Source organism: Dickeya chrysanthemi NCPPB 402, from assembly GCF_000406105.1.
Classification (GTDB): Bacteria; Pseudomonadota; Gammaproteobacteria; order Enterobacterales; family Enterobacteriaceae; genus Dickeya; species Dickeya chrysanthemi.
The window spans coordinates 833,532-891,202 of sequence record NZ_CM001974.1 but is presented as its reverse complement, the minus strand read 5'-3'; the positions used below and the strand labels follow the sequence as shown (position 1 = coordinate 891,202).

Sequence of the window (57,671 nt, the reverse complement as noted above, 5' to 3'; positions counted from 1 at the left end):
GACGCTCCTTACGCAGAACGTCAGAATAAATGCGTCCGGTGGTGAAGTTATTGCGGCGCGTCATCTTTGTGCGAATAAAACGCTCATAGTGACCCAAGTCGAGATCGGTTTCGGCGCCATCTTCGGTAACGAACACTTCGCCGTGCTGCGTCGGGCTCATCGTGCCCGGATCCACATTGATATACGGGTCCAGTTTCATGATGGTCACGTTGAGGCCACGGGCTTCAAGAATAGCCGCGAGGGAGGCTGCGGCAATGCCTTTACCCAGAGAGGATACGACCCCGCCGGTCACAAAAATATAATTAGTTGTCATGCTGAACCTGAAAGTTTAGGTTTAAGGACGATGGAAAGACCAGGACGGGAAAGTAGTATACCTGAACCTGGGAAGCGCCACAAATGATCGTTTTACCCTTTGTGACGTTGACAGGCTCCGGCTGATGCGGTATTTCCCGCCCGTGCGGGAGACGATGACCGGTTTTAAAATCAGCCGGATAGCACAAAAAACCGTATAAAATTCGGTTTTCATTCAGAAAATGAATTCAGTTCTTTTTTTCTGATGCTTTTACCTGTTGCCAGGCGGTTTCCATCTCTTCAAGCGTCGCCTCGGCGAGGGTTTTCCCTTGCCCGGTGATCCGTTGTTCCACCTGCTGGAAACGCCGCGTGAATTTGCGATTGGCCTGTTGCAGCGCGATTTCCGCTTTATGCCCAAGATGACGAGATAAATTGACGGCGGCAAACAGCATGTCGCCGATCTCCTCGCCCAGCTTTTCCGGGTCAATCACCGCCTGCTGCGCTTCGACCATCACCTCGTCGATCTCTTCGTACAGTTTGTCTACCACCGGCCCAAGCGTGGTCCAGTCGAAACCGACGGCGGCGCAACGCTGCTGAATTTTGTGCGCCTGCATCAGCGCAGGCAGCGACTGCGGGATATCGTCCAGTTGTGAATGACGATCTTTTTCCGCCCGTTCCTGCGCCTTGGTCTGTTCCCAGTTCGCCAACACCGCCTCGCTGCTCGACAGGGTCGCGTCACCAAAAATATGTGGATGGCGGCGCTCCAGCTTGTCGCTGATGGCGTCGCACACATCCGAGAAATCAAACAGCCCTTGCTCTTGCGCCATGCGTGCGTAAAACACCACCTGAAACAGCAGGTCGCCCAGTTCACTGCGCAGGTCGTCAAAATCCTTACGGCTGATGGCATCAAGCACTTCGTAGGTTTCTTCCAGCGTATACGGGACGATGGTGTCAAAGGTTTGTTCGCGATCCCAGGGGCAGCCGTTTTCCGGGTCGCGCAGTTGCTGCATGATGCGCAGTAAGCGTTCGATGGCAGATGAATTCATGATAATCCTGATAATAAAATGGCAAAGGCGGGACCGGCCCGCCTTACGGTAGTAAAAACAGTATCAATTAATTGCCCTGCAACCGCCGGGCGTCAATCACATCCGGCAGTTGATTCAGCTTGGCCAACACCCGGCCCAGCACCTGCAGGTTGTAGATCTCGATGTCCATGTCGATGGTGGCGAGCTGCTGTTTTACGTCGCTGCGGCTTGAAACCCCCAACACATTGACCTTTTCGTTAGCCAGAATGGTGGTGATATCACGCAGCAGGCCGCTGCGATCGTTGGCGGTCACCCTGACTACCAGCGAATAGCCGCTGGAGTAGCTTTCGCCCCATACCGCTTCGACAATGCGCTCCGGCGCGTGACTGCGCAGGTCGTCGAGCTGTTCGCAGTCGGCACGGTGGATGGAAATACCGCGTCCGCGGGTGATGAAGCCGATAATATCGTCACCCGGAATCGGCTGGCAGCAGCGCGCGATGTGATGCATCAGGTTGCCGACCCCTTCCACCACTACCCGGCCGTTGTCTTTAGCGCTGACGCGCTGAGCCGGCTGCTGAGATTTCTGCGTCAGCTGGCGCAGTGCTTCGCGATCCTGCTCTTCCGCACTCGGCTGATTCACCTTCGATTGCAGGAAGTTCACCAACTGATTGAGGCGGATATCACCACCGCCGATGCCTGCCAGCAATTCATCCATCGAATTGATGTTGTAACGCGGCAACAGCAGTTTTTCCGCCATCTTCAGGCTCACGCCGAGATGCGCCAGCTCATCATCCAGAATCTGTTTACCCGCCAGAATATTCTTGTCCCTGTCCTGCTTGCGGAACCAGTTATGGATTTTGGAGCGCCCACGGCTGGTGGTGATATACCCCAGATTAGGATTCAACCAGTCGCGGCTTGGGTTCGGCTGCTTCTGGGTGATGACTTCAATCTGGTCGCCCATTTGCAACTGATAAGTGAAGGGCACGATACGCCCGCCCACTTTGGCGCCGATGCAACGGTGACCGATGTCGCTGTGAATATGGTAGGCAAAATCCAGCGGTGTGGAACCGGCCGGCAAATCCACCACATCGCCTTTGGGGGTAAACACGTAAACGCGGTCGTCGAATACCTGGCTGCGTACCTCGTCGAGCATTTCGTCCGAGTCGGCCATTTCTTCCTGCCAGGCCAGCAACTTACGCAGCCAGGCAATACGCCCTTCATAACCGGAACGCCCGCTGGTGGCGGCGCCTTCCTTGTATTTCCAGTGCGCGGCGACGCCCAACTCGGCATCTTCATGCATCTGCCGGGTACGAATCTGAATTTCCAGCGTCTTGCCGCCCGGCCCCAGTACCACGGTGTGGATCGACTGATAGCCGTTGGGTTTGGGGTTGGCGACATAGTCGTCGAATTCATCCGGCAGGTGGCGATAATGGGTATGCACAATACCAAGCGCGGCATAACAATCCTGCAAACGCTCTACCACGATGCGCACCGCCCGCACGTCGAACAACTCATCGAACGACAGCGATTTTTTCTGCATCTTGCGCCAGATGCTGTAGATATGTTTGGGGCGGCCGTAGATCTCGGCCTTAAGCCCTTCCGTTTGCATCGAGGCACGCAGGTTTTTGACAAAGTCGTCGATGTACTGCTCACGGTCGATACGCCGCTCGTGCAGCAGTTTGGCAATGCGTTTGTACTCATCCGGATGCAGATAGCGGAAGCAGAAATCCTCCAGCTCCCACTTGAGCTGGCCGATGCCCAGCCGGTTCGCCAGCGGCGCATAGATATTGGTACACTCTTTGGCCGCCAGTACACGTTCTTCTTCCGGCGCATCCTTCACTTCACGCAGGTGGGCGATACGCTCCGCGAGCTTGATCACCACGCAGCGAAAGTCTTCCACCATCGCCAGCAGCATACGGCGGATATTGTCCACCTGCTCGGAAGCCATCGAATCGTGCTGGGTGGCTTTAAGCTGGCGAATCGCATCCATATCGCGCACGCCATGCACCAGATTGACGATATTCTTGCCGAAGGTTTCCCCCAGCGTATCCTCTTCCACCACATTGGCGTCGGCCAGCGGGAACAGCATCGCCGCGCGCATGCTGTCGTTATCCATACTCAGGGTGGAGAGAATTTCCACCATCTCGATGCCGCGCCACAACAGCAGCATCGCATCCGGGTGGCCTTCTGTTTTTTCTTCGCAGTAGCGCCAGGTCTCGGCGAGGCGCTCGCACGATGTTTTACTGGCGATACCCAGGGAGGCAATCCACGCGTCCGGCACGAACTTGCCTTCGGTATTCAAATGCGCACTTCTTACCGCAACCATAATTTCTCCCTACTTTACCGAGCCATCGCAACCAAGCAAAAACAGTGCCATTGACTCAAGATGTCCGGTATGTGGAAACATATCCAACATGGTCAGCCGGGCCAGACGATAACCGGCAGCCATCAATAGCTTGCTGTCCCGCGCCAGCGTGGTGGGATTACAGGATATATACACCACCCGCCGGGGAGCCAGTTTCACAATCTGCGGCATCACGCCCGGCGCGCCGGCACGGGCCGGGTCCAGCAATACTTTATCAAATCCCATCGACGCCCATGGTTGCCGGGTGACGTCCTCTTCCAGATTATGATGATAAAATGTGACCTGCGTCAGCCCGTTACGCGTTGCGTTTTCCCGCCCTTTGTCCACCAGCGCCGCCACACCCTCAACCCCGACCACGCAGCCGGCACGCTCCGCCAGCGGCAGCGTGAAATTCCCCATCCCACAAAACAGATCAAGCACCCGGTCCTGCGGCTGCGGGTCCAGCCAGGCCAACGCCTGCTCCACCATCCGCTGATTGATCTCATCATTGACCTGAATGAAATCCCGCGGGCTGAACGCCAGCGACAACCCGGCGATACGATAAGACGGCGCATCGCCGTACAGACAGGACAGCGCGTCCGCTTCCGGCGCAGCAAACAACGCCACCCCCTGTGTCGCCGCAAACGTCGTCAGCGCTTGCCGATCCGCCTCACACAACGGATCCAGATGACGCAAAATGACCAGTGGCCCCCGCTCAGCCAGTACCAGTTCTACATGCCCCAGCCGTCGTACCGCCTGCAACTGCCGAAGACAATCGCGCAACGGCGCCAGCAGCGCCTCCAACTCCGGTCGCAGAATCGGGCAGGCGCTGATATCCACCAAATCGTGCGATCCCGCCTGCCGGTAGCCCATCTGCAACCGACGCGTTTTCGCCTGATAGTATAATGCAAGCCGTGCGCGACGGCGGTAGCCATAGGCGGCCCCGGCGATCACTTCCGGCTCCGGCACGTTTTCGCCGGTTTCGCGTTTCATCAGGTGTTTTAACGCGGCGGCTTTGCTGCGATGCTGTAATGACTGGTCGGCATGCTGCTGCTGGCAACCGCCGCACACGGAAAAATGCGGGCAACGCGGCGTCACGCGCTCGTCGCTTGTGGTCAACAAGCGTCGTAGTACGGCGTGAGCAAACTGGCGTTTATCTTGCGTCAACTGCACTTCGGCCTGCTCTCCCGGTAATACGCCGGGAATGAACACCGTTTTTCCCTGATGGCGGGCGACTCCCTGTCCGAATGGATCGAGATCATTCACCGTCACGGTAAGGGTTTGCCGGGTCGTCACGCGCCGGTTTGGAGAGTAGAATTGCGCCATAAGTGTGCTGTCATTGATTTAATGGAATAGTCGGCCTTAATTGTCACACATTGGAACCCCATGACCAAATACAGTCTGCGCGCACGGATGATGATCCTGATTCTGGCTCCAACCATGCTGATCGGGTTGTTGCTCAGTAGCTTTTTCGTCATCCACCGTTACAACCAGTTGCAGGAACAGTTGGCCGATGCCGGCGCCAGCATCATCAAACCGCTGGCGGCCAACAGCGCCTATGCCTTGACCCAGCGCCAGCCGGAGTCGTTGCGGCAACTGGTCAATATGCTGCATCGTCATCATTCCGGTATTGTACGTGCCATCAGCGTATTTGATGCCCGCAACCAGTTGATTGTCACCAGCAACACCAACAGCCCTCACGGCCAGTTGTTGCTGCAAGTGCCGCCGGGCACCCCTATACCGACCATGCTACAGCTTCGAAACGAAGGGGAGTGCCTGGTGTTGCAGATGCCTATCGAAAACGAGGGCGCTCTCTCCGCCAGTACCTTGATCAGCCGGCAGGCGCCGATGGGGTATGTCGCGGTCGAACTGGATTTGAACAGCATCCGATTGCAGCAATACCGGGAGATGTTCATGGCCGCGATGCTGCTGCTGTTTTGTATGGGAGTGGCGATGTTGCTGGCTTACCGCCTGATGCGCGACGTCACCACGCCCATTCGCAACATGGTGGAAACGGTGGATCGTATCCGACGAGGTCAGTTGGACAGCCGGGTGGAAGGCTATATGCTGGGCGAATTGGACATGCTGAAAAACGGCATCAACTCGATGGCGATGTCGCTCACCGCATATCACGAGGAGATGCAGCAAAATATCGATCAAGCCACCTATGATCTGCGCGAAACGCTCGAGCAAATGGAGATCCAGAACGTCGAGCTGGATCTGGCTAAAAAACGGGCGCAGGAAGCGGCACGCATCAAATCCGAATTTCTGGCCAACATGTCCCACGAACTGCGCACGCCGCTTAACGGCGTCATCGGTTTCACCCGCCAGACGTTGAAAACCCAACTGACGACGACCCAGAAGGATTATCTGCAAACCATTGAGCGTTCTGCCAATAATCTGCTTAACATCATCAATGACGTGCTGGATTTCTCCAAGCTGGAAGCCGGGAAATTGGTGCTGGAGAATATTCCGTTCTCGCTGCATAACACGCTGGATGAAGTGATTATGCTGCTGGCGCATACCGCCCATGAAAAAGGGCTGGAGCTCACGCTGAACATTCAACACGACGTGCCGGAGCAGTTTGTCGGCGATCCGCTGCGTTTACAGCAAATCGTCACCAACCTGTTGGGCAACGCCATCAAATTTACCGAGCAAGGCAACATTGATATTCGCATCGAAAAGCGCAAACAGGAAAATCTGCAGGTGCTGCTGGAAATCCAGATTAAGGATACCGGCATCGGTATCGCCGAAGCGCAGCAAACCCAGCTGTTTCAGGCGTTCCGCCAGGCGGATACCAGTATTTCGCGCCAGCACGGCGGCACCGGTCTGGGGCTGGTGATCACCCAGCGGCTGGTGCGGGAAATGGGCGGTGATATCAGTTTCCACAGCAAGCTGAATCAGGGCACCACCTTCTGGTGTACCGTCAACCTGCAGTTAAACCCGCACATGCTGGAACCCGATTATCACTTTGATCGTTTGCAGGGCAAACATCTGGCCTACGTGGAAATCAACCCGGCGGCGGCCCAGGCGACGCTGGACATTCTGGTGCATACGCCGCTCACCGTCAGCTACAGCCCGACGCTGGAACAGTTGCCGGAACGGACTTTCGATATCCTGTTAATCGGCGTGCCAATCCACTTCCGCAATACGCTGCTGGATTTTACGCCGCAAATCCGCGACTTCTGCCGTCTGGCATCCTGCGTGATTCTGGCACTGCCCAGCATGGCGGAGATGGAAGCGGAGCAACTGATGTCGTTCGGTATTCATGCCAGCCTGAGCAAACCCATCACAGCGCCCCGGTTGCTGTCGCTGTTGCAGGATAACAGCCTGTTTAGTCAGGACAATGAGGTACATGCGCTACCGCCTCCCACGGCATCGTTCAATCGTTTGCCGCTCAATGTGATGGCGGTGGACGACAATCCGGCCAATCTGAAGCTGATTGGCGCCTTGCTGGAAGAACAGGTGGAAAACATTATTTTGTGTGAGAACGGCGCCGACGCCATCGCCCGTGCACAGGAAACGCGTTTGGATATCATCCTGATGGATATTCAGATGCCTGGCATGGACGGGTTGCAAGCCAGCGAGCATATTCGCCGCTTACCCCAACATACGCATACGCCCATCGTCGCGGTCACCGCGCATACCATGAGCGGCGAGCGTGAAGAGCTGTTGCAATCCGGTATGGATGATTATTTGTCCAAACCGATTGACGAACAGATGCTGCGCCAGACGTTGCTAAAACACGCCTTCAAACCGCAACATCAACAACCGGAGCCGGCTTCGCCGACCATCAGTGCGCCGTCACCGTTGTCGCTGGACTGGGATTTGGCGTTACGGCAAGCCGCCAGCAAACCGGATCTGGCACGCGACCTGCTGGCGATGTTGCTGGAGTTTCTGCCCGACGTGCGTCGTCAGGTCAATGCGGTACTGGATGGCAATCCACCGGACCATCTGGTCGACATCATTCACAAGTTGCATGGCAGTTGCAGCTATAGCGGCGTGCCGCGACTCAAACAGATTTGCCATTACCTTGAACAGTCGCTGCGTAAAGGCATGTCCGTGAACGAGCTCGAGCCGGAATGGCTGGAATTGATGGATGAAATGGCAAACGTTGAAAAGGCCGCGCGCAAACGGCTGGCAATATCAACCTGAGCCTCACGCCGCCGGATTCGGAAAACGCGAGTGCCATCAGGCAGGCGGATGCATACAACGGCAACGCCTGCCGGTTTGATCAGCCGTCGCGGCGACGGCCGGTGATTGACTCAGGCGATCGCCTGCGCCAGTTTGATGGTGGCGGCGATATTACGCGCCGTCATCCGCACGTTGTCGGCGGCGTTATCCAACGCTTCTTCCAGCGAACAGATGGTGTAGAGCACGCTGAACACCGCATCAAGCCCATGGTCATGGACCACGCCCACATCCGCCGTCAGGCTGCCGGCAATGCCGATCACCGGTTTATGATAGCGTTTGGCGACCGACGCCACGCCAATCGGCACTTTGCCGTGAATAGTCTGGCTATCGATACGGCCTTCGCCGGTGATCACCAGCGAAGCATCTTTGACCAGCTCATCCAGCCCCAGCGCTTCAGTGACAATCTCGATGCCTCGCCGTAATTCTGCGCCGCAGAATGCCAGCAACGCCGCACCCATACCGCCGGCGGCGCCGGCACCCGGCACCTGCTCCACGTCGATATCCAAATCATGGCGGATCACACCGGCATAGTGCTGCAATGCCTGATCCAACTGTTCCACCATCGCTTCGCTGGCGCCTTTCTGCGGTCCGAACACCGCCGATGCACCTTGTTTGCCGGTGAGCGGATTGGTGACATCGCACGCCACCTCAAACCGACACTGCTGAATACGTGGGTCCAGCGAGCGGGCATCAATGTACGCCAGCCGCGCCAGTTCCGCGCCGCCGAAGCCGATCGGCTGCTTCGCCTCATCCAGCAGTTGTGCACCCAACGCCTGCACCATGCCCGCGCCGCCATCATTGGTGGCGCTGCCGCCGATGCCGATAATGCAGTGGCGAACGCCATGGTCCAGCGCGCAACGAATCAATTCGCCGGTGCCATAGCTGGTGGTCAACAGCGGATTGCGCAGGTGCGGCGGCACCCGTTCCAGCCCGCTGGCGGCCGCCATCTCGATAAACGCCGTTTTCTCATCACCTGACAGTCCGAAAAAGGCTTCGATATCATCGCCCAGCGGACCGGTGACGTTCACTTTGACGATTTTACCGCGGGTTGCCGCCACCATGGCCTCCACGGTTCCCTCTCCCCCGTCGGCGACCGGCAGTTTTACGTAGCTCGCCTCAGGGAACACTTCCCGAAAACCAGCTTCAATCTGCGTCGCCACTTCCTGGGCAGATAAGCTCTCTTTGTAAGAATCCGGTGCGATAACTATTTTCATAAACGACTCGCGTCATCAACTACCCGCGCTGCAGAACCGGCGCTAGTCAAAAATGTTCCGTCAACCGGGCGGCGGCGAATCTGTTACCGACGCCGCCCCGTTAACTACCGAGTGACTTCCACTTTCGCCAACTTCTCGTAATAGCGAGCCAGCGCGCTGTGGTCGGCGCTGCCTAAATCATCGGCTTTCAGCGCCTGCATCATTTCCATCACCGCCGCCGTCAACGGCAGCTGTGCGCCGACGCCGTGCGACGTATCCAACGCGTTAGCCAAATCTTTAATGTGGAGATCGATGCGGAAACCGGGTTTGAAGTTGCGGTCCATCACCATTGGCGCTTTCGCATCCAGCACGGTGCTGCCTGCCAGACCGCCGCGAATCGCCTGATACACCAGATCCGGGTTCACACCGGCCTTGGTTGCCAGTACCAGCGCTTCCGACATCGCTGCGATATTCAGCGCCACGATGACCTGGTTCGCCAGTTTGGTGACGTTGCCCGCGCCGATATCACCGGTGTGCACCACCGAGCCGGCCATTGCCTTCATCACGTCGTAGCAGCGGTCAAATATCGCTTTGTCGCCGCCCACCATCACCGACAGCGTGCCGTCAATGGCTTTCGGTTCACCGCCGCTGACCGGCGCATCCAGCATGTCGACGCCTTTTTCCGCCAGAGCGGCGGCAATTTCACGGCTGGCCAACGGTGCGATGGAGCTCATGTCGATAACGATGGCGCCTTTGCGTGCGCCTTCGATCACGCCGTTCTCACCCAGTACCACCTCTTTCACGTGAGGAGAGTTCGGCAGCATGGTAATGATGATATCGCTCTGCTCGGCGATGGCTTTCGCCGTTGCCGCCGAGGTAGCGCCCGCCGCGGTCACTTCAGCGACGGCTTCATTATTTCTGTCCAGTACAACCAATGAATAACCCGCTTTAATCAGGTTTTTGCTCATCGGTTTTCCCATGATACCCAGTCCAATAAAACCAATTTTCATTGCGATAACCTCGTTGTCCATTCAGTGACATGGTCAGATATGTTGACGGCCGATGCGGCCCTGATTAATCCGAATTACTTTTTGAATTTTTCGCACAATGCCTGCGTAGCGCCGCGGAATACGCCCAGATCGCTACCGACTGCAACAAAACGCGCGCCCCATTCCAGATAACGACGGGCATCCGCTTCTACCGGCGCCAGAATACCGCTCGGTTTACCGTGGGCGGCCGCACGCTCGAAAATGTGGCGAATCACTTTCTGTACTTCCGGGTGATTAGGCTGGCCCAGATACCCCAGCGCCGCCGACAAGTCGCCCGGCCCGACGAAAATACCGTCAACGCCATCGACGGCGGCAATCGCGTCCAGATTGTCCACCCCTTCCTGCGTTTCGATCTGCACCAGCACGGTGACATTGTCGTTAATGGTGGCAAAGTAGTTCGGCTCGGTGCCGTAGGCGTTGCTGCGGTGACCGACCGACACGCCGCGAATCCCCGCCGGCGGATAACGGGTCGATGCTACGGCGCGAACGGCTTCTTCTTCGGTTTCCACAAAAGGAATCAGGAAATTGTAGAAACCGATATCCAGCAAACGCTTGATAATCACCGGCTCATTACAGGGCGGACGCACCACCGGCGCGCTGTGGCTGCCTTTGAGCGCCATCAGTTGCGGAATAAAGGTGTTGATGTCGTTCGGCGCGTGCTCGCCGTCCAGCACCAGCCAGTCAAACCCTGCCAGCCCCAATACCTCGGTGGAAATCGGATTAGCCAGCGCACACCAGCAACCGATCAGGGTATTTCCCTGACGTAAATCCTGGCGAAATTGGTTAGGCAACAATGGCGTCTTCATGTTTTGTCCTTACTCTTTACCGCGCCGCCCCGGATGAGACGGCGCACCTTAATTAACGGCCTACGCTCATTAACGACTGACGATAATTAACGAACAGCGATGGATTAACGGACCAGGCAAGGACGTTTATTATCGAACGTCCAGTTAGGGATCAGGTACTGCATACCGACGGCGTCGTTACGCGCGCCCAACCCCATGTTTTTATACAGCTCATGGGCTTTCATAACCTGATCCATATCCAGTTCGACGCCCAGCCCCGGTTTCTTCGGTACTTCAACCATACCGCCGACAATCTGCAACGGCTCTTTGGTCAAACGCTGGTTGCCTTCCTGCCAAATCCAATGGGTATCAATGGCGGTGATGCGGCCCGGTGCGGCGGCAGCCACGTGGGTGAACATCGCCAGTGAAATATCAAAGTGGTTGTTAGAGTGCGAGCCCCAGGTCAGGCCCCATTCATGGCACATCTGCGCCACACGCACCGAGCCCTGCATGGTCCAGAAGTGCGGGTCCGCCAGCGGGATATCCACCGACTGCAGGGAAAGGGTGTGCCCCATCTGACGCCAGTCGGTGGCGATCATGTTGGTGGCGGTAGGCAGGCCGGTGGCGCGACGGAATTCCGCCATCACTTCACGGCCGGAGAAACCCTGCTCGGCACCGCACGGGTCTTCGGCGTAAGCCAGCACGCCGCGCAGTTGTTTACCCAGGCGAATCGCCTCTTCCAGCGACCAGGCACCGTTCGGGTCGAGCGTAATGCGCGCCTGCGGGAAGCGTTTGGCCAGTGCCGTCACCGCTTCGGCCTCTTCGCTGCCGGCCAGCACGCCGCCTTTCAGTTTGAAATCGTTGAAGCCGTATTTTTCGTACGCGGCTTCCGCCAGACGCACTACCGTCTCCGGCGTCAGCGCTTCTTCGTGGCGCAGACGATACCAATCGCATGTTTCATTCGGCTGGCTCTGGTACGGCAGGTCGGTTTTGTTGCGATCGCCGATATAGAACAGATAACCGAGCATTTCCACCGCATCACGCTGTTGACCATCGCCCAGCAACGCTGCCACCGGTACGTTCAGGAACTGTCCCAGCAGGTCCAGCATCGCGGCTTCAATACCGGTCACCACATGAATGGTGGTGCGCAGGTCGAAGGTTTGCAGGCCACGGCCGGAAGCATCGCGGTCGGCAAACTGATTGCGTACCGCCGTCATCACGTTCTTGTATTCACCCAGCGTTTTACCGACGACCAGCGCGGCGGCATCTTCCAGCGTCTGGCGGATTTTCTCGCCGCCGGGAATTTCACCCACGCCGGTATGGCCTGCGTTATCTTCAAGAATAACGATGTTGCGGGTGAAGTACGGCGCGTGCGCCCCGCTGAGATTCAGTAACATGCTGTCGTGCCCGGCGACAGGGATCACCTGCATACTGGTAATAACCGGGGTAGAACTTTGCGACGTCATGGTAGTTTCCTTCTGTTAAAACGTTGAATTCTTAGGTAACTCACGTCCGAATACCGGGCGTTTGCGATCAAATTTCCAGCCGGGGATCAGGTACTGCATCGCTGCGGCGTCATTGCGCGCGCCGCTCGGCAGTTTCTTGTGCAGCTCATGGGCTTTCATCACCTGCGCCATATCCAGTTCAATCCCCAGCCCTGGACGATCCGGCACCTTGATTTTGCCGTTAACGATTTGCAGCGGCTCTTTGGTCAGGTGCTGGCCTTCCTGCCAGATCCAGTGAGTGTCGATAGCGGTCGGTTTGCCCGGCACCGCGGCGCCCACATGGGTGAACATCGCCAGCGAAATATCGAAGTGGTTGTTGGAGTGACAACCCCAGGTCAGCCCCCATTCATCGCACAGTTGCGCCACCCGCACCGCGCCGTGCATGGTCCAGAAGTGCGGGTCTGCCAGCGGAATATCCACCGCCTGCAACATCACCGCGTGGTTCATTTCACGCCAGTTGGTGGCAATCATGTTGGTGGCGACCGGCAAGCCGGTGGCGCGACGAAACTCCGCCATCACCTCACGGCCGGAGAAGCCTTGCTCGGCGCCGCACGGATCTTCGGCGTAAGTCAGTACGTCATTCAGGCCTTTACACAAGCTAATCGCTTCATCGAGCAACCAGGCGCCGTTCGGGTCTACCGTGATGCGGGCATCCGGGAAGCGCTTTTTCAACGCTTTCACGGCGTCGATTTCCAGCTCGCCCGGCAACACACCGCCTTTCAGTTTGAAGTCTTTGAAACCGTAACGATCGGCCGCCGCTTCCGCTAACCGCACCACAGCCTCGCTGTCCATCGCCTGCTGATGGCGCAGGTGATACCACGGATGTTTACCCTGTTCGCCTTCCAGATAGGGCAAATCGGTTTTAGTGCGATCGCCGATATAGAACAGGTAACCGAGCACGGTCACTTCGTCGCGCTGTTTGCCCGGCCCCAGCAATTCAGCCACCGGCACATTCAGGTGCTGCCCCAGCAGGTCCAGCAGGGCGGCTTCCAGTGCGGCGACAGCGTTGACCCGCAATTCGAACGTCCAGGCGCCTTTGCCGAACGAGTCGAAATCCGAAGACTGGTTGCCTTTGTGTACCTGATGTACCAGGTGATTCATGCGCGCGACCTGCGACCCGACCACCTGTGACGTCATCGCCGTCAGCGTGTTGTAGATCACCTCGCCGCCCGGTGCTTCACCCACGCCGGTGTGACCGGCGTTGTCTTTCAGAATCACGATGTTGCGGGTGAAATACGCCCCGTGCGCACCGCCAATATTGAGCAACATGCTGTCATAACCTGCGACAGGGATGACGTTCATGTCGGTAATAACAGGGGTATCTTGCGTACTGCTCATGTTCTCGTCCTTACCCTGCATCAGTGGGGTTTATAAGGTTTCAGCTCGATACGCTTGATGTCCTGCACGATGAACAGGAAGCTCAGAATCGCCACCAACGCATGAACACCGACATAAATCAGGCCGCCGTTGAAAGAACCGGTACTACCGACGATGTAGCCGATGGCGATCGGCGTAACGATGCCGGAGATATTGCCGAACATGTTGAACAGACCACCGCTCAGGCCACTGATTTCTTTCGGCGCCGTATCCGCCATCACCGCCCAACCCAGCGCGCCGATGCCTTTACCGAAGAACGCCATCGCCATGACTGCGATAACCACCCACTCCGTGGTGACGTAGTTACAAATCACCATCGACATAGAGAGCAACATTCCCAACACAATCGGCGTTTTACGGGCGATAGTGAGAGATTGGGTACGACGCATCAGGTAGTCGGAAATCACACCGCCCAGCACACCGCCGACAAACCCACAGATGGCCGGAACCGATGCCACAAACCCGGCTTTCAGAATCGACATGCCGCGTGCCTGAACCAGATACACCGGGAACCAGGTAATAAAGAAGTAGGTCAGCGCATTGATGCAGTATTGACCGAGATACACGCCCATCATCATGCGTGAGCTCAGTAATTGTTTAATCTGGTGCCATTTTTCGCCGCGAGCGACCTCTTTTTTCGCCGCTACCGCATCCATGTTGACCAGCGCGCCGCCCGCTTCGATGTATTCCAGTTCAGCTTTGTTCACACGCGGATGATCTTTCGGGTCGTGAATGACTTTCAGCCACAGGAAACTGATGATGATACCGAGACCACCCATGAACCAGAACACGTGCGCCCAACCCACTTCATGCGTCAGCCAGCCCATGATCGGGGCGAAGATAACGGTGGCGAAGTACTGAGCAGAGTTGAAGATGGAAACGGCGGTGCCGCGTTCCTGCGCCGGGAACCAGGCTGCCACAATACGGCTGTTGCCGGGGAATGACGGGGATTCACACAGCCCCACCATAAAACGCAGCATAAACAACGAAATCACGATCGCCGAACCGTGGAAGATGTCGACGAACCCTTGCAACAGAGTAAACAGCGACCAGGTGAAAATGCTCCAGAAGTAGACGCGCTTGGAACCAAAACGGTCAAGCAGCCAGCCACCGGGGATTTGGCCTATTACATAAGCCCATGAAAATGCAGAGAAGATATAGCCCATGCCGACGGCATTAAGACCAATCTCTTTGGACATGGCGGAGCCGGCGATGGAAATCGTGGCGCGGTCGCCGTAGTTGAATGACGTGACGATAAACAGCATCACGACAATCCAGTAACGGGCGTTGGTTTTCTTTTGTAGTACGCCTGCTGCTGTGCTGACGGTATTCATGATGAACTCCTACTTTCAGATAGCGGTTAGCTCATTCATTCCGAATAACCACACAATACAATGTAGGGTTGAGTTACCAGAATGAAATCAAGAGTCGGTAATGGTTTGGAACCTGAGCAAAGGAAAAACAGAACAGCAAAAATAAACCACGAGACCTCTTCGACTTCTGGCAACAATTATAAAGGGCAGTTCCTGGCACCTCACTGGACAGGCGCACAACAATCACCACCACATCCAACATGGATTATGGCAATCGCCTAACACATTGGGAGTCATTTCACGAAAACATCGGTCTTTGCCATCCCGGTCACAAAACGCAGCGATGAGAAGCGATGAGAAAAGGCAGAAAGAAGGCAGAGAAAGGCAGGCTGACGGAATAATGTGACAAGTCTCACTGCATATTGTTTCTTCGCCAGAGAAATTAAGCACAGCGCATCAGGATGTCGGTCAATTGCATAATGCCTGTCGGTAGAAAGCTCACCTATACTGATGCCGAGCAAAGTCATTATTAGCAGTAACAGCGAAAATAAACCGCGCGTTATACCCAAAATAATTCGAGTTGCAGGACAACACGCTCGCGTGTTGAACAACGCAAAGTGTTGGCCCGTCAGGGCAAGGCTCGCTAAGAGCCTTGTAACGCGGCGACGCAGTGAATCCCCGGGAGCTTACATCAGTAAGTGACTGGGGTGAGCGACAAATCTGCCGGGAGCAGATTTGAACGCAGCTCGCTGCGGTCCTGAAAGGGCGAGGCCCAAGGATGGGCCGAGTAATAAAGCCAACGAACCTGCAACTTGAAGTATGACGGGTATATAACTTTAACCAGCGTTAATTACCCTACATCATTCGAGTTTCAGCAAAGCGGCGACGAGTAATAAAGCCAACGCTTCTGCAACCTGAGCTATGACGGGTATAACATATGAAGGTTAGCGCCATGTCAGATAATACAATAACGAGTGTGGCCAGTGAGCGGCCGCTTTATATCAAGGTCCATGAGTCTGACAATGTTGCCATTGTCGTCAACAATAACGGCCTGAAAGCCGGTACTCGATTCAGTTGCGGTCTGGAACTGAAAGAGCATGTGCCACAGGGCCACAAGGTCGCATTAAGCGATATCGCTCTTGGTGCGCCGATCGTACGTTACGGTGAAATCATCGGTTACGCACTCAGGGAGATCGCTCGCGGCAGTTGGATCGACGAATCGCTGGTGGAATTACCCAGCGCGCCGGCACTGGAGACGCTACCGCTGGCAACCCGGGTTCCGCCGGCATTGCCGCCGCTGGAAGGTTTTACCTTCGAAGGCTACCGCAATCCGGATGGTAGCGTCGGCACCAAAAACCTGCTCGGCATCACCACCAGCGTGCACTGTGTTGCCGGTGTGGTGGATTATGTCGTCAGCCTGATAGAACGCGACCTGTTGCCTCGCTACCCCAACGTAGACGGCGTCGTGGCGCTGAACCATCTTTATGGCTGTGGCGTGGCGATCAATGCTCCGGCGGCGGTCGTGCCGATCCGCACCATCCACAATCTGGCGTTAAACCCGAATTTCGGCGGCGAAGTGCTGGTAGTCGGCCTTGGTTGCGAAAAACTTCAGCCGGAACGCCTGCTGCAAGGCACACCTGACGTACAAGCCATTTCGCTCGATGATACCAGCATTGTGCGTTTGCAAGATGAACACCATGTCGGATTCAAATCGATGGTGGACGATATCCTGAGCATGGCGGACAAACATCTGCAACGCCTCAACCGCCGTCAGCGTGAAACAGTACCGGCGTCTGAGCTGGTCGTCGGCATGCAGTGCGGCGGCAGTGACGCCTTTTCCGGCGTGACCGCCAACCCGGCGGTAGGATTCGCTTCCGACTTGTTGGTACGCTGCGGCGCCACAGTGATGTTTTCCGAAGTCACCGAAGTCCGCGACGCCATCCATTTACTGACGCCGCGCGCCATTAATGAAGACGTCGGTAAACGTCTGCTGGAAGAGATGGCCTGGTATGACGATTATCTGGACAGCGGCAAGACCGATCGCAGCGCCAACCCGTCGCCCGGCAACAAAAAAGGCGGCCTGGCCAACGTGGTGGAAAAAGCGTTGGGCTCCATCGCCAAATCCGGCACCAGCGCGATTGTTGAAGTGCTGTCGCCCGGTCAGCGCCCGACCAAACGCGGTTTGATTTATGCGGCCACTCCGGCCAGCGACTTTGTGTGCGGCACTCAGCAGTTGGCTTCCGGCATCACGGTGCAGGTATTTACCACCGGGCGCGGTACGCCTTACGGGTTGAAAGCCGTGCCGGTTATCAAAATGGCGACGCGTTCGGCGTTGGCGGAACGCTGGCATGACCTGATGGACATCAATGCCGGCACCATCGCCACCGGCGAAGCCAGTATTGAGGATGTGGGCTGGGAGTTATTCCACTTTATTTTGGATATCGCCAGTGGTAAGAAAAAAACCTGGTCTGATCAATGGGGCCTGCATAACGCCCTGTCGGTGTTTAACCCGGCGCCGGTTACCTGATTGATTACCACATTAATCGCCTGATTCGTCATCGGATGTTTCATCCGATGACGAACATGTTAAATACGCTGCCCGCCATTACGTACAAAATCATTTGATTTACCACTCACACAACTTATTTTCAAAAGAAAATAACCCAGAATTCTTTTCATTACCGATCATTAGAACCTCTTAATAAGAGACCCTGTTTTCTTTTATTTAAAAAGCACCTTTTTCATTACTTATGTTAATGGAATGTTTTTGTTGTAATGACAATTTTAATAAAAAATCGAGCAATATCTAATAAAGTTAAACCGGATAAAAAAATTGCTGTTCAAAAAATGATTTGATTGACAATTCAAAGAGTCAAAGCATAAATTCCTCCCTACAAAAAAGGAATAATATTACTTAGGGATGCTTTATCATTTTAAGCGCCCTTTTTTCGTATCTTTATCGCCGTGACATACCCTAAATAATGGAAAGGCGCTCACGTGCCGCACGTTAGCCCTTCTATACCCAAAATAATTCGAGTTGCAGGAAGGCGGCAAGAGAGTGAATCCCGATGAGCTTACTCAGGTAAGTGATTCGGGTGAACGAACGCAGCCAACGCACCTGCGACTTGAAGTATGACGGGTATATATCTCACGGCATATTACTGACACATGGCATGACTGACACATAGCATCGGGATTTCTAATGAGGGTTAATACACCTATTACACAACAGGAATACCTGTTGGATGACAACACGACATTAATGTCGACCACAGATGTTAAAAGCCACATCACTTACGCCAATTCGGCGTTTATCCATATCAGTGGGTTTGATGAACACGAACTGATGGGCACATCGCATAATATTGTGCGCCATCCTGATATGCCCACCGAAGCGTTCGCCGATATGTGGTACACCCTGCAACAAGGAGACAGTTGGACAGGGCTGGTAAAAAACCGCCGCAAGAACGGCGATCACTACTGGGTTCGCGCCAACGTCACACCGGTTTATCATCACAATCGGCTGACCGGCTATATTTCGGTTCGCAATACCCCCAAGGCGGAAGAAATTCGTGCCGCCGAACCGCTGTATGAAGCGGTACAGAAAAAGCAGGCGCGCCATATCCGGTTTTATAAAGGGCTGGTGGTCCGCACCGGGCCCTTCTCGGTATTATCGTTATTTCAGCGCTTATCGGTACGCTGGCGGTTACGGCTGGCGGTACTGCTTGGCGGGCTGATGCCTCTGGCCCTCACTTTATTGGGCATCGGTACAATACCGTCTATTATCGCAACGCTGCTGCTCATGGTGATGCTGGACCAATTTCTGCAACAGCAAATCGCGCGTCCGTTGCGTTTGATTCTCCGTCAGGCACAACAAGTCGTGTCCGGCCGTCGGGCGGACGGTGTCCATCTCAACCGGGTAGACGACATCGGTCTGTTACTGCGGGTCGTCAACCAATTCGGTTTAAATCTGCATTCATTGGTCAACGATGTCAGTACGCAGGTGGCGGGTATCAACAGCGTCAGTCAGCAACTGGCCGACGGCAACGGCGACCTGAGCGCGCGTACCGAGGAAACCGCCGCCAATTTGCAGCAAACGGCGGCGGCTATCGAACAGATTACGGTAGCGGTACACCAAAGCGCCGAGACCGCGACTCAGGCGACGCTGATGGCGCAAAATGCCAGTCATACCGCCCGTAAAGGCGGCGATATCATGGCCGAAGCCGTGGGTATGATGGAGGCTATTTCAAATGCCAGCCGCAAAATCGTCGACATCATCGGCGTCATCGACAGTATTGCTTTTCAGACCAACATTCTGGCGCTGAATGCGGCGGTAGAAGCCGCGCGCGCCGGCGTAGAAGGACGCGGTTTTGCGGTTGTGGCGGCGGAAGTTCGCAATCTGGCACAGCATTCCGCTTCCGCCGCGCGCGAAATCAAGACATTGATCGATGCCAACATGGCCAGCGTTGAAACCGGTAGCGCATTGGTGGATAACGCCGGGCTGCATATTCAGGACATTATCAATGATGTGCAGCAGGTCGCCGCTATGATAGGCGAGATCAGCAACGCCACCCGAGAACAAACTGAAGCGTTAACACTGATCAATGGTTCCATCGCCCAGATCGAGCAGATGACCGCCGGCAACACCAGCATGGTCGATCAGTCAGCCGAATTCGCTACCAGCCTCAGCCAACAGGCGCTGCGATTAACCGATGCAATTAATGTCTACGGGAAATGATGTCAGGCATAAAGATACAATTCTTTACCTCTGCATCCTGCGCAAAGAGTAGCCAGAGCTGACTTTTTGGTTAATACTTACTCATAGAATCGCGCCAGGTGCCGATAATAGAGATAGCAGGGACATCCCCCTGCAAAGACGACCTAATCAGGAGGATGTATGCTGAGTCCAATTACCAGCTCTGCGTTTGCAGTGATGCCGGTGCCAGCATCCACCAGCGTCGAAACCAATACTGAGCAAAAGGTTTCCGATCGTAATCTGCAAAACCTGAAAGCCGCCGAGACATCGGGCGAAAGTACCAAAAAACAGCAGGAAACGACGATTAACGGGCAACAACAGTCAATGCAGGCTCAGATTGTTGTGATGCAAGGCCAGATTGCACAGTTGCAAAGCCAGCCGGTGCCGCCACCGCAGGAAAGCAAACCGATGGTCAGGCCGGTTGAAGGCGTTAATCGCCCTTCTGCCGAACATGCGATCGATATTTATATCTGATCGGTCTGCCAGAGAAATGACATAACCCAGCCCGCTGCCAACCCAGCGGGTTTTGCTTTTCTGGCAAGTGGTGAATTCTCAACAAGTTGGATAAGTGATTGGGATGAGAGACAAATCAGCATTTACTAATGTGAATGTCGCCGACAGCAGCCTGTCGGGCAAAGCGCAATGATGAATATGAAACTTGATGCATGAGGGTCTATACCTATCAAGTCACGGCACAACGCGTTTATCTGTGCTCAGCGCCCACCAGGCCGGAGAGTACCAGCTAATGGTCGGTCGCTCAGTTAGTTTCAACATGTTATTATCAAGACGAATTGATCCAGGCTTTGTCAAGAAAGTGAAAAGCCAATAAGGCTATCGCAGTGTGATGCCGATAACAGTGTAGCTATTATGGCTATTCTCAGGAGGAATTTATGGCAGGCTCTATCGGCTCAGCAGCAGCCGTCTCTGCATCATCGGGCAGCAGCAGTAGCGCCAGTATTGATCAGCAGATTTCCCAGTTAAACAAGCAAATTCAATCGCTGACCAAACAAGCGACCAAGCTGACTCAACAAATGATGGAAGCAAAAACGGATGAAGAGCGCCAGTTGCTTCAGCAACAACAAAAGATGATTCAGGCGCAAATCCAGCAGATTCAAGCACAAATCCAGCAGTTGCAGCAGCAAAAATCACAGCAGAATCAGTTGTCGGAAGTCTCTGCCACTCAGTCGACCCCGCCTCAGGAAGGCGTCAACGCGCCGACGGATGAAAACAGCGTCAATATTTACATCTAATCCTGTATCCGGCTGATTATCGCCTGGCATGAACGAAAGCATCATTTATCATTCTGATTAATGATGCTTTTTTTTTCAGGAAACACGTCCGGCGGGTAACGCGAATGATTGAGGCCAGAGACGCCGGCGAGCAGGAAACCGTGCGGTCACCGGACATCAGCGCTTGCCCGGCAACGAACCAAAACTCGCACCAAAACGACAGTATGCGCAGATGACAAGGGATCAGGAGCGGCGCAGAGGCTTAACCAATCCTTGTAGCCCTTCCATCTTGATCGTAAGCGTAATCTGCATCAACTCGCCTAACCGCCCTGCCGGAAATTCGCCCTTGCGGGCGAACCATAAAAGATACTCTTCCGGCAAATCAATGAGCATACGGCCTTTATATTTGCCGAACGGCATCGGCGTATTGGCGATTGCCAGCAGATCCTCTTTTTCCATACGGCTTCACCCCAGCAGACGCATCATCTCCGCTTCATCAATGACGTCAATACCCAGTTCCTGCGCTTTGGTCAGCTTGGAGCCGGCAGCTTCGCCGGCGATGACCAGATCGGTTTTCTTCGACACGCTGCCGCTGACCTTCGCTCCCAGCGCGGTAAGACGATCTTTGGCTTCATCACGGGACAACAGACTCAGCGAGCCCGTCAATACCACGGTTTTACCGGCAAACGGGCTCGTTAACGCCTCAACATTCACCACCACCGGATCCGGCCAGTGAAGACCGACATCATCGCCGATCAATTCCTGAATCACCTGCTGATTATGCGCCTCATCAAGAAAGTTGCGCACATGCGTCGCTACCACGATGCCGACATCCTGCACCTGCTGCAAAGCGTCCAGATCGGCGGCCTGCAACGCTTCCAGCGTACCGAAATGTGCCGCCAGATTTGCAGCCGTCGCCTCTCCCACGTCACGAATACCTAACGCGTACAGGAAACGGGCAAACGTGGTGGATTTGGCTTTGTTCAGCGCATTCACCAGGTTCTGTGCCGACTTCGGCCCCATGCGCTCCAACCGGGTAAGAATGCCGATATCCAGACGAAACAGATCCGCCGGCGTCTTGACGTACTCTTTTTCTACCAACTGGTCGATAATTTTATCGCCCATGCCTTCCACATCCAACGCGCGACGTGAAACAAAGTGCTTCAGCGCTTCTTTACGTTGTGCGGCGCAGAACAGGCCACCGGTACAACGGGCGACAGCTTCGCCTTCCACACGCTCCACATCAGAGCCACACACCGGGCAATGAGTAGGAAATACCACCGGTCGGGCATCTGCCGGACGTTCAGACAGCACCACGCTTACGATCTGCGGGATGACGTCACCCGCGCGGCGTACCGCGACCTGGTCGCCGATCTGCACCCCCAGGCGTTCGATTTCATCAGCATTGTGCAGCGTGGCATTGCTGACCACCACCCCGGCGACGGCTACCGGCTCCAGTCGCGCCACCGGCGTAATCGCACCGGTACGGCCGACCTGAAACTCAACGTCTCGCAGCCAGGTCAGTTGCTCTTGTGCCGGAAACTTGAATGCCACCGCCCAGCGCGGCGCACGCGCCACAAAGCCCAGCCGTTCCTGCAAGGTCAGTTCGTTGACCTTGATCACCACGCCATCGATGTCGAACCCCAGCGCCCCGCGTTCCTGCTCTACCTGACGGTAGAAATCCAACACCGCGTCACTGCCGGTACACAAACGAATGCGATCGCTGACCGGCAGCCCCCAATCACGGAATTGCATTAAACGCAACCAGTGGGTATCCGGCAGGGCTCCGCCTTCCACCAACCCAACGCCGTAACACAGGAAGGTCAACGGGCGAGTGGCGGTAATGCGCGGATCCAACTGACGCAATGAACCCGCCGCCGCATTGCGTGGGTTGGCGAACACTTTACCGCCGGCGCGGCGCGCTTCCTCATTCAGGGCCTCAAAACCCTTATGCTTCATGAACACTTCGCCGCGCACTTCCAGCCGCTGCGGGATATTATCGCCGTGTAAACGCAACGGAATCGCGCCGATGGTGCGAATGTTGGCGGTGATATTTTCTCCCGTCGCCCCATCGCCGCGGGTCGCGGCGCGTACCAGCACACCGTTCTCATACAGCAGGCTGACCGCCAATCCATCAAGCTTCAACTCGCAGCAAAACGTCAGTTCGCCATCGTGTTTCAACCGGTCATTGATGCGCTTGCTGAACGCCAGAAAACTGGTTTCGTCAAAGACGTTATCCAACGACAGCATCGGCACTTCATGCGCGACCGTATCAAACGCATCCAGCGGCGCGGCGCCGACCCGTTGAGTCGGCGAATCCGGCGTCACCCGTTCAGGATGCGCCTGTTCCAGCACTTTCAGCGCATTCATCAGCTTGTCGTATTCCGCGTCAGGAATTTCCGGCGCATCTTCGACGTGATATTTGTACTCGTGATAGCGCAATTGAGCGCGCAGCGCTTCAATCTGCACCGATACAGTAGAGATATCGTTAGCAGGCTTCGACTCTTTTTCCAGCATAAGCGCGCCCGTCAGTCTCTGGCCTTGATAGTGTTGATAATATTGGTGGTCGAGCAACCGTCTTCAAAGTTTAGCACCCGCACGTCACCGCCATTGGCCCAGACTTCTTTGCTGCCGGCGATATCTTCCGGCTTGTAATCGCCGCCTTTCACCAGAATATCCGGCAGAACCTCACTGATCAGGCGCTGCGGCGTATCTTCCTCAAACGCTACCACCCAATCCACCGCCTCCAGCGCACCCAGTACGATCATCCGCTGCGTCAGCGGGTTAACCGGGCGGCTCGGCCCTTTCAGACGTTTGGTAGAGTCATCACTGTTCACCGCCACGATCAGGCGATCGCCGAGGCGGCGCGCATTCGCCAGATAGGAAACGTGCCCGGCGTGCAAAATATCAAAGCACCCGTTGGTCATCACCACCGTTTCGCCACGCTGGCGCGCCAGCGCCACCGCGTCTTTCAACTGCGCTTCGGTCATCACGCCAAAACCGGTATCGGCACGGCCACGAATGGCATTTTCCAGTTCGATCGGCGTGACTGTAGAGGTCCCCAGTTTGCCGACCACCACGCCAGCCGCCGCGTTAGCCAGGAAGCAGGCTTCTTCGAGCGGTTTGCCCGCCGCCAGCGCCGCCGCCAGTACGCCAATCACGGTATCGCCCGCACCGGTCACGTCATACACTTCTTGCGCCTGCGTCGGCAGATGTAACGGCGCTTTACCCGGTTGCAGTAATGTCATCCCCTGCTCAGAACGGGTCACCAGCAACGCAGACAGATCCAGCTCCTCCAGCAGTTTCATGCCGCGGTCCACCAGATCGTTTTCGTCTTTACAGCGCCCGGCCACCGCTTCGAATTCAGACAGGTTCGGCGTCAGCAGCGTCGCGCCGCGATAACGGTTGAAATCAGTGCCTTTCGGGTCGATCAACACCGGTACGCCGGCGGCTCTGGCGGTCTGGATCATGCTCTGTACATGCACCAGCGCCCCTTTGGCGTAGTCGGACAGCACCAGCGCGCCGATGTTCGGCAATGCCTGCTGGATGCGTTCGATCATCGGCTGCGGATCCACGCTATCGAACCCTTCTTCAAAGTCGAGGCGGATCAGTTGCTGATTACGCGACAACACGCGCAGTTTGGTAATCGTCGGATGGGTCGGCACGGAGACGAAGTCGCATTTAACGTTCACTTCGTTCAATTTGGCGCTCAGGGCGCGGGCGGCATCATCGATACCGGTCAACCCCACCAAACGCGACCCCGCGCCCAGCGCGGCAATGTTCATCGCCACGTTAGCCGCGCCGCCGGGACGTTCTTCGATGGTATCCACTTTAACCACCGGCACTGGCGCTTCCGGCGAAATACGGCTGGTCGGGCCGTACCAGTAGCGGTCCAGCATTACGTCACCCACAACCAGAACACCGGCGTGGCGAAAATCAGGTAGCGTTACTTTCATTCCCTGGCTCCAAAACAGATTCATTTTTAACGCGCGCTATACTATCACATTCAACTACCACACCATCACATGCCACACCATCACACTCAACGACCACACTCACCGGGTAGCCTCGCGCGCCACAACGCCGTTTGACGCCGTTCGCCTCACTCCAGCCACGTTTTCCAGCTCTGTAGCACCTGTTGGCGCTCGGCGGTGAAGCTATCCTGTCCGACCCGGCCGGGCAGTTCCTGCAACGCCAGGTGGTGAATTTCATCGCGCAGGGTGATGTAGGCCAGTCGCAACGCATCGGCTTCGGCTTCGTCCATCACGCCGTGACGAGCCAGCAGTTCCAGAATACGCACGTTATCGGACCAACGCGTTAATCGCGGCTCCTGTGAGGAATAACGCAGCACCAGATATTGCGTGATGAATTCGATATCGGTGATACCGCCGGCATCCGCTTTAATATCAAACCCTTCGTCCTTGCCGGCGTGATGCCGACGCATCTTTTCCCGCATTTCCCGCACTTCGGTGCGCAATGCGTCGCCGTCGCGCTCACGGCATAAAATTCGCTGGCGGATCTGCTCGAACTGCTGCTGTATGGCAGGCTCGCCATACACAATCCGGGCACGAACCAGTGCCTGATGCTCCCAGGTCCAGGCTTCATTACACTGATAATCCTCAAACGCCGCCACAGTGCTTACCAGCATCCCCGCCGCACCCGATGGCCTTAAACGGGCATCGACCTCGTACAAAATGCCGGACGAAGTACGGGTACTGAACAGGTGCATCACCCGCTGGGCCAGCCGCAAATAGAACTGGCGGCCATCAATACTCCGCTCGCCATCGGTCATTACGTTATCCGGGCAATCAATCAGGAACACCAGATCAAGGTCAGAGCTGTAACCCAGCTCCCAGCCGCCCAGTTTGCCGTATCCCACGACCGCGAATCCCCGTCCGGACTGGGCATGCAGATGAGCAGGCTGGCCGTAACGCACCACCATCTGGTTCCACGCCTGCTGCACCACCGCGGCGATAATGGCCTCCGCCAGATAGGTTAAGTGATCACTCACTTTCATCACCGGTAGCGCGCCGACGATATCTGCGGCGGCAATACGCAGATGCTGCGCCTGTTTAAACTGACGCAATGCTTCCAGTTGCTGCTCTTCATCGTCCGTCGGCACCCGCATCAGGTATTGACGCAGTTCATCGGCGTAAGCCTCCAGCGCGATGGGTTGGTACAGACTGGCGGGATCCAGCAGCTCATCCAGCAGCAGCGGGTAACGCGCCAACTGGCTGGCAATCATCGGCGATACGGCACACAGTCGGATCAACTGCGTCAACGCCGCACGCGACTCCAGTAACAACTCCAGATAGGTGGTACGGGTCACGATGCCCAGCAACAGCGGCGTCAAACGCGCCACGATAATATCGGCATTGGCATAACCACAGGCTTGCGCCAGCAAGGTCGGCATTAACTGATCGAGCACGTCACGCCCGCGAGGCCCGATGGTGCGACGGGATAAATCAGCACGAAAGTCGGCAACCCGAGTCAGTAAGCGCTCACCGATATCAGTGGTCAGTTGCGGCGATAACGCCAACAAATCCGCGCTTTCAAGTCCATCCTGCCACAGGCTACTGTAATGGCTGTGCTCCGGGGTTTCACTGCCGTCCGGCGCGTCATCACCAATCAATTCATGAAATACCGCGCGAACCGCCTGCATCTGCTGATGTAAGCGTTCACTCAGTTGCAGCCAGTCGTTACAACCCATCCCCCACGCCAATCGCGCCTGATTAAGCGAATCTTCCGGCAGGGTTTGCGTTTGCTCGTCGGCAATCGACTGCAGCAAGTTCTCCAGACGACGCAAAAACAGATAGGCCTCGCGTAACTGAGTGGCCTGCACCGGGGTTAATAACCCTAATTCTCCCACCTGCTCCAACGTCGGCAACAGAGAACGCCCCTGTAACGCCGGCTCCCGGCCACCGCGAATCAGTTGGAATACCTGGGTAATAAATTCCACTTCGCGGATGCCGCCCGCCCCCAACTTAATATTGTTGCGCAGGTCGCGTCGTCGTACTTCACGGGCAATCATGCTCTTCATGTTGCGCAGCGATTGGATCACACTAAAGTCGATATAGCGACGAAACACGAACGGTCGCAGCATACGGATCAGTTCCTGGCTGTAATGATCGTCATCCCCGCCCATCAGCCTGGCTTTCACCATCGCATAACGTTCCCAGTCGCGCCCCTGCTCCTGATAGTAATCTTCCAGCGCGGCGAAACTCATTACCAGCGGGCCGCTGTCGCCAAATGGCCGCAGCCGCATATCAACCCGATACACAAAACCGTCGACCGTCGGTTGATCCAATGCCTTGATCAGCCGCTGGCCGAGACGGGTGAAAAACTGGGCGTTATCCAGTTCACGACGGCCGCCGCGGGTCTGGCCGTTTTCCGGATAGGCGAAAATCAGGTCGATATCCGAGGAAAAGTTGAGCTCGCCGCCGCCCAGTTTGCCCATTCCCAAAATCAGCAACGGCTGTGGTTCGCCCGCGGCATTGCACGGCGTGCCCCATTCGCGACAGCAAGCGTCATACAACCACTGGCGAGCGGCGACGATCAGCGCCTCTGCCAATACGCTCAACTGTTGCAAGGTTTCGTCGGCGGTACTGCGCTGCAACCATTGCCCCCAGGCAATACGTGTCAGAATACGGCGTCGGAACAGGCGCAGCGCTTTCATTAACCCCGCCTCATCGCTGACGCCGCTTAACGCTTGCGATAACCAATCCGCATAGTGCCGCCACTCTTCCGGCAAAGGCGGCTGCCGGGCTATCTCCTGTCGCCAGTCCGGGTAACGCATCAGCGACTCGCTGACAAATTCGCTGCAGGCCAGTACCGCGGCGGCGTCATCGGCCGTCGGCGTTGGGTCGGCGCTCAATAAGCGCTCCCTTTCCCGGCGTGCCTGTTCGGCAAGGGCTTCAGAGAGCGGAAATAACGATGCGGAATGACAGGTCATGGCGATATCCTTGCACAGCTGCCTGTCAGGCAGCTTCAATGGGGTTGAACCGGGGAGCGGCGCCATCGACAGCCAGTCCCCGACGAGCGATGCTCCGGGCTTACTGGCCGCTGTGCAGCCAGAACGGCGACCGGGCGAGCGCCTGCTTGCGGCATGTCTCCAGCGCATTAGGCACTACCTGGCCGATGGACAGCGCCTCAATCAGTTGCATCAGTTCTCGCCACTGTTGCAGATAACGCGCGGCCTCCTCTTGCGGATAGCTTCCCCCCAGCAGCAAAAAGGTATACACGCCTCGCTGCAAACGCGGTAATTGCTGGGTGTAATGCAGCGCATCCAACGCATGACTGAATACCGCTTTGAGTTCAGCCAAACCTCGGCTCATCATGATGTCGGCAAAGCGTTTCCAGGAACTTTGCAACCGCATCAGCTCACGGTTGTCCATATAGCCGCGCCAGCCTCGTTTGACCAACCACGAGGTCAGAATCAGTTTCCCCTTCAGGTAATCGACGCTATAGCAGAGCGTATCCGCCGTTTCCGTACGCTCTATCGCTTCTTCAAGGTGGGTCAGCGCCGCACGAAACTCTGCGGTCACTTTACGGGGCAACACGCCGCCTGCCAGCACCAGCAGTTCCCGCATCATGGCGCCTGCCTCCAGCAACGCCGGGCGTGCGGCGGCATTGCCACGAGCCCAGAGTTCCTCATGATATTGCCAATGGCTGAATGCATGCTCCAGCCCGGCGGCAATACCCTGCTCAAGGGTGATTTTCGGCTGTACGGGCAGGAAACCCAGCTCGCGACAGACTCGTTCCGGGTTGCCTTTCGCCAGGTGGTAGCCGCGAGCGGCTTTACTTAAGCCGCCTTGCCGTAAACCGCCGATGTCGGCCAGTTCACTGGCGAACGCCAGCAGATCCTCGGTGCGGCCATTTTTCAGTTCCAGCTCCAGCTCACACAGCGGCTCGACAAGCTCGCCGGCATGGATCTTACCCTGATCCACCGCGATCTCGATCAAGCTCTGATGGTAAGACACAACCCAGGACTCACGCTGAAAATCAGTACTAAACAGCGGCGACAGCGCCTGAGCCAACGCCGCCACATCACAATCTTCCGGCCAAATTTCCGACGGCATCAGGCGAATATCTAACTGCGGCCCCGGCAAATCCACGTTGTATTCCGGGTGCTGGTGCAGCCCGCCCACCACTTTTCCTGCGGTTTTCACCGTCATTTCATAGCGGCCGTTTTCACCCCGAATACGTAGCCCAATGTCATGCTGGCGCAAGTACCCATCCGCCGTTTCGTAATAACTATTCACCAGTTGGCGGGTGTGCAGATGGTTGCTATGCCCCACATCGCTCTGCCAGTTTTTCAGCCCTTGTCTGAGCGCGGCCGTCGCATCAGGGTGAATAATAAATTTTAATTCGATCTCTTCGCTCATAGTCTTGCACTACCCGAATATTGCTGAAATGTCGCCAGTAAATAACATTTTATCGCAGGTTGCCACTTTTGCGGCATGGCGCTCGCACACCCTGCGAAGGCGCTCGCAAAGCCGGTGCAACTGTTGTGCATTCGCAGCCGGTTGCCACCGACAACTCATGGATGACGCCTCCTGAGTCAGTGCCCATCAGGATAGGTTCTAAGACTGTTCCCATTCAGGTTTGCCAACGGCATCGTCAGACTGGGCCCGCTAACTGCATAACCCCTGCGAGCTTAATATATTGAATATGATGAACAAATTATCTTTTTTTCTCGTCGCCATACTGGGCTTGTCCGCTGCGCTGAGCCTGCATGCGGAAGAAAAACGCTATATCTCCGATGAACTTGTCACCTACACCCGCAGCGGGCCCGGCAATCAATACCGTATCGCCGGCACGCTGAACGCCGGCGAAGCCGTCACACTTCTCAGCGTCAACGACAGTGCCGGGTATGCCCAAATTCGTGATGATAAAGACCGAACCAGTTGGATCCCGCTCGATCAACTCAGCCCCACGCCCAGCCTGAAAACCCGTGTGCCGGAACTGGAAAATCAGGTAAAGACCCTGACCGATAAACTCAACGGCGTTGATCAGGAATGGAATCGGCGCACAACCGATCTGCGCCAGAAAGTTGCCGCCAACGACAGTGCACTCGCGGCGTTACAACAAGAAAATCAAACGCTGAAAACCCAATTGGATGTCGCACAGAAAAAGCTGGAGGTAGCCAACCTGCAACTGGACGACAAGCAGCGCGCGCTGATCATGCAGTGGTTTATGTACGGCGGCGGCGTAGCGGGCGCTGGTCTGGTACTGGGATTGCTGCTGCCGCACCTGCTGCCCCGACGCAAAAAGAACGACCGCTGGATGGGGTAACCCCAGAATACCGGCTGGTCGTACACGGATGCCGCGGTCTTCAAGATAGCGTTCAGGATTGTGTTCCCGAGGATGTTCATCAACAATAAACGAAATTATCGTTATCGACACAGTCTACTATCGGGAGCCGGGTTTGAAGATTTACCTTGTAGGGGGCGCAGTGCGTGATGGTCTGTTGGGCAGGCCGGTTACCGAACGCGATTGGGTCGTGGTCGGCGCTACGCCGGAGATGCTGTTGCAGCAAGGTTACCAGCAGGTTGGGCGGGATTTCCCGGTATTCCTGCATCCGCAGACCAAAGAGGAATATGCGCTGGCTCGTACCGAACGCAAGTCCGGCAACGGCTACACCGGATTTACCTGCCGGGCCACGCCGGACATTACACTGGAAGACGATCTACAACGACGCGATCTGACCATCAATGCCATCGCCCAGGATGAAGATGGGCGGTTGATAGACCCGTACGGCGGTCGGCACGATTTACAAAACCGCCTGCTGCGTCATGTCTCAGAGGCGTTCAGCGAAGACCCGTTGCGTGTGCTGCGAGTTGCGCGTTTCGCCGCCCGCTACGCCCACCTTGGTTTTCAGATTGCCGAAGAAACATTGCATCTGATGCAAACCATGACCCGCGACGGTGAGCTGGATTTCCTGACGCCGGAGCGTGTCTGGAAAGAGACGGAAAAAGCCCTCGACACGCAAAATCCCCAGGTCTACTTTCAGGTGCTGCGTGATTGCGGTGCGCTGGCTATCCTGTTCCCTGAGGTCGATCGGCTTTACGGCGTACCGGCTCCCGCCACCTGGCACCCGGAAATCGACACCGGCATCCATACCATGATGAGCCTGGCGATGGCCGCCCGCCTCAGCCCGGCGCTCGACGTCCGCTTCGCGACGCTGTGCCATGATCTCGGTAAAGGGCTAACGCCACCGGAACTGTGGCCGCGTCATCACGGTCACGGCGCCGCAGGCGTGCCGCTGGTGGAAGCATTATGCCAACGCTTGCGCGTACCGAATGCCTTGCGCGACCTGGCCTGTCTGGTCGCTGAATACCATGACCTGATCCACACCGTGCAGATGCTGCAAGCGAAAACCCTGCTTAAACTGTTTGATGCCATTGACGTCTGGCGCAAACCCCAGCGGCTGGAGCAATTGATCCTTGCCAGCGAAGCCGATGCGCGTGGACGAGCCGGGCTGGAGCAACAACCCTATCCACAAGGAGACTATCTGCGCGAAGCCTTTGCCGTCGTCAGCCGGATAACCAGCGCTGAAGTAGTGGCAGCCGGATTCCGGCACGCCGCGATCAGGGAAGAGTTGCAGCGCCGCCGACATGTCGCGTTGGACGAGTGGAAAACCCGGCGATCCGAAGCCGCCGGGCCATGCTCATGACGTCATTATCGTTGGGATGCCTCATCGTCGGGATGCATCGTTCGACGCATCCCGGCGGATTACATCAACACCAGCCACACGACGGCGGCTACGATAAAACGGTAAATAGCGAAGGGCACGAACGAAACGCGCTTGATCAAGTGCAGGAAGGTTTTGATCGCAATCATCGCCACGACAAACGCGGTCACAAAACCGGTGGCAAACATCGGCAGGTCAGACAACGACAGGAAATGCCAGCTTTTATACAAATCCAGCCCGCTCGCCCCCAGCATAATCGGCACCGCCAGGATAAAGGAGAATTCGGAGGCGGCGTAACGGTTAACGCCGACCAACATCCCGCCGGAAATGGTGGCACCGGAACGTGAGAACCCCGGCCACAGCGCCAGACATTGAAAACAGCCAATCAGGAACGCCTGCAGATAACTGATGTCATCCAGCCCTTCCGCTTTCGGTTTTTTCGGCTTGCACCACTCCGCCAACAACAACAACAGGCCGCCGGCCACCAGCGCGTACGTGACGGTGACCGGATTGAACAGCGATTTGATGGTGTCATGCAACACCAACCCCAGCACGACGGCAGGGATCATCGCCAGAATAATGTGCGCCAACGTCAGATGGCCTTTACCGCGCCCTTCATGCTGCGGTGGCTGACCGAAATGGATGCCAATCAGTCCGAACATCCGCCGCCAGAACACCACAACTACCGCCAGAATCGACCCTAACTGAATAATGACCTCAAACGTCTTGGCCGTGTCTCCCTCAAACCCCAGCCAATGACCGACGATAATCATATGCCCGGTGGACGACACCGGTAGAAATTCGGTGAACCCTTCAACCACCCCAAGAATGAACGCCACCAGCAACGAATGCAGATCCGCCATCGACCGTTAACTCCCTACCTGCCACATAAAAAAGCGGCCTTGCTACCCGCAAGCCGCAACGTATAAAGCACATCGAATGATGCCTTGTTAAAGGCACAACTTAACATAGAGATATTATCTTTTGATTACCTTAAGAAGGGTCTGTGTTTACGCCGTAATAACCGCCGCCCACTCATACCGACGGGCGAACGCCGCGCTCGATTATCACTCCCACGCTGCGCGCCTGCGCCACCGCGCCGGGTTTGCTGACTTTCAGCCGCAGCCAGGGAATGTTAAAGCGTTGCATCAGCCTGGCGGCGACCTCTTCCGCTACCCGCTCAACCAGTGCAAAACGGCCGCCGGCAACCAGCTCAATCACCGCGTCGCTGACATCGGCATAGCTCAGGCAATCCGTTACGTCATCGCTGGCCGCCGCCGGGCGGTTATCCCAGGCCATTTCGATATCGAACACCAATTTCTGCTGGATGGTCTGTTCCCAGTCATACACACCGATGGTAGTGATTACACTGAGCTGTTCAATAAACACGATGTCCATCACGTCATCCCTTGTTTTTGCCGCTGCCGGATACCACTTCCGGCCGAAAGTGCGTATTATCCACAGATGTTGAACCTAAAACGACCTTTATTGAACGGAAGCCGTTTATGAGTGTTATCGCGCCTGGAATGATTCTCGTCGCGTATCTGTGTGGCTCGATCTCCAGTGCGATCCTGATTTGCCGTATCGCTGGCTTGCCCGATCCGCGCGAACACGGTTCCGGCAACCCCGGCGCCACCAACGTGCTGCGCATCGGCGGTAAAACAGCCGCCGTCGGCGTATTGATTTTCGATATTCTCAAGGGAATGCTGCCGGTGTGGGGTGCTTACGCGCTGGGCAGTTCTCCGCTGTATCTCGGCCTGACGGCCATCGCCGCTTGTCTCGGGCATATCTACCCGATATTTTTTCATTTTCGCGGCGGCAAAGGGGTCGCGACTGCATTTGGCGCTATCGCGCCCATCGGCTGGGACCTGACCGGCTTGATGACCGGCACCTGGCTGCTGACCGTGCTGTTGAGCGGTTATTCATCGCTGGGGGCGATTGTCAGCGCACTGATCGCGCCGTTTTACGTCTGGTGGTTCAAACCGCAATTCACCTTTCCGGTAGCGATGCTCTCGTGTCTTATCCTGATGCGTCATCACGATAATATTCAGCGTCTGTGGCGTGGTCAGGAAGGCAAAATCTGGAAAAAGCTGCGTCGTAAACACCATTCGGCGGATACCCCGTCGGACAAGCAGGATGCCTCCTGACGATGTAACAGAAGCGGCCTGATGGCCGCTTCTGTTTTCTCACTTTTCTCACTGATTTCGACTTAATTATATGCGCCTTGAGAGCCGATGCTTGCAGGCCGGACCTGGTAGCGCCCCAACGCTGTCAGCGTCTGTTGCTCAAGCCGGAATTGCGCCACGCTGGCAGCCAGCTCGCGCGCCTGCTCTTCCAGCGATCGGGTGGCTGCCGCCGACTCCTCCACCAGAGAGGCGTTTTGTTGCGCCACAGAATCCATCTGCGATACCGCCAGATTGACCTGCTCAATGCCGTTGCTTTGTTCACGGGTCGCGGTCGAGATTTCACGCATCAGCGTCGTCATCTGTGATACCGCCGACGCCACATCACTCATGGTTTCCCCGGCAATACGCGCAATATCCGTACCTTCGTTGACCTGGGTTTGCGAATCCTGCATCAGCACCTTGATTTCCCTGGCCGACTGAGCGCTACGCTGCGCCAGATTACGCACCTCACCGGCTACGACGGCAAAGCCGCGTCCTTGCTCTCCGGCGCGCGCGGCTTCTACCGCCGCATTCAGCGCCAGAATATTGGTCTGAAAAGCGATGCCGTCGATCATTGCCAGAATATCCGCCACTCGAGCCGCCGTAGCGGAAATCATCTGCATTTTACGCAACATCTGTTCGACAGCTGCGCTGCCTTTACTTGCGATATCAGACACCTGCTGTGTCAGCAGATATGCCTGATCGGCGCTGTCGGCGTTCAACTTCACGGTAGACGCCAACTGCTCCATACTGGCGGCGGTCTGCTCCAGCGAGGCTGCCGACTCTTCGGTTCGTTCTGCCAGATGGCTATTACCGGAGGCCAGCTCACGGGTGCCGACGTCGATCTGGCCGCCGGCATCACGTACTCGTCCCACTGCAACAGCGAGGGATTGTTGCATGGATTTCATCGCCCGGATCAGTCGGCCGATTTCATTATTGCCGCCTTCTTCGATCGTGCAGGACAGATCGCCCTGTGCAATCACTTCGAGCTGCCGCACCGCGCCGTCCAGCGGGCGCAGAATCACCTGTCGGATCCCCCACCATGCCAGCCCGGCCAGCAGTAACGCCACAACAAACGCCATCCCCATTACCCATAGTCGGCTATAAGCCAGCTCGTCGGCCTGCAATAACAGGGTTTCTCCCACTTCCAGCGCAAAATCGCGGAAATCGCCGATGGTTGCATCCATATTGATGCTCAGCGCGGGCAGGGTATCCTGCATCAGGGAATAATATTCATCCAGATTGTCTTGTCTTAGCGCGGTGATCATCGGCGTCATGCCCTGACGGTCATAGGCGTCGTAGGCGACTTTGATATGTTCGGCCAGTTCAGCGCCGCGTTTAGTTACGGTGCCGTACGCCAAAAAGCGCGCCATCTCCCGACGCGATACACTGGCATAATTCTCGACACGCCCGGCCGTTTCCTTGGCTTTGTCGATCAAGCCGATCTCATGCAATCTGACGGCTTGCGCCGCCGCCGTTCGGGCACGTAACGTAGCGGTATAACTCGACGACAACGCGCTCAGTTCCTTCCCCTGAATTTTGTCTATCGATAACAGTGAACGGTTCCCCTGGCTGATTGCGCTGGTGCCGATGCCAACCACCGCCGCCAACAGCACCAGCATGATACCGACCAATGCCAACAGGCCATGCTTGACCGTAATGCTCTTTAGCATCCGTACTCTCCCTTGTGATTCAACATGATAAAAAAACAACCAATAAATAAGCTGGCGCTGCTCTGATACGACGTACCATGCCGATACGTCGCTGGCTGCGCCGGGTGACAGGATTCAGGACTCACACTTATCGGAACGCCGCGAATGAATCTTCAATTAGATTAATTATTTAATTTCCATTAATTAGGAGTGTGGGAATCTGCCGTCGCCTGCGGCCACGGTACGCCTAAAAAACCACGACTTTCGTCATCAGTTGGCTATAATGAGCGCCACTCCATTCTGGTTTGAATAAGAAGGAAACCGACATGAGTTTGAATAGCGTACCGGCGGGTAAAGACCTGCCGGAAGATATCTATGTAGTGATCGAAATCCCGGCCAACGCTGATCCGATCAAGTACGAAGTGGACAAAGAAACCGGCGCCCTGTTCGTAGACCGTTTCATGTCTACCGCCATGTTCTATCCGTGCAACTACGGCTACATCAACCACACACTGTCACTGGACGGTGACCCGGTTGACGTGCTGGTGCCGACGCCGTACCCGCTGCAGCCGGGCTCCGTGATCCGCTGCCGTCCGGTTGGCGTACTGAAAATGACCGACGAATCTGGCGAAGATGCCAAAGTGGTTGCGGTGCCGCACACCAAGCTGAGCAAAGAGTACGACCACATTAAAGACGTGAACGACCTGCCGGAGCTGCTGCGCGCCCAGATCGGCCATTTCTTCGAGCACTACAAAGATCTGGAAAAAGGCAAGTGGGTCAAAGTGGATGGCTGGGCTGATGTCGCTGCGGCGAAAGCCGAGATCCTGTCTTCTTTCGAACGCGCCAAAAATAAATAAAAGCCGCCCTGCCGATGGCCGTTAACGTTGAATCGGCAGGCTCAAGACGGCCACCGTCACCCGCTCTCTGAGAGCGAATTGACCGGTGACGGACAGCAAAAAACACCGCCGCCGGCGGTGTTTTTTTACTGTTTTACTGTTCATCGTGACCATCCTGACGCTTTAACCAGTCTCCACTGGTAATGCGACGCAGACCGGTGACCGGGCGTTGATACAGGTAAATCCAGGCACTGCCATAAGGTGTTGCAATTAGCTCACGCTTATAAGCCCCTACGCTGCCTTCTCGTTTTAGTTCATCCAATTCCGCCAGAATCGATGAGCTGATACGGTAGACCTCGCAGTGAATCTCTCCTTCGCCTGCTACTGCCGCAGGGTAGTGGCCCAAATCGTACAGCTCATAACCTTCAAGCTGGTGGTCCCCTAACCACTGCGCATTGGTCATCCAATGACTGTTTCCCTGTTTGCGCCGTAAACTGCCGTAGACAATAACTCGCATGGCTAAAACTCAAACTGATAGAGCACATCGAGTGCCTGGCTAACGCCAGACACCGCTTCCAGGTATAGTTTTGGCATTAAACGGTAACGTAAGGTTAGCGTTGCCAATGAATCAAACAGGCCAACCCCGTATTTGACCTGTAGGCCGGGCAGGACGTAGCCGCTGACGACAACCTGTGATTTATCGCCAACCCCCTGTGTATCCAGAGCTAAATTGCTTACGCCAAAGGCCTCGCCGATTTTACCCACAATTTGACCACTTTGTGCAACCCCCAAACCAATTAGGGCTGATGTCATCATCGAACTGTCTGTGCCGCTATTGTTCAGCCCCTGACCGCGCAACAGGTAAGACAAGGTTTCCTCCTGAGATAATGTCGGTTCGGAGAACACCTCAAGCTTAGGCATTTTCGCAGTACCGGTGACCCGCACGCCGACCGTCACGCCGTCTGCGGTATTGTCCGGATTACGGATCGCCTCGATGTTGAGTACCGGCAGCGTCGGCGGGCCGGAAAACAGCAGTTGCCCTTTACGTACTTGCAAATCCTGACCATATGCCTTGAAGCGCCCTTCCGGCATCGAAATCTGACCGTTCAGGCCCAGCCCCTGCGTATCCTGCGTGACGTTGAGATCACCGCGCAGTCGGGCACGCAAACCGTAAGCATCGAGCCAGACATCGTCGCCGACCCGTACTATCAGGTTACTGGCAATCGGAATCGTGCCGGAAGCGGCCGATACCGGCCGACGCCGCTCATCCAGAATCACTTCATCCGAAGCGACATCCACCGCACTGGCCGGCATCTCATGCACGACGATCCGCGCCCAGGGGATGGTTACCGTACCGCTCAGCGTCAGTAACTGCGGCGTCGCTTCAAACACAATATCCGGCGATACATCCAGCCGCGCCATCGGCGGCACCGTCACCCGCATCCGGTCGCCGTTGACGGCAATGCGCGCCCGCCAGGCTTCAGGCACCGACCAGTCGGCATTCCCCGCCAGGTTGATCTGCCCCTGCGTGGTGCGGAACACGCCCTGTAACGTTGAAGACATGCCGTTAAACAACAACGCCAGCCGCCCGCTGGTCAGGTCTACCGGCATCCAGTTACCGTCTACGTCCAGATTATCCAACGTCAGTTGACCGAACACCTGCGGGCGTTGCAGGTCGCCCCCCAGCCGCAAATCGGCATTGGCGACCCCGGCCGCCTTCTCGTTCTGTCGCAAGATCGGTTTCAGCAAGGCGAGCGACAAAGCGTTGAGCGTCACCGTACCGCTCAGGTTACGCCGTCGTTGTGGATCGGTAATCTGTACATCGCCGCGAAAACGGCCATTCCCCTGAATGCCCATCAGCCATGCCAGTTGCGCCTGTCCATGCTGTAAACCGGCATCCAGCGTCAGAGTATCAAACGCTACCGGCAGCGTGCCGCCCTGCATCTGCTGACGTACGGTTACGCCATTACCACTCAGCGTTACGCGAGCTTCCGGCAGGCCGCCGTTTGCCTGCCAGTTGACCTGCGCGTTGCCGGTAACCGAACCGCTGACCGCCGTCTGCTGGCCGATAAAAGGCTTAAGCATCGCCAGATTGAGCCGGTTCAGGTTAACGCTCGCCTTGCCGCTGGTTCCCGCCTCGATCGGCTGTGGTACGCACAATTCAGCATCAGGGTTACGCCAGCAATGCGCGCCTATCGTTACCTTCTGCGCGGCGACCTGATAAACCAACGACATAGCTGGCGCCAGCCGCCATTCGCCGACCGGGGTTTCAAACCGCGTATCGCTCAGTTCCCCTTGCCAGCGTTGTTGTCCCCGGTCGAAATGACCGCTCAACAACAGTTGACCGCCTGCCGGCTCGCCATTCACCGTCACCCGTAGCTGGTGCTGATTTTCGTCGCCGGTCGCGCGCGCATTCAGGGATGCCAGCCGCACATTACCTCGCGTCAGTTGCTGCACCTGCATGGTCAGCGTGCCATGCAACTGTTGATTCGATTGCACATCGCCATTGAGTGTCAGTTTGCCAAGGCTCAGTTCCTGCCAGCGCAGCGCGGTGACGATAACGTCCGTCTGCAACTGCGGCGCATCGCGTTTGCCGCTCAGCCGCAGTTTCCCGTTGACCTGCCCGCCCAATCCAGGCCACACACCGGTAAGCGCCGGCGCATTGATATCACCGTCCAGCAGCCATTGGTCTTTCAATTCTCCCTTCAACGTCAGTTGGTTACGCCCCAACGCCAGCGTAATGCCGGGAATCGACCACTGGCCGTCGGCGTTACCGCTGAACGCGCCTTTAGCCGTCAGTGTGTTCTGCCGTATCTGCCCGTCCAGCGCCAGTTGCGGCACCGCCAGTTGCCACGCCTCGCCTGCCAGACTGCCGTTAATGGTCATCACCCCGTCTAACCGCGCCGGCCACTGTGGCCATTGCTGCGCGGTATTGATGCCTTTGAGGATGACATCGCTGTTCCAGGTGATCGCATCGCGCCAGTCCAGCCGACCGGTCATATCCGCTATGCCTTGTAACGCGGCCAGCCGCAATCGCGCCAGCGTGAATTGCTGCTCGCTGCCGTTGCCTTCCAGCGTCAGCGTACCGGGTGGTAACTCGCTACCGCGAATATCGCCTCGCAAGGACAGCGAGTAATCGGTGGCTTTGCCGCCGATATTCAGTTGCACGTCGTTGAATTGATATTGAACGTCGCCGGTCAGCGGCCAACGCAGTTGCGGACTGCGCAGGCTAATGTTAAGCGGCAGGCCGGGTTCGGCCAGCGCGGTCTGAATATCTAACTGCGCCCGCTGTGGGCCGGACAGGTTCATTGCCAGCCGCAACTGCCGGCGCAGGCTGCCTTCGGCCGTCAACCGTATACGTTCCCCCCTGAACGGCTCGCTGTTCGCCATACCGTTTACATTCAGCGTCACCGGCCAGTCGCCCGACAAAGTCGCATCGCCATGGGCATACAGCGCGCCCTGCGGCGACTGTACCGTGAGTTGTTGCAGCGTCAACGTCTGCTGCCGGGTGGCAGCCTGCAACTGAAAGCGGGAAATCGTCACCGGCTGCCCGCCCTGAATCAGCCAGGATTCACCGCGCAGATCAGCGATGTCGAGATCCAGCGGTAACGTAAACTCAGGCATCGCCGGCAACAGCGGTGCGGCAAACAGGGCGCGCAACGTTTCACCCAGCGTTGGCGGCTTGCCGGCCGCGGCGGGTTGGGCGGGCGTCGCTTGCGGCGTGGCCGGCAACACCACGGTGAGGCCCGACACCTGCGTCGGCTGCAGCGTCAGCGACCGTCCCTGCCAGTGCAGGCCGGCTTGCAGCGATACCAGCGACACGTCGGTGCCATCAACAATGATACGGCTGTTGTTCAGGTTGACACGACGCAGCGTCACCGTCACCGGCGCGAGGATCTCGGTTACCGGAGCCGCTTGCGGCTCGGGCTCGGACGGCGGTATATCCTGGGTTGTGACCGCCACCGTCAGCCCCTGCGACGACAGGTCATCGAGGCAGAGTTGGCTGCGCCACAGGCACGCCGGCGACAACGCCAGATGCAGACTGTCCGCCTGCACGGTAACGCCGGGCATCTGATAGCGTATGGCATTCAGCGTCAAATCCCGCCAGCCACCGTCAACACGCCCTATTTCCAACCCCGGTACCCAGCGAGCGGCGGCACTGAGCAGTAAATGTAGCCCCGGAGTCGTACTCACCAGCAACACCAGCGCCAGCAACAACGTCAGCATACCGGCCATCAGGCCAATTCCGGCTTTTTTCATCCTGCTCATAACTCCGGCCCCAGCCCGATATAAAACTGCAATCCATGTTTATCGTCATCGCCAATCGGTCGGGCAATGTCGAGCTTGACCGGCCCTACCGGCGAGGCCCAACGCACACCGACGCCGGCACCGGTCTTAAGGTTGGTACGCACCAGGTCGTTGACGGCTTCGCCGCTGTCTATAAACACCGCTCCCCACCACTTTCCGGTGAGGTTGTACTGATATTCCAGCGAGCCGGTCGCCAGCTTTGAGGCCCCGGTGAGTTTGCCGTCACCGTCGCGTGGGGAAACGGACTTGTATTTATAGCCGCGAATACTGCGATCGCCGCCGGCAAAGAAGCGCAGCGACGGCGGTACGCGAGAGAAGCTGCCGGTTTCGATCCAGCCCAGATTGGCACGCGTCACGAAGCGGTGTTTTTCCGCCAGCGTTCTGATCCAGACGTTTTGCGCCTGAAATACTGCAAAATCGATATCCGACCCCCATAAGGTATTGGAAACATCCACGGAATAGCGCTGGGTATCCCCCCAGTCGGGCATCAACCCGCCGCGTTGTCGGGTACGGTTGAAACTGACGCCGGGGTAAACCAGCATGGTGGTGTTGGTAACATTGGCCTGGGTAAAGTGATCCAGCGTCCAGCGCAGGTTAACGGCCCGTTGCCAGCCGCTGGACAATTCCCAGTAACGCGCCAGATTGAATGACGTCGAGTCGGATTGGGTATCATTGAGGTCTTCCCGTTTGAAGCCCCCCTGTAACAGATAGTATTGCTCGAGTGGGTTTTTCAGCAGCGGCATCTTATAGCTGAAATCCAGTTGCTGCTCCGGCGCAGACAGGCTCAGACTGCTTTCCAGACTATGGCCATACGTATTGATCCAGGGTTTATTCCAGGTGGTTTTCAACCGCGGCCCGACATCGGTGGCGTAGCCACCCCCGGTTTCCACGCTGTTGCGGGTGCGCGGCGTCAGTACGGCGTCCAACGGCAGGATTTTACTCTGCCGGCCCTGGTCGAAATCAGGCGATACCACCGCCGAGTTGAACCAACCGGTGGCGGACAAACGCCGGTTAAACTCCCCCAGTTGTTCCGCCGAGTAAACGTCTCCCTCCCGAAACGGCACCAGATTCTGTAAATACGCCGACTGGATTTGCGAACCGCGAAAGTTGACCTTGCCGAAGCGATAACGCGGGCCGCTGTCGTAGTCGATATTCCACCAGGCTTGATGGGTAGAAGGCATCACGCCCAGTTGGCTTTTGCTGAAGTGGCCGTCGAAATAGCCTTTACGCATCGACAACGTGCCGAGCTCGTTTTTAAAGTCATCGTAAGCGCCGTGGTTAAGCAAGCTGCCCACCGCAGGCCGGCGTTGTCGCACCAGTTGTTGGTAGTCATCGTCTTGCTGCGCCTCACCGCGAATGGCGATGCTGGAGCCGGCGATTTTCACCGGCTCTCCCGGCGTGACGTTCACCTTGAGCACCGGACGGCCACGCCCCTGCGCCGGAATAAACTCAAAACGGATATCCGGATCGTAATAGCCTAACGCACGCAGCCCTTTGCGGATGGCTTCGTCAACCCGGGCGCGGAAACGGCCATCGGCGTTGACTTCATCGGGAGCGATGGTAGATAGCCGCGCACGGACATTCTTCTGCAACTCCCCTTCCAGCCCGGTAAGTTGCAAACGAACGTTCGATGCAGCCCATGCCTGCGTCGCCGTCAACAGCAGGCTACACACGCCCAATACCCGGCAGAACACGGCGCTACGGCGGCAAAATCTATTTTTTGTCCTGATAAAAATTGTCACTTAACTTCCCGGCAGTGTCAGCAGAATCGACGTTTTTTCTGATAAACCACAGACAAGTATGCCTGTAACGATGTGATTAATGATAAATGTTAACTATAGATAGTCGTCGCCATACCGACAACGCCCACACCTCCCCAAGGCCGCCGTCACTGACGACGGCATCTCGTGACAACGGATAGAACCCGCCGCTTTCCCGGCACGAATGCGCCGGATCGTCAGACGCGGTGCCCCATCCACATCCTTGTCACATTGCTATGCTATTTCGCCATAAAGACAGAGCGCATTAACTCGGTTATGCTCTGAAAATGGCGAAACACAGGGTGATAATCAGGAGCCAAAGGTGATAACGAACGTTGACAAGACACCGTTGATCAGTAAATCGGATGCCCTACCGGGCCGTACGACGCCGATGCCGGTCGCCCGTCTGCACGCAGTCAATCAGCACTCCATGACCCACGTACCGGACCATATGGAGGAGGCTATCTTCGCTATGGGCTGTTTCTGGGGGGTAGAACGGCTGTTCTGGCAACAGCCCGGCGTGTACAGCACGGCGTCGGGGTATTGCGGTGGTTATACCCCTAACCCGACGTATCGGGAAGTCTGTACCGGCAAAACCGCCCATGCGGAAGCGGTGCGGGTGGTGTTTGATCCCACAGTAGTGAGATATGGGCAGTTATTGCAGTTGTTCTGGGAGAACCATAACCCGGCGCAAGGTATGCGGCAGGGTAACGATATCGGTACGCAATACCGTTCCGCGATCTATCCGCTAACGCCGGAGCAAGACACCGCCGCAAAAGCCAGCTACCAGCGCTTTCAACAGGCGATGCGCGAAGCAGGCGACAACCGCGACATCACCACCGAAATCCAGCCTGCCGGGCCGTTTTATTATGCTGAAGACGAGCACCAGCAGTACTTGCACAAGAACCCGCACGGTTATTGCGGGCTGGGCGGTATAGGCGTTTGCCTGCCGCCGCAGGGCTAAGAGCCTATCCCATTGGGGCTCTGGGATAAGCGCTAAAGCTGGCGGCTATTTCACCACGCCTGCTATACTGTGCGCCCACAGGACCGGTTTCCGGTCCTTTTTGCGGCGCAAGCGCGCCCATAATGACATTCCCTTTCAGAGGTTCGCCGTCCGCGACGACTGTGCGAAAAAACTATGTTAAACAGTCTGTTAATTATTTTATGTCTTATCGCCATTAGTGCGTTTTTCTCGCTTTCGGAAATTTCGTTAGCCGCTTCGCGCAAAATCAAGCTGAAGCTGATGGCCGACGAGGGCGACCTGAACGCCGTGCTGGTGCTGAAATTTCAGGAAACACCGGGCATCTTCTTCACGGTGATTCAGATCGGCCTCAATGCCGTCGCCATCCTGGCCGGTATCATCGGCGACGCTGCGTTCTCCCCGTATTTCGAAATGCTGTTCGCCAGCTTTCTGCCGCAGGACATGAGCGCCCGCGCCAGTTTTATCTGTTCATTTGTGCTGGTTACCAGTCTGTTCATCCTGTTTGGCGACCTGACGCCGAAACGCATTGGTATGATTGCCCCGGAAGCGATTGCCATTCGGATTATCAACCCCATGCGCTTCTGTCTGCTGGTATTCCGCCCGTTGGTGTGGCTGTTCAACGGTCTGGCGAACCTGATTTTTCGGTTATTCAAGCTGCCGATGGCACGCAAAGAAGACATCACGCCTGACGACATCTATGCGGTAGTGGAAGCCGGAGCCCTGGCCGGCGTGCTGCGTAAACAGGAGCATGAGCTGATCGAAAACGTGTTCGAACTGGAATCACGCACCGTGCCGTCTTCAATGACCTCGCGCGAAAGCGTAGTCTATTTCGACCTGCACGAAGATGAAACGCAGATCAAAGAGAAAATCGCCCACCAGCCGCATTCTAAATTTCTGGTCTGTAACGGCACGATTGATCAGATTGTCGGTTATGTGGATTCCAAAGATTTGCTCAATCGGGTGCTGGGCAATCAGAGCCTGGAATTAACCAGCGGCGTCCAGATTCGGCCTGCGCTGATCGTGCCGGACACCCTGACACTGTCAGAAGCGCTGGAAAGCTTCAAAACCGCCGGCGAAGACTTTGCGGTCATCCTCAACGAGTACGCGCTGGTGGTAGGGATTATTACCCTCAACGACGTGATGACCACGCTGATGGGCGATCTGGTGGGTCAGGGGCTGGAAGAGCAGATTGTCGCCCGTGACGAGAACTCCTGGCTTATCGAAGGCGGCACGCCGATAGAAGACGTGATGCGCGCGCTGAGCATTGACGAGTTCCCCCACTCCGACAACTACGAAACCATCGGCGGGTTTATGATGTACACACTGCGCAAGATCCCCAAACGTACCGATTTTGTTCGCTACGCCGGGTATAAATTCGAAGTGGTGGATATCGACAGCTACAAGATAGACCAATTGCTGGTGACCCGACTGGAAGAAAGAACGACGGTTAACCCCGAAACGCCTCCGGCCTAAGTCCACTTTCACATTTGTCTTGGCGCTACTGTCTGGACGCTACAAATAACAACGGCCCGTCAACGGGCCGTTTTCCTGTTACAAACACGGGGGCCTCTCACTCTCACCCCAGTTCAGCCTGCAATTTCAGTACCTGACGGTTCACTTCAGACATCACGACCAGATGCTGTTTATCCTGCGTTTTGGGCAACAAAATGCGGCCCTGATCAAATTCAAAAGCGCCAATCCCTTTGATGTAGAGTCTTCCACGAAACAGGATTTTCACATACTTGGCAACCTTCAGGGGATTGTAACGCTCGAAGATCCTCATCGTCTTCCTCTCCTCCCGTTTTTTCTACGCCACGCGCGCCGCCCCTCATCCGGGCCAGGTGATGCCGAGCGTGGCAATCATGTACAACAGATTAGTGTCTTTATTCTATGATTAGTTCGCGCAATAACAGAATTTTTGACGTCACTTACATAATTTTACAGAATAGATTAATGCCATACTTTTTAAATCAGTATAAACATTCAAGTTATTGCCGTATGTACGGTATGCCGCAAATGCGTATATGCCACGGCAACCTCACTAACGGCCGACAATCTACCGTGAAAATATGACCAAAAAACGACAATGCGCCGTAAGTAGCATGAAAGGTGGAAAGGTGAAGGCCACATCAACGGCAGACACGTTGGCCTGCCGTTGATGTGATCAGGAAGGGTCAGGCCGGAATATTACGGCCGACAAAGCAGACGCATCAGAAGATCGACACCCGGAACCCCGGATTCAGGAAGGATTCACGCGGCGCATAAGACAGCGCACGCCCTTGCCAGTCATACACCTGTGCACCGGCAGCCAGCGCCACGGCGTGCCCTGCCGCGGTATCCCAGACATTCGTCGGCCCGAAACGCGGGTAAAGCTGGGCCTTACCTTCCGCCACCAGACAGAACTTCAGCGACGAACCGATGGACACGGTATGGTGCTCGCCTAACTGACGCAAATAGTCTTCCAGTTCGGCATCAGCATGGGAACGGCTCACCACCACCAGCGGCGGCCTGGCGTCTTTCACCCGAATGGCGCGACGCGTGCCGTTCTCTTCTTTCCAGGCTTTGCCCTCTGCCGCGGCGTACATCACGCCGGTCACCGGCACATACACCACCCCCAATACCGGCTGACCGTTATCAATCAACGCGATATTGACGGTAAATTCGCCGTTGCGGTTAAGAAATTCTTTCGTGCCGTCCAGCGGGTCGACCAGCCAGTAACGCTGCCAGTGCCGACGTTCGGACCACGCCTGCGGATCCTCTTCCGACAACATCGGAATCTCGGGGGACAGCATGGCTAACCCACGCGCAATCACCTGGTGTGCCGCCAAATCAGCCGCCGTCACCGGTGAGTCGTCTTTTTTATGCGCCACATTCAGCGGTTGCTGGCCGTTATATACCTGCATGATGGCGTCTCCCGCTTCACGCGCCAGTTGGCAGATCTGTTCTAACATCGTTTCACCTCGTGATATGTAGGCCATTTTTATGTCTGTCCCCGGCATTCTATCCCAAACAATTCGCGTGGCAGGAAGGCGGGTATATGTCATGCTTCACACTTCAGACTGATATTTAACACTATATTCATCAAAATCTGCGATATACATTCAAGCTTCGCCGCCAGTAAATCGGACAAACGCCCGAGCGGCAGGCGTTGCCATGCCAATACCTCTCACAGGAGCAACCTTTATGAAGCATAAGCTGGTGATGAGCTTGCTTGCGATAGCTATCGCTACCGCGACTCAGGCAGCCACCGTCGATTTACGGGTGCTGGAAACCACCGATCTTCACAGCAATATGATGGACTATGACTACTACAAAGACAGTCCGACGGATAAATTCGGACTGGTCCGTACCGCCAGCCTGATCCAGGCCGCCCGCCAGCAAGCCATCAACAGCGTGCTGGTCGATAACGGCGACATTATTCAGGGCAGCCCGCTGGGAGATTATGTTGCCGCCAAAGGATTACAACAAGGCGATGTACACCCGGTCTATCTGGCGATGAACACACTGGATTACGCCGTCGGCAATATCGGCAACCATGAGTTCAACTATGGGCTGGACTACCTGCATAAGGCGCTGGCAGGCGCCCACTTCCCGTATATCAACGCCAACGTGCTGGACGCGAAAACCGGCAAACCGCTGTTTACACCTTACCTGATCGAAAAGAAAACGGTGAAAGATCGTGACGGCAAATCCCACGAACTGCGCATTGGTTATATCGGCTTCGTACCGCCGCAAATCATGGTGTGGGACAAAGCCAACCTGAGCGGCAAAGTCTCGGTGGCGGATATCACCGAAACCGCCAAAAAATGGGTGCCTGAATTGCGTAAACAGGGGGCGGACGTAGTGATTGCCATCCCGCATTCCGGCCTGTCGGCCGAACCGTACAAAGCGATGGCGGAAAACTCGGTCTACTACTTAAGCCAAATCCCCGGTATTGACGCCATTATGTTCGGCCACGCTCATGCCGTGTTCCCGAGCAAGGATTTCGCCGGCATCAAAGGCGCCGACATCGCCAAAGGCACGCTGAATGGCGTTCCCGCCGTGATGCCCGGTCAGTGGGGCGACCATCTTGGCGTGGTCGATCTGGTATTGAACAATGATAACGGCCAGTGGAAAGTAACCGAAGGCAAGGCGGAAGCCCGCCCCATTTTCGACAAAGCGCAGAAGAAATCACTGGCGGCGGAAGACGCGCAGTTAGTCAACGTGCTGGCGGATGCGCATCAGAAAACCCGCGAGTTTGTCGGCCAACCTATCGGTCAATCCTCTGACAACATGTACAGCTACCTGTCGTTGATCCAGGATGATCCGACGGTCCAGATCGTCAACAATGCGCAGAAAGCCTACGTCGAGCATTTTATTCAGGGCGATCCGGATCTGGCGGAACTCCCCGTACTCTCCGCAGCGGCGCCGTTCAAGGCGGGTGGCCGTAAGAACGATCCGGCAAGCTATGTGGAAGTCGAAAAAGGCCGGTTAACCTTCCGTAACGCCGCCGATCTTTACCTCTACCCTAACACGCTGGTGGTGGTGAAGGTGAAGGGCGAGCAGGTGCGGGAATGGCTGGAATGTTCTGCCGGTCAGTTCAACCAGATTGATGTGCACAAGCGCGAACCGCAGTCGCTTATCAACTGGGATGGCTTTCGTACCTACAACTTTGACGTTATCGACGGTGTAAATTATCAGGTCGATGTGACACAGCCTGCCCGCTACGATGGCGAATGTCAGTTGATCAACAGTAATGCTCATCGCATTAAAGATCTGACGTTTAACGGCAAGCCTATCGATCCGCAAGCCACATTCCTGATCGCCACCAATAACTACCGCGCTTACGGCGAGAAATTCGCCGGCACCGGTGAAAAACAGGTTGCGTTCGCTTCGCCGGATGAAAACCGTGCGGTACTGGCCGCCTACATCAGTACCGAAACGAAAAAATCCGGCGAGGTAAAACCGTCGGCGGATAACAACTGGCGTCTGGCGAAGATTGTCAGTGATACCCCGTTAGATATCCGGGTGGAAACCTCGCCGTCGCCGAAAGCCGCTGCGTTTATTCAGGAAAAATCGCAGTACCCGCTGACACTGGTGGGTAACGATGAGGTAGGCTTCGCCGTGTACCGTCTGGATCTGCAAAAATAACCCGCCGTCAAACCGCGCTCGTCGGCGCGGTTTTTTCATTTTTCTCCCGGTAATCCTTTTTGGGGATAGCTAATCTTTAAAGATGCATTTAAAATACATTTTATAAATTACACCGTTCAAAGGGTACCCACCATGCACTACCGCGACCAATCATTAGGCGAGCTGGCCATCACCATCCCTCGCGCTACCGCGTTATTTCGTGAATTCAACCTCGATTTTTGCTGCGGCGGCAAACAAACACTGCTGCGAGCAGCCACCAAGCGGGCGCTGGATATCGATATGCTCGAATCGCGTCTGGCCGACCTGGCAACTCAGCCATCCACGGAAAAAGACTGGCAGCAGGCATCCCTCGGCGAGATGATTGTGCACATCATCAGCCGCTTCCACGATCGTCACCGCGCGCAGTTGCCGGAACTGATCCGCATGGCGGAGAAAGTCGAACGCGTACATCACGACAAACCGGGCTGTCCGATTGGATTGACGGAACAACTGACCCTGATCCATGACGACCTGACGCAACATATGATGAAAGAAGAGCGGATCCTGTTCCCGATGATTCAGTCCGGTATGGGAACCCAGGCGGGTGGGCCGATTTCGGTAATGGAACACGAGCACGATGATGCCGGTCAGCAACTGGACGTGATCAAAACCCTCACCAACGACGTAACTCCGCCGGACAACGCCTGCACCACCTGGCGCGCGCTCTACACCGGCATCAACGAATTTATCGACGACCTGATGGAGCACATCCATCTGGAAAATAACCAGCTGTTTCCGCGTGCGCTGCGGGGAGAATAACCGACGCCGTCCGCCATATAGCCGTGATCATCACGTAAAAAACCGTGCTCTTTTCAAGCACGGTTTTTTTGTTATTCCGCGTTATCAGCGACAGGCCTACCAGCGCGGACCACCGCCGTGGTGCGGCCCCCAGCCCCATCCGGGGCCAGGCCCGCGAGGCCCGGCCGGAACGACGTAAACCGGAGGCGGAGCTTCTACCACCACAACACGGCGTGGCGGGGGAGGCGGTGCATAGTCATAATATTGGTAATAAACCTGGCGGGCATGATGATGGCGACGCGCAGACCAGCTGTCTGGATCGCACCACCGATTGCCGTCCCAGTAATAGCCACGCTCGTCACGATCGCCGATGTGAAGATACACACCCGGCAGTGCCAGACTCAGACTGTCGGCCTGTGCGGCAGGCATCGCCGACGCCAGAACACCCATCATGATGGCACCCAGTAAAAGTGGCTTAATCATAATATTAACCTCTGATTCACCGCGATGCGGCGGATGACTCACTTATACGATGCGCAATGATTAACCGCTATCGGAAAATGGCTAAATATTAATAACTTCAGGAAAGCAATTCAGGCTCGGCGTCGCTTACTGAAATCAGCATCACGGCACCATCGTCAGGTCGCCTTTACACGGTGTATCGGGCGGTTACACCACACGGAATCAGCAGACCGGCACGGATGATGAGCGGATAAACACGGAGGCTGGCGCGGTTCACGCCTGACCGATCAGAGTAAAGATGGCCGGGTCATGACGACCCGGCAGAAACACTTACAGAATGTCCAGCAGTTCCACTTCAAAAATCAGCGCGCTGAACGGCGGGATAGACGCGCCGGCGCCACGCTCGCCATACGCCAGATTCTGAGGAATATAGAGTTCCCACTTTGAACCGACCGGCATCAGCGTCAGCGCTTCAATCCAGCCCGGGATCACGCCGCTGACCGGGAATTCAGCCGGCTGGCCGCGCTGCACCGAGCTGTCGAATACCGTACCGTCGATCAATCGACCGGTGTAGTGAACCCGAACACGATCCTGTCGTGCGGGGATCGCGCCGTCACCCTGGGTTAAAACACGGAACTGCAGGCCGGACTCGGTGCTGTTTACCCCTTCTTTGGCCGCGTTGGCGTCGAGGAAACGTTGACCTTCCGCCGCCTGCTCACGCTGACGTTCGCGACGAACCTCATCCGCCCGCTCATGGACTTCGCGCAACGCGCGATGCACCACATCAACCGGTACCGCCGGCGCTTTTCCTTCCAGCGCATCGCACAGCCCCGCCAGCAACGCATCGGGAATCAATCCCTTCAGACCGGATTCCTGCAATTGTTGACCAATCTGCAGGCCAATGCCGTAGCTTGCCTGTGCTTCGACGCTGTCATAAGAAGGCGTTGTCATGAATGTTCCTTTAATATGAAAAATACGAAAACGCAGCATAGCAGCGAGTCGATTGAGGGTAAAACGTTCTGTCACGATCCGGCCGCGTCGAAGCCCCCGTTGCGTCAGACCGCTCATGTTTGCGGCACCGGTTGCCAATGAAGATGGCCTTAACTGGTTATCTGTCGGCAATTACCGATATAATTAGGTTGTTTTTACCTTAATACGGTTCTAAGAGAGGTCACCATGGGCAGAATCGCGCCCAGGAGAAAGCAATCCGCCTGGAATCGCCTGACGTTATGGCAGTCATGCCGGAACTGGCTGGCACAGTGGCGCCAACGTAAGGCGATCCCGGGTGAACCGGAAGAAAGCGCAGATGAGGCGGAAACGGTTTCTCCGCCCCCCGCCTCACGCCGTCGTCTTCGCAGACAGCCATCCTGGCTGCGAACGCTCTGGCATCTGCCGGATGATTTCAGTTGGATGGAACCGCTGCCCTATTTTCACCGTCGTTGTATTCTGCTCTTGCTGTGTCTGTTGTTGCTGGTACTGCTGTGGCCGGTGTCGCCCCCGGCGCCCATGCCCTCCCGTCAGGTGGAGGTGCCGCTTAGCTCAACCGCACCGATACAGGCGCAACTGGTGGCCCCCACGGCCACCGCCAACCAGACGCCGCGCCCGGCGACGTCTGGCCCCAACTGGCAATCCTATCAAATTGCATCCGGCCAGACGCTGGCGCAACTCTTTCGCGACAACAATCTTCCCGTCAGCGATGTTTTTGCCATGGCGCAGGTGGAAGGGCAAAGCAAGCCGCTCAGCAATCTGCACGCCGGGCAAAACGTTCGGTTGCAGCTCAATACGCAGGGTATGGTAAGCCAGCTTGAAATCGACACCCCGGATGGTCAGCAAGTACAGTTCGCCCGCCAGCAAGACGGTTCTTTTATCCGCGTTCGCTGATCGTCAATGGTTCAGCCAGAAAATCACGCAATACTATCGCATGATTCCGTTCTTTATCCCGACTGCCGTACAGCAAGGTTATCGGCTCGCTCCGGCGCAGTAACGCCGCCAGCGGCTGCCACACATCATGCCGACTCAGTTCAGCACGATACATACCGGCGAAAGCCTCCCATTCTATCGGGTTAGCATGATACCAGCGCCGCAGTTCATGACTTGGCGCAACTTCTTTAAGCCAGACGACATCAGGCAGACGGCTTTTGGCAATACCGCGCGGCCATAGCCGGTCGACCAAAAACGTGGGGGAAGAAAAAGGGGGCTGCGCATCATAAACACGCATTAATTGGACAGGCTCATTCATCTCGTATGCCACTTGGTGATACACACGTTGATGATAGGCCGCTTTGGCTGGCTTACCAATGCAAAACGCTGGCGCAAGGCCAGCGTTTTACGCGTTATCGTGCAGCGAAGTAAAAATTACTCGGCTACAACAACAACGTTCAGCTTAGCGAATACGTCGCTGTGCAGCTGGAAGCTCACTTCGTGCTCGCCCAGCGTGCGCAGAACGCCGTTCGGCAGACGAACTTCGCTTTTCGATACTTCAACACCGGCAGAGGTCACCGCATCAGCGATGTCGCGAGTACCGATAGAACCGAACAGTTTACCTTCGTCACCGGCTTTAGAAGCGATGGTTACGGAAGCCAGCGCGTTAACTTTCTCTGCGCGAGCTTCGGCAGCAGCCAGAACGTCAGCCAGTTTGGCTTCCAGTTCAGCGCGGCGGGCTTCGAAGAACTCAACGTTTTTCTTGGTTGCCGGCACAGCTTTGCCCTGCGGAACCAGGAAGTTACGAGCATAGCCCGCTTTAACGTTAACCTGATCACCCAGGCTGCCCAGGTTTGCTACTTTATCCAGCAGAATAACTTGCATTACCTTATCCTCTCAAAGTCTCGTTAATGGACAGTGGCCGATTACTGATGACGATCAGTGTACGGCAACAAAGACAGGTAGCGCGCACGCTTGATAGCGCGGGCCAGTTGACGCTGGTATTTTGCACGGGTGCCGGTGATGCGGCTCGGTACAATTTTACCACTTTCGGTGATGTAGTTTTTCAGCGTTGCGATGTCTTTATAGTCAATCTCTTGAACGCCTTCCGCGGTGAAACGGCAGAACTTGCGACGACGGAAATAACGTGCCATTTGGCTAGTCTCCAGAATCAATCAATTCAATCTGCTCGGCATGCAGCACCAACTTACTGAGGCCATTGCGCCCTTGGTGGCAACTGATGAACCCCTGAACCCTGAGTTGCATACCGACCGTTATACTGTGGGTAAATGCCTGTGACGGGTGTCCACTAACAATCACGGGCATACGGCACCATGCTTGTCGGCTGAGTCCGGCTTCTTCCTGCATTGAACGGTGCTCAAGCACAAACTGACAATGCGGAATACCTGACGGACTGACTTTTCGAATGGGCGTCTTGCACACGGTGCCAGACAGCTCCAGCCGATTGGCCGTCACCACGACAATTACTCTTCAGAATCCCCAACTTCAGCATCATCATCAGCTTCAGCGTATTCGTCACGACGCTCACGGCGTTCGTCTTTCGCTTTCACCATCGGAGATGCTTCGGTTACCGCGTGCTTAACGCGCATAACCATGCTGCGGATAACGGCGTCGTTGAAGCGGAAGTTAGTTTCCAGCTCATCGATCACTTCCTGCGGCGCTTCAACGTTCAGCAGAACGTAGTGTGCTTTGTGCAGTTTGTTGATCGGGTAAGCCAGCTGACGGCGGCCCCAGTCTTCCAGACGATGGATCTTGCCTTCCGCTGCTGTGATAGCACCGGTGTAACGCTCGATCATACCTGGAACCTGTTCGCTCTGGTCAGGATGAACCATAAAAACGATTTCGTAATGACGCATCGAATTGCTCCTTACGGATTATTCAGCCTCCTGTCAGGGTCAGCCGCGGCCCATGGAAGCAAGGAACGTGTTGTGTGTACGGCTGAAAAAAATGACGCGTAATTATAATGAGCACCTCATGGGAAAACAAGCCAAATCGCTGATTTCCGTTCGGGAGAACGGAAACAGGTAAGATGACGGCTGATTGAGGTCAGGCCGAATGCGGGAGAGTCAGAGCGAGCGCAAGAAGAAATCCGCGCCGGCCTGCAGGGCGGTCGGGGTAATTTTGTGGCCGATACCGGCTTCGGTCAGGTAGGTTAGGTGTTGATGGCACTGACGCGCCGTCAGCTCCCGATACAACCGTTCGCTCTGCGATGCCGGTACCAGCTCATCGGCCAGGCCATGCCAGAGCAGTAGCGGCCGGTCAGACACCTTATCCAACTGATGGCCCACGTCATAAGGCGCCACGCGTGCCGCCAACGCCTGCAACTGCGCCTGCGCCCCCGGTTCATCCGGCATGACCGGCGGAAACAGCGTCTGCGACAACGACGAAAAATAGCCGGCCCCCATAAAGCAGGCCACCGACCGCAGCCAGGGGTATTGCGTCATCGCCGCCAGTGCCGTCATGCCGCCCATTGATGCGCCGCAAATCCCGACCCGGTCTTCGTCAATCAACCCCCGCTCACGGCACCATGCCAGATAGACGGGCAGTTCCTGAACATTATTAAGCAAAATGTCCCAGAAGCCGCGCCAGCGCTGCGCCTCATCGCCGTCAAAGCGTGCGCCGTGCATCAGTGCATCCGGCGCAATAACCCGAAAACCGGCCTTCGCCAGCGCGTACGCAAAATACGAGTAAACCTCTTTGGAGGAGGTGTAGCCATGAAAGAAGAAAATGGTGGGCAAGGGTTGTGTTCCGCTGCCGGCAGGAAAGGCATGCAACACCTCGACTCCCGCTATATCCTCATTTCCTATCTCTATCATTCCCGCCTCCTTTTCTTTGTTGATTGACAGGTAAAACCGTAAAAAACACCTACAATTACTCCGTATACCGTTTAACCTCTGACAACATCCAATACATCTAAAAACAGATCGCAATGATCTTGATCAAATTAGTTACAAAAGCACCAGTTAGTGTAAAATTTCGCACTTTTTTGCCGTTAACGGCAGTAGTCAATCCCAACAACGTTCCACAATAAAGAGAATTATCATGCAGCTTGCTTTTAGACGCTGGAGCCTCGGTGTCAAACTTTCAGTCATTGCCTCCCTGAGTGTGGCTGTGCTGTTTATTACATTCAGCCTCAGTCTGACACGCTCGGCCGGTGAGAAACTGGAATCATTGACAATGCATGACATGGAAAGTCAGGTTACAGGTATTACCGATATGATAGCCATGTACGACGCCAGCCTGCAGGCCAGCGTCGACAGCTATACTAATCTGTTTGCCAGCTTTCTTCCTTCTCGTTTTACCATGGATAATCAGGCGCGGTTACCTATCAGCGGTACAACCGCGCCGACACTCAAATCCGGCGATACCGTTCTGAATATGAACACCGCCGTTACCGACGACTTTCTTAATCGCACCGGTGCCATTTCCACTGTTTTCGTGCGCGACGGCGACGATTTCGTACGTATCACCACATCGCTCAAAAAAGAAGACGGTTCACGCGCCATCGGCACCAAACTCGATCGCGCCAGCCCGGCCTTTGCTCCCGTATCCGCCAACAAGTCGTTTAGCGGTCTGGCCGTGCTGTTCGGCAAACAATACATCACCCAGTACAAACCGGTTACCGATGCCAGCGGCAACGTCATCGCCATTCTGTTCGTCGGCATTGATATCAGCAAAGAATTCGCCCAAATGCAAAAACGCATTCTGGACAAACGCATCGGCGATAGCGGCCATTTCATTGCGCTCAGTAAAGCCGGTGCGACGGCAGGCACTTATCTGGTTCATCCGGCATTGTCCGGGCAAAAGCCCAACTGGTCCGGCGATGTACTGCAACAGGTACTGGCAAACGACAACGGCCAGTTGGAGTACGACGACAACAGCCTGAGTGGCGATGACCGCACGCAGGTGATGGTGTACCGCAGCGTACCGCAATGGAAGTGGGTGGTGGTCGGCACCATCAGCAAGGCCAGTCTGCTGGCGGAAATCAACACCATCCGTAATCTGTTCCTCGGCGGCGGTATCACACTGGTGGTGCTGTTTGCCGCATTCTTTATCTACCTCACCCGCCGTTGGCTGACTCGCCCTCTGGATGAAGTGGTAAAAGTGGCGGAGCAATTCGCCGCCGGAAATCTACAGGCCACACTCACCACCGAGAGCCAGGATGAAGTCGGCCGCCTGGTTGATGCAATCAACAGTATGGGCCACGGCCTGACGCGGCTGGTGTCTCAGGTACGCGATGCCGCCGAGGAGATCGCCATCGGCACTGACGCACTGGCCGAAGACAGCGGCAACATCAGCGAGCAGATTTCCCGCCAGGCCAGCAGCGTGGAAGAAACGTCTGCGACCATGGAACAACTGGCCTCGACGGTAAAACAGAATGCCGACAATGTTTCCACCGCCAAAGGGCTGGCGGCAGAAAGCGCCAGCGCCGCGCAAAGCGGCAGCAAGACGGTGACGGATTCAGTGGAAACCATGGGCGAAATCAAACGTTCGTCGCAGAAAATCGCCGACATCACCACCACCATCCAGTCGATCGCCTTTCAGACCAATATCCTGGCGCTCAACGCTGCGGTGGAAGCCTCGCGCGCGGGCGAACACGGCAAAGGTTTTGCCGTCGTCGCCGCCGAAGTACGCTCGCTGGCTCAGCGCAGTTCTTCTGCGGTAAAAGAAATCGAAGAGCTGATCGCCGAATCGCTGCATCAGGTCGAAACCGGCTACCATTTCTCGGAAAAAACCCGCACGGCGATGGATGACTTGCTGCAACGTATCCAGCAGGTCAGTACCATTATCAATGACATTGATATCGCCTCGCATGAGCAGGCTCTGGGAATCGAGCAGGTGAATGTGGCGATCAACCAGATCGGACAAGCCATCAACCAAAATGCCTCGCTGGTGCAAAACTCGGAAAGCACCGCGCAGGGATTACGCGAAAAAGGCCACCATCTGAGCGATGTGGTCAGCGTGTTCCGCATCCAGCACTGATCCCTTCACGGCCTTCGCTATTCCGGCGCAGGCCGTGTCGAGACGTATTCCTTTACACGCCAGTGGTATCCCTGTCTGCATCAAGGCGCTACACTATCAAAGCATTACGCCTGATTCACGTTAACGACCCATTCGGGTTGCACCGGATTAAATGGAACGTCACGTTATGACTCGCCCATCATGGCTACTTAACCTGATGCCTTTGCACCGGGCATTAATAGTCGCGGTACTGTCAATGCCGCTCGCCGGTTGTAGCTTACTGGTCGGCAAGCCGATGCCGCCGCCGCCGCCCGCTGAACACGCCGTTGAAGTCTCCAGAGAACAGAGCTATCTGCTGGAAAAAACAGGGGGTGTTTCGGTCAATGTCCGCGGCAGCCTGGATGATGCCGTTCGGGAAATACAACGTCAGGCCGATGCACAGGGCGCGCCGTACTACCGTGTAGTCAGCCTGAACGAAGAGGAACATGTGCGACAGGACAGCTGGCGCGGCTATGCTGTCTTTTATCGTCCGTTACCGGCCGCGCTCCACCCATAAACTGATTGAGCAAAATCAGCGTCCCCAAGAAAGAGTGAGAGGATAAGAAGGATGAAAACACACATTGCCGCCATCGCCTTGTTACTGCTGACAAGCAGCTTTAGCGGCGCCGTACTGGCTTCGCAATACCCGTGCCGCAGTCCGGAATGGAATAACTGGATAGAATCGCTGGTCAATACGCGCGCGCAGTTGGGTAATGTCGACATAGGCTCACCAGTCTGGCAGCAGGCGGTGGAAAGCCAGTTGCCCGCCTCGTCCTGGCCGTCACGCAATTCGGTACTCTGGTGCGCTGCCGTAGAGCAGAAAATCGCCGCCCTGAAAAAATAACCGCCTTCCTTAATATATATACCCAAAATAATTCGAGTTGCAGGACAAAACGCAATGCG

Annotated in this window: 48 protein-coding genes (1 of these 48 only partly in view); 17 read left to right on the top strand and 31 right to left on the bottom strand. The window is 56.1% G+C overall.

Features of this window, described 5'->3' with window-relative positions:
- The 4 genes from pyrG to rlmD form a co-directional block, all read right to left on the bottom strand.
- Positions 1-313, bottom strand: the 5' portion of a protein-coding gene (pyrG, locus tag DCH402_RS03985) for a glutamine hydrolyzing CTP synthase (RefSeq protein ID WP_039999844.1). It extends 1,325 nt beyond the left edge of the window; 313 of the gene's 1,638 nt are visible here — the first part of the coding sequence; the start codon lies at positions 311-313; its stop codon lies off the left edge, out of view.
- Between the two features lie 226 nt (positions 314-539).
- Positions 540-1,337, bottom strand: coding sequence for a nucleoside triphosphate pyrophosphohydrolase (mazG, locus tag DCH402_RS03980; RefSeq protein WP_039999842.1), 798 nt, complete (start codon positions 1,335-1,337; stop codon positions 540-542).
- A 67-nt stretch (positions 1,338-1,404) separates the two neighbouring features.
- On the bottom strand, positions 1,405-3,642 hold the full coding sequence (gene relA / locus DCH402_RS03975; RefSeq protein ID WP_039999841.1) for a GTP diphosphokinase: 2,238 nt from the start codon (positions 3,640-3,642) through the stop codon (positions 1,405-1,407).
- A gap of 9 nt (positions 3,643-3,651) precedes the next feature.
- Positions 3,652-4,986 (bottom strand): 23S rRNA (uracil(1939)-C(5))-methyltransferase RlmD, encoded by a 1,335-nt coding sequence (gene rlmD, locus DCH402_RS03970; protein WP_039999840.1) that lies wholly within the window; start codon positions 4,984-4,986, stop codon positions 3,652-3,654.
- Positions 4,987-5,046: 60 nt separating this feature from the next.
- Between rlmD and barA the strand changes: the two genes are divergently transcribed.
- Positions 5,047-7,815, top strand: coding sequence for a two-component sensor histidine kinase BarA (gene barA / locus DCH402_RS03965; RefSeq protein ID WP_039999838.1), 2,769 nt, complete (start codon positions 5,047-5,049; stop codon positions 7,813-7,815).
- Between the two features lie 110 nt (positions 7,816-7,925).
- Here the strand turns inward: barA and DCH402_RS03960 are convergent, their stop codons facing one another.
- The 6 genes from DCH402_RS03960 to DCH402_RS03935 all read right to left on the bottom strand — a co-directional run bounded on the left by DCH402_RS03960 (position 7,926) and on the right by DCH402_RS03935 (position 15,097).
- Entirely contained in the window at positions 7,926-9,068 is a 1,143-nt protein-coding gene (locus DCH402_RS03960; protein WP_039999836.1) for a glycerate kinase, read from the bottom strand.
- 104 nt (positions 9,069-9,172) lie between these two features.
- Positions 9,173-10,063, bottom strand: a complete 891-nt coding sequence (garR, locus tag DCH402_RS03955) for a 2-hydroxy-3-oxopropionate reductase (RefSeq protein ID WP_040003358.1) — start codon at positions 10,061-10,063, stop codon at positions 9,173-9,175.
- Positions 10,064-10,131: 68 nt separating this feature from the next.
- Positions 10,132-10,902 (bottom strand): 2-dehydro-3-deoxyglucarate aldolase, encoded by a 771-nt coding sequence (garL, locus tag DCH402_RS03950; RefSeq protein WP_027711045.1) that lies wholly within the window; start codon positions 10,900-10,902, stop codon positions 10,132-10,134.
- 104 nt (positions 10,903-11,006) lie between these two features.
- A complete protein-coding gene (gene gudD / locus DCH402_RS03945; protein ID WP_039999835.1) occupies positions 11,007-12,347 on the bottom strand; it encodes a glucarate dehydratase in 1,341 nt (446 codons plus the stop codon).
- A gap of 15 nt (positions 12,348-12,362) precedes the next feature.
- A complete protein-coding gene (locus DCH402_RS03940; RefSeq protein WP_039999833.1) occupies positions 12,363-13,724 on the bottom strand; it encodes an enolase C-terminal domain-like protein in 1,362 nt (453 codons plus the stop codon).
- Between the two features lie 20 nt (positions 13,725-13,744).
- Complete coding sequence (locus DCH402_RS03935) at positions 13,745-15,097, bottom strand: MFS transporter (RefSeq protein WP_039999831.1); 1,353 nt, start codon at positions 15,095-15,097, stop codon at positions 13,745-13,747.
- A 916-nt stretch (positions 15,098-16,013) separates the two neighbouring features.
- Between DCH402_RS03935 and garD the strand changes: the two genes are divergently transcribed.
- The 4 genes from garD to DCH402_RS03915 all read left to right on the top strand — a co-directional run bounded on the left by garD (position 16,014) and on the right by DCH402_RS03915 (position 21,082).
- Positions 16,014-17,603: a galactarate dehydratase gene (gene garD, locus DCH402_RS03930; protein WP_411431450.1), complete on the top strand. Its 1,590-nt coding sequence runs from the start codon at positions 16,014-16,016 to the stop codon at positions 17,601-17,603.
- Between the two features lie 675 nt (positions 17,604-18,278).
- Positions 18,279-19,814: a methyl-accepting chemotaxis protein gene (locus DCH402_RS03925; protein WP_039999829.1), complete on the top strand. Its 1,536-nt coding sequence runs from the start codon at positions 18,279-18,281 to the stop codon at positions 19,812-19,814.
- Between the two features lie 159 nt (positions 19,815-19,973).
- Positions 19,974-20,306 (top strand): FlxA-like family protein, encoded by a 333-nt coding sequence (locus tag DCH402_RS03920; RefSeq protein WP_039999828.1) that lies wholly within the window; start codon positions 19,974-19,976, stop codon positions 20,304-20,306.
- 416 nt (positions 20,307-20,722) lie between these two features.
- Positions 20,723-21,082, top strand: coding sequence for a FlxA-like family protein (locus DCH402_RS03915; protein WP_039999826.1), 360 nt, complete (start codon positions 20,723-20,725; stop codon positions 21,080-21,082).
- Between the two features lie 222 nt (positions 21,083-21,304).
- On the opposite strand, the gene DCH402_RS03910 is transcribed toward DCH402_RS03915, so the two are convergent.
- From DCH402_RS03910 to DCH402_RS03890, 5 genes are all read right to left on the bottom strand, one after another.
- A complete protein-coding gene (locus DCH402_RS03910) occupies positions 21,305-21,520 on the bottom strand; it encodes a DUF3820 family protein (RefSeq protein ID WP_039999824.1) in 216 nt (71 codons plus the stop codon).
- Between the two features lie 6 nt (positions 21,521-21,526).
- Positions 21,527-23,578, bottom strand: coding sequence for an NAD-dependent DNA ligase LigA (gene ligA / locus DCH402_RS03905; RefSeq protein ID WP_050583256.1), 2,052 nt, complete (start codon positions 23,576-23,578; stop codon positions 21,527-21,529).
- Positions 23,579-23,589: 11 nt separating this feature from the next.
- Positions 23,590-25,017: a bifunctional D-glycero-beta-D-manno-heptose-7-phosphate kinase/D-glycero-beta-D-manno-heptose 1-phosphate adenylyltransferase HldE gene (hldE, locus tag DCH402_RS03900; protein WP_039999823.1), complete on the bottom strand. Its 1,428-nt coding sequence runs from the start codon at positions 25,015-25,017 to the stop codon at positions 23,590-23,592.
- 146 nt (positions 25,018-25,163) lie between these two features.
- The gene (gene glnE / locus DCH402_RS03895) at positions 25,164-28,013 is read right to left on the bottom strand and encodes a bifunctional [glutamate--ammonia ligase]-adenylyl-L-tyrosine phosphorylase/[glutamate--ammonia-ligase] adenylyltransferase (protein WP_039999821.1); all 2,850 of its coding nucleotides are present in this window, start codon (positions 28,011-28,013) and stop codon (positions 25,164-25,166) included.
- A 100-nt stretch (positions 28,014-28,113) separates the two neighbouring features.
- Positions 28,114-29,445 (bottom strand): CYTH domain-containing protein, encoded by a 1,332-nt coding sequence (locus tag DCH402_RS03890; RefSeq protein WP_039999819.1) that lies wholly within the window; start codon positions 29,443-29,445, stop codon positions 28,114-28,116.
- A 289-nt stretch (positions 29,446-29,734) separates the two neighbouring features.
- Between DCH402_RS03890 and DCH402_RS03885 the strand changes: the two genes are divergently transcribed.
- On the top strand, positions 29,735-30,355 hold the full coding sequence (locus DCH402_RS03885; protein WP_039999818.1) for a TIGR04211 family SH3 domain-containing protein: 621 nt from the start codon (positions 29,735-29,737) through the stop codon (positions 30,353-30,355).
- A 133-nt stretch (positions 30,356-30,488) separates the two neighbouring features.
- Positions 30,489-31,736, top strand: a complete 1,248-nt coding sequence (locus DCH402_RS03880) for a multifunctional CCA addition/repair protein (RefSeq protein WP_039999816.1) — start codon at positions 30,489-30,491, stop codon at positions 31,734-31,736.
- A 59-nt stretch (positions 31,737-31,795) separates the two neighbouring features.
- Here DCH402_RS03880 and bacA read toward each other — a convergent pair whose 3' ends face one another.
- The gene (gene bacA / locus DCH402_RS03875; protein WP_039999814.1) at positions 31,796-32,617 is read right to left on the bottom strand and encodes an undecaprenyl-diphosphate phosphatase; all 822 of its coding nucleotides are present in this window, start codon (positions 32,615-32,617) and stop codon (positions 31,796-31,798) included.
- Between the two features lie 172 nt (positions 32,618-32,789).
- Positions 32,790-33,152 (bottom strand): bifunctional dihydroneopterin aldolase/7,8-dihydroneopterin epimerase, encoded by a 363-nt coding sequence (folB, locus tag DCH402_RS03870; RefSeq protein ID WP_039999813.1) that lies wholly within the window; start codon positions 33,150-33,152, stop codon positions 32,790-32,792.
- 107 nt (positions 33,153-33,259) lie between these two features.
- On the opposite strand from folB, the gene plsY reads away from it, so the two are divergent.
- Complete coding sequence (plsY, locus tag DCH402_RS03865; protein ID WP_039999811.1) at positions 33,260-33,901, top strand: glycerol-3-phosphate 1-O-acyltransferase PlsY; 642 nt, start codon at positions 33,260-33,262, stop codon at positions 33,899-33,901.
- A gap of 62 nt (positions 33,902-33,963) precedes the next feature.
- On the opposite strand, the gene DCH402_RS03860 is transcribed toward plsY, so the two are convergent.
- Positions 33,964-35,592 (bottom strand): methyl-accepting chemotaxis protein, encoded by a 1,629-nt coding sequence (locus tag DCH402_RS03860; RefSeq protein ID WP_039999810.1) that lies wholly within the window; start codon positions 35,590-35,592, stop codon positions 33,964-33,966.
- Positions 35,593-35,897: 305 nt separating this feature from the next.
- On the opposite strand from DCH402_RS03860, the gene ppa reads away from it, so the two are divergent.
- Positions 35,898-36,428, top strand: coding sequence for an inorganic diphosphatase (ppa, locus tag DCH402_RS03855; protein WP_039999809.1), 531 nt, complete (start codon positions 35,898-35,900; stop codon positions 36,426-36,428).
- A 133-nt stretch (positions 36,429-36,561) separates the two neighbouring features.
- Here the strand turns inward: ppa and DCH402_RS03850 are convergent, their stop codons facing one another.
- From DCH402_RS03850 to tamA, 3 genes are read right to left on the bottom strand one after another with little or no spacing between them, the layout of a single operon-like run.
- Entirely contained in the window at positions 36,562-36,924 is a 363-nt protein-coding gene (locus DCH402_RS03850) for a gamma-glutamylcyclotransferase family protein (RefSeq protein ID WP_039999807.1), read from the bottom strand.
- Positions 36,925-36,926: 2 nt separating this feature from the next.
- On the bottom strand, positions 36,927-40,676 hold the full coding sequence (gene tamB / locus DCH402_RS03845; RefSeq protein ID WP_039999805.1) for an autotransporter assembly complex protein TamB: 3,750 nt from the start codon (positions 40,674-40,676) through the stop codon (positions 36,927-36,929).
- Positions 40,673-42,409 (bottom strand): autotransporter assembly complex protein TamA, encoded by a 1,737-nt coding sequence (gene tamA / locus DCH402_RS03840; RefSeq protein WP_162831740.1) that lies wholly within the window; start codon positions 42,407-42,409, stop codon positions 40,673-40,675. Before tamA ends, tamB begins: the two co-directional genes overlap by 4 nt.
- A gap of 391 nt (positions 42,410-42,800) precedes the next feature.
- Here tamA and msrA point away from each other — a divergent pair, with 391 nt between their 5' ends.
- Positions 42,801-43,439: a peptide-methionine (S)-S-oxide reductase MsrA gene (gene msrA / locus DCH402_RS03835; protein ID WP_040003354.1), complete on the top strand. Its 639-nt coding sequence runs from the start codon at positions 42,801-42,803 to the stop codon at positions 43,437-43,439.
- Between the two features lie 174 nt (positions 43,440-43,613).
- Complete coding sequence (paeA, locus tag DCH402_RS03830) at positions 43,614-44,930, top strand: polyamine export protein PaeA (protein ID WP_039999802.1); 1,317 nt, start codon at positions 43,614-43,616, stop codon at positions 44,928-44,930.
- A gap of 103 nt (positions 44,931-45,033) precedes the next feature.
- On the opposite strand, the gene DCH402_RS03825 is transcribed toward paeA, so the two are convergent.
- Positions 45,034-45,240, bottom strand: coding sequence for a DUF1107 domain-containing protein (locus DCH402_RS03825; protein ID WP_012768543.1), 207 nt, complete (start codon positions 45,238-45,240; stop codon positions 45,034-45,036).
- Positions 45,241-45,667: 427 nt separating this feature from the next.
- Entirely contained in the window at positions 45,668-46,408 is a 741-nt protein-coding gene (cysQ, locus tag DCH402_RS03820; protein WP_039999800.1) for a 3'(2'),5'-bisphosphate nucleotidase CysQ, read from the bottom strand.
- A gap of 232 nt (positions 46,409-46,640) precedes the next feature.
- Between cysQ and DCH402_RS03815 the strand changes: the two genes are divergently transcribed.
- Together DCH402_RS03815 and ytfE are read left to right on the top strand one after the other, a co-directional pair.
- Positions 46,641-48,587 carry a bifunctional 2',3'-cyclic-nucleotide 2'-phosphodiesterase/3'-nucleotidase gene (locus DCH402_RS03815; protein ID WP_039999798.1) on the top strand — a complete coding sequence of 649 codons (1,947 nt, stop codon included), beginning with the start codon at positions 46,641-46,643 and terminating at the stop codon, positions 48,585-48,587.
- Between the two features lie 132 nt (positions 48,588-48,719).
- Positions 48,720-49,385, top strand: coding sequence for an iron-sulfur cluster repair protein YtfE (ytfE, locus tag DCH402_RS03810; RefSeq protein ID WP_039999797.1), 666 nt, complete (start codon positions 48,720-48,722; stop codon positions 49,383-49,385).
- 96 nt (positions 49,386-49,481) lie between these two features.
- Here ytfE and DCH402_RS03805 read toward each other — a convergent pair whose 3' ends face one another.
- Together DCH402_RS03805 and fklB are read right to left on the bottom strand one after the other, a co-directional pair.
- The gene (locus DCH402_RS03805) at positions 49,482-49,847 is read right to left on the bottom strand and encodes a DUF2502 domain-containing protein (RefSeq protein WP_012768539.1); all 366 of its coding nucleotides are present in this window, start codon (positions 49,845-49,847) and stop codon (positions 49,482-49,484) included.
- Between the two features lie 309 nt (positions 49,848-50,156).
- On the bottom strand, positions 50,157-50,777 hold the full coding sequence (gene fklB / locus DCH402_RS03800; RefSeq protein WP_040003352.1) for an FKBP-type peptidyl-prolyl cis-trans isomerase: 621 nt from the start codon (positions 50,775-50,777) through the stop codon (positions 50,157-50,159).
- A 225-nt stretch (positions 50,778-51,002) separates the two neighbouring features.
- On the opposite strand from fklB, the gene DCH402_RS03795 reads away from it, so the two are divergent.
- Positions 51,003-51,707, top strand: a complete 705-nt coding sequence (locus DCH402_RS03795; protein WP_039999796.1) for a LysM-like peptidoglycan-binding domain-containing protein — start codon at positions 51,003-51,005, stop codon at positions 51,705-51,707.
- On the opposite strand, the gene DCH402_RS03790 is transcribed toward DCH402_RS03795, so the two are convergent.
- From DCH402_RS03790 to yjfP, 6 genes are all read right to left on the bottom strand, one after another.
- Entirely contained in the window at positions 51,691-52,065 is a 375-nt protein-coding gene (locus DCH402_RS03790) for a DUF488 domain-containing protein (protein ID WP_039999795.1), read from the bottom strand. The two genes, DCH402_RS03795 and DCH402_RS03790, sit on opposite strands and share 17 nt — an antisense overlap.
- 116 nt (positions 52,066-52,181) lie before the next feature.
- A complete protein-coding gene (gene rplI / locus DCH402_RS03785; RefSeq protein ID WP_039999792.1) occupies positions 52,182-52,631 on the bottom strand; it encodes a 50S ribosomal protein L9 in 450 nt (149 codons plus the stop codon).
- Positions 52,632-52,672: 41 nt separating this feature from the next.
- Positions 52,673-52,900 carry a 30S ribosomal protein S18 gene (gene rpsR / locus DCH402_RS03780; RefSeq protein ID WP_000135199.1) on the bottom strand — a complete coding sequence of 76 codons (228 nt, stop codon included), beginning with the start codon at positions 52,898-52,900 and terminating at the stop codon, positions 52,673-52,675.
- Between the two features lie 4 nt (positions 52,901-52,904).
- On the bottom strand, positions 52,905-53,225 hold the full coding sequence (priB, locus tag DCH402_RS03775; RefSeq protein ID WP_039999789.1) for a primosomal replication protein N: 321 nt from the start codon (positions 53,223-53,225) through the stop codon (positions 52,905-52,907).
- A 5-nt stretch (positions 53,226-53,230) separates the two neighbouring features.
- The gene (rpsF, locus tag DCH402_RS03770; protein ID WP_012768533.1) at positions 53,231-53,623 is read right to left on the bottom strand and encodes a 30S ribosomal protein S6; all 393 of its coding nucleotides are present in this window, start codon (positions 53,621-53,623) and stop codon (positions 53,231-53,233) included.
- Between the two features lie 210 nt (positions 53,624-53,833).
- On the bottom strand, positions 53,834-54,583 hold the full coding sequence (gene yjfP, locus DCH402_RS03765; protein ID WP_039999786.1) for an esterase: 750 nt from the start codon (positions 54,581-54,583) through the stop codon (positions 53,834-53,836).
- A 226-nt stretch (positions 54,584-54,809) separates the two neighbouring features.
- On the opposite strand from yjfP, the gene DCH402_RS03760 reads away from it, so the two are divergent.
- From DCH402_RS03760 to DCH402_RS03750, 3 genes are all read left to right on the top strand, one after another.
- The gene (locus DCH402_RS03760; RefSeq protein WP_081642124.1) at positions 54,810-56,750 is read left to right on the top strand and encodes a methyl-accepting chemotaxis protein; all 1,941 of its coding nucleotides are present in this window, start codon (positions 54,810-54,812) and stop codon (positions 56,748-56,750) included.
- Positions 56,751-56,916: 166 nt separating this feature from the next.
- Positions 56,917-57,285 (top strand): biofilm peroxide resistance protein BsmA, encoded by a 369-nt coding sequence (gene bsmA, locus DCH402_RS03755; protein ID WP_050583255.1) that lies wholly within the window; start codon positions 56,917-56,919, stop codon positions 57,283-57,285.
- A gap of 51 nt (positions 57,286-57,336) precedes the next feature.
- Positions 57,337-57,612, top strand: a complete 276-nt coding sequence (locus DCH402_RS03750) for a hypothetical protein (protein WP_039999783.1) — start codon at positions 57,337-57,339, stop codon at positions 57,610-57,612.
- The last annotated feature ends 59 nt before the right edge of the window (positions 57,613-57,671 follow it).

What these genes read in the sequence shown, in the direction of transcription:
- gudD (WP_039999835.1), bottom strand. Translation starts at nt 12,347, where the DNA reads ATGACGTCGCAAAGTTCTACCCCGGTTATTACCAGTATGCAGGTGATC.
- DCH402_RS03815 (WP_039999798.1), top strand. Translation starts at nt 46,641, where the DNA reads ATGAAGCATAAGCTGGTGATGAGCTTGCTTGCGATAGCTATCGCTACC.
- yjfP (WP_039999786.1), bottom strand. Translation starts at nt 54,583, where the DNA reads ATGATAGAGATAGGAAATGAGGATATAGCGGGAGTCGAGGTGTTGCAT.
- DCH402_RS03920 (WP_039999828.1), top strand. Translation starts at nt 19,974, where the DNA reads ATGCTGAGTCCAATTACCAGCTCTGCGTTTGCAGTGATGCCGGTGCCA.
- bacA (WP_039999814.1), bottom strand. Translation starts at nt 32,617, where the DNA reads ATGGCGGATCTGCATTCGTTGCTGGTGGCGTTCATTCTTGGGGTGGTT.
- DCH402_RS03915 (WP_039999826.1), top strand. Translation starts at nt 20,723, where the DNA reads ATGGCAGGCTCTATCGGCTCAGCAGCAGCCGTCTCTGCATCATCGGGC.
- rpsF (WP_012768533.1), bottom strand. Translation starts at nt 53,623, where the DNA reads ATGCGTCATTACGAAATCGTTTTTATGGTTCATCCTGACCAGAGCGAA.
- hldE (WP_039999823.1), bottom strand. Translation starts at nt 25,017, where the DNA reads ATGAAAGTAACGCTACCTGATTTTCGCCACGCCGGTGTTCTGGTTGTG.
- mazG (WP_039999842.1), bottom strand. Translation starts at nt 1,337, where the DNA reads ATGAATTCATCTGCCATCGAACGCTTACTGCGCATCATGCAGCAACTG.
- cysQ (WP_039999800.1), bottom strand. Translation starts at nt 46,408, where the DNA reads ATGTTAGAACAGATCTGCCAACTGGCGCGTGAAGCGGGAGACGCCATC.
- fklB (WP_040003352.1), bottom strand. Translation starts at nt 50,777, where the DNA reads ATGACAACGCCTTCTTATGACAGCGTCGAAGCACAGGCAAGCTACGGC.
- glnE (WP_039999821.1), bottom strand. Translation starts at nt 28,013, where the DNA reads ATGACCTGTCATTCCGCATCGTTATTTCCGCTCTCTGAAGCCCTTGCC.
- DCH402_RS03750 (WP_039999783.1), top strand. Translation starts at nt 57,337, where the DNA reads ATGAAAACACACATTGCCGCCATCGCCTTGTTACTGCTGACAAGCAGC.
- DCH402_RS03940 (WP_039999833.1), bottom strand. Translation starts at nt 13,724, where the DNA reads ATGAGCAGTACGCAAGATACCCCTGTTATTACCGACATGAACGTCATC.
- rlmD (WP_039999840.1), bottom strand. Translation starts at nt 4,986, where the DNA reads ATGGCGCAATTCTACTCTCCAAACCGGCGCGTGACGACCCGGCAAACC.
- ligA (WP_050583256.1), bottom strand. Translation starts at nt 23,578, where the DNA reads ATGCTGGAAAAAGAGTCGAAGCCTGCTAACGATATCTCTACTGTATCG.
- DCH402_RS03960 (WP_039999836.1), bottom strand. Translation starts at nt 9,068, where the DNA reads ATGAAAATAGTTATCGCACCGGATTCTTACAAAGAGAGCTTATCTGCC.
- ppa (WP_039999809.1), top strand. Translation starts at nt 35,898, where the DNA reads ATGAGTTTGAATAGCGTACCGGCGGGTAAAGACCTGCCGGAAGATATC.
- bsmA (WP_050583255.1), top strand. Translation starts at nt 56,917, where the DNA reads ATGACTCGCCCATCATGGCTACTTAACCTGATGCCTTTGCACCGGGCA.
- DCH402_RS03860 (WP_039999810.1), bottom strand. Translation starts at nt 35,592, where the DNA reads ATGCTAAAGAGCATTACGGTCAAGCATGGCCTGTTGGCATTGGTCGGT.
- DCH402_RS03760 (WP_081642124.1), top strand. Translation starts at nt 54,810, where the DNA reads ATGCAGCTTGCTTTTAGACGCTGGAGCCTCGGTGTCAAACTTTCAGTC.
- DCH402_RS03890 (WP_039999819.1), bottom strand. Translation starts at nt 29,445, where the DNA reads ATGAGCGAAGAGATCGAATTAAAATTTATTATTCACCCTGATGCGACG.
- folB (WP_039999813.1), bottom strand. Translation starts at nt 33,152, where the DNA reads ATGGACATCGTGTTTATTGAACAGCTCAGTGTAATCACTACCATCGGT.
- DCH402_RS03925 (WP_039999829.1), top strand. Translation starts at nt 18,279, where the DNA reads ATGAGGGTTAATACACCTATTACACAACAGGAATACCTGTTGGATGAC.
- DCH402_RS03885 (WP_039999818.1), top strand. Translation starts at nt 29,735, where the DNA reads ATGAACAAATTATCTTTTTTTCTCGTCGCCATACTGGGCTTGTCCGCT.
- paeA (WP_039999802.1), top strand. Translation starts at nt 43,614, where the DNA reads ATGTTAAACAGTCTGTTAATTATTTTATGTCTTATCGCCATTAGTGCG.
- DCH402_RS03850 (WP_039999807.1), bottom strand. Translation starts at nt 36,924, where the DNA reads ATGCGAGTTATTGTCTACGGCAGTTTACGGCGCAAACAGGGAAACAGT.
- DCH402_RS03805 (WP_012768539.1), bottom strand. Translation starts at nt 49,847, where the DNA reads ATGATTAAGCCACTTTTACTGGGTGCCATCATGATGGGTGTTCTGGCG.
- relA (WP_039999841.1), bottom strand. Translation starts at nt 3,642, where the DNA reads ATGGTTGCGGTAAGAAGTGCGCATTTGAATACCGAAGGCAAGTTCGTG.
- DCH402_RS03825 (WP_012768543.1), bottom strand. Translation starts at nt 45,240, where the DNA reads ATGAGGATCTTCGAGCGTTACAATCCCCTGAAGGTTGCCAAGTATGTG.
- rplI (WP_039999792.1), bottom strand. Translation starts at nt 52,631, where the DNA reads ATGCAAGTTATTCTGCTGGATAAAGTAGCAAACCTGGGCAGCCTGGGT.
- DCH402_RS03910 (WP_039999824.1), bottom strand. Translation starts at nt 21,520, where the DNA reads ATGGAAAAAGAGGATCTGCTGGCAATCGCCAATACGCCGATGCCGTTC.
- tamB (WP_039999805.1), bottom strand. Translation starts at nt 40,676, where the DNA reads ATGAGCAGGATGAAAAAAGCCGGAATTGGCCTGATGGCCGGTATGCTG.
- barA (WP_039999838.1), top strand. Translation starts at nt 5,047, where the DNA reads ATGACCAAATACAGTCTGCGCGCACGGATGATGATCCTGATTCTGGCT.
- rpsR (WP_000135199.1), bottom strand. Translation starts at nt 52,900, where the DNA reads ATGGCACGTTATTTCCGTCGTCGCAAGTTCTGCCGTTTCACCGCGGAA.
- garD (WP_411431450.1), top strand. Translation starts at nt 16,014, where the DNA reads ATGAAGGTTAGCGCCATGTCAGATAATACAATAACGAGTGTGGCCAGT.
- DCH402_RS03790 (WP_039999795.1), bottom strand. Translation starts at nt 52,065, where the DNA reads ATGAATGAGCCTGTCCAATTAATGCGTGTTTATGATGCGCAGCCCCCT.
- DCH402_RS03935 (WP_039999831.1), bottom strand. Translation starts at nt 15,097, where the DNA reads ATGAATACCGTCAGCACAGCAGCAGGCGTACTACAAAAGAAAACCAAC.
- DCH402_RS03795 (WP_039999796.1), top strand. Translation starts at nt 51,003, where the DNA reads ATGGGCAGAATCGCGCCCAGGAGAAAGCAATCCGCCTGGAATCGCCTG.
- garL (WP_027711045.1), bottom strand. Translation starts at nt 10,902, where the DNA reads ATGAAGACGCCATTGTTGCCTAACCAATTTCGCCAGGATTTACGTCAG.
- ytfE (WP_039999797.1), top strand. Translation starts at nt 48,720, where the DNA reads ATGCACTACCGCGACCAATCATTAGGCGAGCTGGCCATCACCATCCCT.
- plsY (WP_039999811.1), top strand. Translation starts at nt 33,260, where the DNA reads ATGAGTGTTATCGCGCCTGGAATGATTCTCGTCGCGTATCTGTGTGGC.